The 57,671-nt window shown below is 68.7% G+C and carries 49 protein-coding genes and 3 pseudogenes (1 of these 52 running past the window's edge); 17 read left to right on the top strand and 35 right to left on the bottom strand.

The annotated features are described in order from the left end of the window. The 5 genes and pseudogenes from hpf to mtrA form a co-directional block, all read right to left on the bottom strand. A protein-coding gene (gene hpf, locus QE381_RS00260; RefSeq protein WP_307214437.1) for a ribosome hibernation-promoting factor, HPF/YfiA family crosses the window boundary here: on the bottom strand, positions 1 to 312 show its start. The gene continues 351 nt to the left of window position 1, outside the view; 312 of the gene's 663 nt are visible here — the first part of the coding sequence; its start codon is at positions 310 to 312; its stop codon lies beyond the left edge, outside the window. Positions 313 to 391: 79 nt separating this feature from the next. Next, positions 392 to 1,057, bottom strand: coding sequence for a ComF family protein (locus QE381_RS00255; protein WP_307214436.1), 666 nt, complete (start codon positions 1,055 to 1,057; stop codon positions 392 to 394). Between the two features lie 101 nt (positions 1,058 to 1,158). Further along, positions 1,159 to 2,304: an LpqB family beta-propeller domain-containing protein gene (locus tag QE381_RS00250; protein WP_307220343.1), complete on the bottom strand. Its 1,146-nt coding sequence runs from the start codon at positions 2,302 to 2,304 to the stop codon at positions 1,159 to 1,161. A 527-nt stretch (positions 2,305 to 2,831) separates the two neighbouring features. Beyond that, a pseudogene (gene mtrB / locus QE381_RS00240) lies at positions 2,832 to 4,500 on the bottom strand (MtrAB system histidine kinase MtrB). Positions 4,501 to 4,503: 3 nt separating this feature from the next. Beyond that, a complete protein-coding gene (gene mtrA, locus QE381_RS00235) occupies positions 4,504 to 5,184 on the bottom strand; it encodes an MtrAB system response regulator MtrA (RefSeq protein ID WP_307214434.1) in 681 nt (226 codons plus the stop codon). Positions 5,185 to 5,311: 127 nt separating this feature from the next. Here mtrA and QE381_RS00230 point away from each other — a divergent pair, with 127 nt between their 5' ends. The 6 genes from QE381_RS00230 (at position 5,312) to aqpZ (ending at position 11,430) form a co-directional block, all read left to right on the top strand. After that, a complete protein-coding gene (locus tag QE381_RS00230) occupies positions 5,312 to 6,499 on the top strand; it encodes a hypothetical protein (protein ID WP_307214432.1) in 1,188 nt (395 codons plus the stop codon). After that, entirely contained in the window at positions 6,496 to 7,131 is a 636-nt protein-coding gene (locus QE381_RS00225) for a DUF4129 domain-containing protein (RefSeq protein ID WP_307214430.1), read from the top strand. Before QE381_RS00230 ends, QE381_RS00225 begins: the two co-directional genes overlap by 4 nt. Beyond that, a complete protein-coding gene (locus QE381_RS00220; RefSeq protein WP_307214428.1) occupies positions 7,128 to 8,279 on the top strand; it encodes a DUF4350 domain-containing protein in 1,152 nt (383 codons plus the stop codon). Before QE381_RS00225 ends, QE381_RS00220 begins: the two co-directional genes overlap by 4 nt. Further along, on the top strand, positions 8,276 to 9,226 hold the full coding sequence (locus QE381_RS00215; RefSeq protein ID WP_307214426.1) for a MoxR family ATPase: 951 nt from the start codon (positions 8,276 to 8,278) through the stop codon (positions 9,224 to 9,226). The genes QE381_RS00220 and QE381_RS00215 overlap by 4 nt, the downstream gene beginning before the upstream one ends. A gap of 3 nt (positions 9,227 to 9,229) precedes the next feature. After that, on the top strand, positions 9,230 to 10,534 hold the full coding sequence (locus tag QE381_RS00210; protein WP_307214424.1) for a DUF58 domain-containing protein: 1,305 nt from the start codon (positions 9,230 to 9,232) through the stop codon (positions 10,532 to 10,534). Between the two features lie 86 nt (positions 10,535 to 10,620). Beyond that, complete coding sequence (gene aqpZ, locus QE381_RS00205; protein WP_307214422.1) at positions 10,621 to 11,430, top strand: aquaporin Z; 810 nt, start codon at positions 10,621 to 10,623, stop codon at positions 11,428 to 11,430. Between the two features lie 68 nt (positions 11,431 to 11,498). On the opposite strand, the gene katG is transcribed toward aqpZ, so the two are convergent. The 3 genes from katG to QE381_RS00190 form a co-directional block, all read right to left on the bottom strand. Further along, positions 11,499 to 13,841 (bottom strand): catalase/peroxidase HPI, encoded by a 2,343-nt coding sequence (katG, locus tag QE381_RS00200; protein WP_307214420.1) that lies wholly within the window; start codon positions 13,839 to 13,841, stop codon positions 11,499 to 11,501. 32 nt (positions 13,842 to 13,873) lie between these two features. Next, positions 13,874 to 14,332, bottom strand: a complete 459-nt coding sequence (locus tag QE381_RS00195) for a Fur family transcriptional regulator (RefSeq protein ID WP_307214417.1) — start codon at positions 14,330 to 14,332, stop codon at positions 13,874 to 13,876. 166 nt (positions 14,333 to 14,498) lie between these two features. Then, entirely contained in the window at positions 14,499 to 15,494 is a 996-nt protein-coding gene (locus QE381_RS00190; protein WP_307214415.1) for a stage II sporulation protein M, read from the bottom strand. A 16-nt stretch (positions 15,495 to 15,510) separates the two neighbouring features. Between QE381_RS00190 and QE381_RS00185 the strand changes: the two genes are divergently transcribed. Beyond that, complete coding sequence (locus tag QE381_RS00185) at positions 15,511 to 16,308, top strand: RDD family protein (protein WP_307214413.1); 798 nt, start codon at positions 15,511 to 15,513, stop codon at positions 16,306 to 16,308. 21 nt (positions 16,309 to 16,329) lie between these two features. On the opposite strand, the gene QE381_RS00180 is transcribed toward QE381_RS00185, so the two are convergent. After that, positions 16,330 to 16,536, bottom strand: a complete 207-nt coding sequence (locus tag QE381_RS00180) for a DUF3499 family protein (RefSeq protein ID WP_307214411.1) — start codon at positions 16,534 to 16,536, stop codon at positions 16,330 to 16,332. 97 nt (positions 16,537 to 16,633) lie between these two features. On the opposite strand from QE381_RS00180, the gene QE381_RS00175 reads away from it, so the two are divergent. Continuing rightward, complete coding sequence (locus QE381_RS00175) at positions 16,634 to 17,071, top strand: metallopeptidase family protein (protein WP_307214409.1); 438 nt, start codon at positions 16,634 to 16,636, stop codon at positions 17,069 to 17,071. Between the two features lie 73 nt (positions 17,072 to 17,144). On the opposite strand, the gene QE381_RS00170 is transcribed toward QE381_RS00175, so the two are convergent. The 4 genes from QE381_RS00170 to manA form a co-directional block, all read right to left on the bottom strand. Then, on the bottom strand, positions 17,145 to 18,548 hold the full coding sequence (locus tag QE381_RS00170) for a DUF5719 family protein (RefSeq protein WP_307214407.1): 1,404 nt from the start codon (positions 18,546 to 18,548) through the stop codon (positions 17,145 to 17,147). Beyond that, entirely contained in the window at positions 18,545 to 21,412 is a 2,868-nt protein-coding gene (locus tag QE381_RS00165; RefSeq protein ID WP_307214405.1) for a glycosyltransferase family 2 protein, read from the bottom strand. The genes QE381_RS00170 and QE381_RS00165 overlap by 4 nt, the downstream gene beginning before the upstream one ends. 70 nt (positions 21,413 to 21,482) lie before the next feature. Then, complete coding sequence (locus tag QE381_RS00160; RefSeq protein WP_307214403.1) at positions 21,483 to 21,809, bottom strand: WhiB family transcriptional regulator; 327 nt, start codon at positions 21,807 to 21,809, stop codon at positions 21,483 to 21,485. A gap of 186 nt (positions 21,810 to 21,995) precedes the next feature. Further along, complete coding sequence (gene manA / locus QE381_RS00155) at positions 21,996 to 23,144, bottom strand: mannose-6-phosphate isomerase, class I (protein ID WP_307214402.1); 1,149 nt, start codon at positions 23,142 to 23,144, stop codon at positions 21,996 to 21,998. 41 nt (positions 23,145 to 23,185) lie between these two features. Between manA and QE381_RS00150 the strand changes: the two genes are divergently transcribed. From QE381_RS00150 to QE381_RS00140, 3 genes are all read left to right on the top strand, one after another. Next, on the top strand, positions 23,186 to 24,439 hold the full coding sequence (locus tag QE381_RS00150; protein WP_307214400.1) for an O-antigen ligase family protein: 1,254 nt from the start codon (positions 23,186 to 23,188) through the stop codon (positions 24,437 to 24,439). Between the two features lie 46 nt (positions 24,440 to 24,485). After that, a complete protein-coding gene (locus QE381_RS00145; protein ID WP_307214399.1) occupies positions 24,486 to 25,469 on the top strand; it encodes a glycosyltransferase family 2 protein in 984 nt (327 codons plus the stop codon). Between the two features lie 145 nt (positions 25,470 to 25,614). Beyond that, on the top strand, positions 25,615 to 26,565 hold the full coding sequence (locus tag QE381_RS00140; protein ID WP_307214397.1) for a hypothetical protein: 951 nt from the start codon (positions 25,615 to 25,617) through the stop codon (positions 26,563 to 26,565). Between the two features lie 62 nt (positions 26,566 to 26,627). On the opposite strand, the gene QE381_RS00135 is transcribed toward QE381_RS00140, so the two are convergent. From QE381_RS00135 to add, 10 genes and pseudogenes are all read right to left on the bottom strand, one after another. Further along, positions 26,628 to 27,734: an acyl-CoA dehydrogenase family protein gene (locus QE381_RS00135; protein WP_307214395.1), complete on the bottom strand. Its 1,107-nt coding sequence runs from the start codon at positions 27,732 to 27,734 to the stop codon at positions 26,628 to 26,630. Between the two features lie 28 nt (positions 27,735 to 27,762). Continuing rightward, the gene (locus tag QE381_RS00130) at positions 27,763 to 28,167 is read right to left on the bottom strand and encodes a hypothetical protein (protein WP_307214393.1); all 405 of its coding nucleotides are present in this window, start codon (positions 28,165 to 28,167) and stop codon (positions 27,763 to 27,765) included. Positions 28,168 to 28,183: 16 nt separating this feature from the next. Beyond that, positions 28,184 to 28,681, bottom strand: a pseudogene (locus QE381_RS17790) (hypothetical protein); the annotation flags it as partial. Continuing rightward, entirely contained in the window at positions 28,678 to 29,781 is a 1,104-nt protein-coding gene (locus QE381_RS00125; RefSeq protein WP_307214391.1) for an ABC transporter permease, read from the bottom strand. The pseudogene QE381_RS17790 and the gene QE381_RS00125, both read right to left, overlap by 4 nt. After that, entirely contained in the window at positions 29,778 to 30,368 is a 591-nt protein-coding gene (locus tag QE381_RS00120; RefSeq protein ID WP_307214389.1) for an adenine deaminase C-terminal domain-containing protein, read from the bottom strand. Before QE381_RS00120 ends, QE381_RS00125 begins: the two co-directional genes overlap by 4 nt. After that, positions 30,310 to 31,590 carry an amidohydrolase family protein gene (locus tag QE381_RS00115; protein WP_307214387.1) on the bottom strand — a complete coding sequence of 427 codons (1,281 nt, stop codon included), beginning with the start codon at positions 31,588 to 31,590 and terminating at the stop codon, positions 30,310 to 30,312. The genes QE381_RS00120 and QE381_RS00115 overlap by 59 nt, the downstream gene beginning before the upstream one ends. Continuing rightward, entirely contained in the window at positions 31,587 to 33,119 is a 1,533-nt protein-coding gene (locus QE381_RS00110) for an ABC transporter ATP-binding protein (protein WP_307214385.1), read from the bottom strand. The genes QE381_RS00115 and QE381_RS00110 overlap by 4 nt, the downstream gene beginning before the upstream one ends. Next, entirely contained in the window at positions 33,119 to 34,141 is a 1,023-nt protein-coding gene (locus QE381_RS00105) for a BMP family protein (RefSeq protein WP_307214384.1), read from the bottom strand. The genes QE381_RS00110 and QE381_RS00105 overlap by 1 nt, the downstream gene beginning before the upstream one ends. Before the next feature lie 38 nt (positions 34,142 to 34,179). After that, a complete protein-coding gene (locus tag QE381_RS00100) occupies positions 34,180 to 34,899 on the bottom strand; it encodes a hypothetical protein (RefSeq protein WP_307214382.1) in 720 nt (239 codons plus the stop codon). Beyond that, positions 34,896 to 35,996, bottom strand: coding sequence for an adenosine deaminase (gene add / locus QE381_RS00095; protein ID WP_307214380.1), 1,101 nt, complete (start codon positions 35,994 to 35,996; stop codon positions 34,896 to 34,898). The genes QE381_RS00100 and add overlap by 4 nt, the downstream gene beginning before the upstream one ends. Before the next feature lie 176 nt (positions 35,997 to 36,172). Here add and QE381_RS00090 point away from each other — a divergent pair, with 176 nt between their 5' ends. Further along, on the top strand, positions 36,173 to 36,661 hold the full coding sequence (locus QE381_RS00090) for a nucleoside deaminase (protein WP_307214377.1): 489 nt from the start codon (positions 36,173 to 36,175) through the stop codon (positions 36,659 to 36,661). Between the two features lie 21 nt (positions 36,662 to 36,682). Here the strand turns inward: QE381_RS00090 and QE381_RS00085 are convergent, their stop codons facing one another. Beyond that, entirely contained in the window at positions 36,683 to 38,701 is a 2,019-nt protein-coding gene (locus tag QE381_RS00085; protein ID WP_307214375.1) for a DUF6541 family protein, read from the bottom strand. Continuing rightward, positions 38,701 to 39,838: pseudogene (glf, locus tag QE381_RS00080) on the bottom strand (UDP-galactopyranose mutase). Before glf ends, QE381_RS00085 begins: the two are co-directional and overlap by 1 nt. A gap of 119 nt (positions 39,839 to 39,957) precedes the next feature. Between glf and QE381_RS00075 the strand changes: the two are divergent. Continuing rightward, on the top strand, positions 39,958 to 41,118 hold the full coding sequence (locus QE381_RS00075; RefSeq protein WP_307214373.1) for an acyltransferase: 1,161 nt from the start codon (positions 39,958 to 39,960) through the stop codon (positions 41,116 to 41,118). A gap of 61 nt (positions 41,119 to 41,179) precedes the next feature. Further along, positions 41,180 to 43,411, top strand: a complete 2,232-nt coding sequence (locus QE381_RS00070; RefSeq protein WP_307214371.1) for a hypothetical protein — start codon at positions 41,180 to 41,182, stop codon at positions 43,409 to 43,411. 34 nt (positions 43,412 to 43,445) lie between these two features. Here the strand turns inward: QE381_RS00070 and QE381_RS00065 are convergent, their stop codons facing one another. The 3 genes from QE381_RS00065 to rfbH all read right to left on the bottom strand — a co-directional run bounded on the left by QE381_RS00065 (position 43,446) and on the right by rfbH (position 46,795). Further along, entirely contained in the window at positions 43,446 to 44,348 is a 903-nt protein-coding gene (locus QE381_RS00065; protein ID WP_307214369.1) for a PDR/VanB family oxidoreductase, read from the bottom strand. A 105-nt stretch (positions 44,349 to 44,453) separates the two neighbouring features. After that, a complete protein-coding gene (gene rfbG, locus QE381_RS00060) occupies positions 44,454 to 45,491 on the bottom strand; it encodes a CDP-glucose 4,6-dehydratase (RefSeq protein WP_307214367.1) in 1,038 nt (345 codons plus the stop codon). 2 nt (positions 45,492 to 45,493) lie between these two features. After that, the gene (gene rfbH / locus QE381_RS00055) at positions 45,494 to 46,795 is read right to left on the bottom strand and encodes a lipopolysaccharide biosynthesis protein RfbH (protein ID WP_307214365.1); all 1,302 of its coding nucleotides are present in this window, start codon (positions 46,793 to 46,795) and stop codon (positions 45,494 to 45,496) included. A 90-nt stretch (positions 46,796 to 46,885) separates the two neighbouring features. Between rfbH and QE381_RS00050 the strand changes: the two genes are divergently transcribed. Beyond that, positions 46,886 to 47,848 (top strand): NAD(P)-dependent oxidoreductase, encoded by a 963-nt coding sequence (locus QE381_RS00050; RefSeq protein ID WP_307214363.1) that lies wholly within the window; start codon positions 46,886 to 46,888, stop codon positions 47,846 to 47,848. 199 nt (positions 47,849 to 48,047) lie between these two features. On the opposite strand, the gene QE381_RS00045 is transcribed toward QE381_RS00050, so the two are convergent. Together QE381_RS00045 and QE381_RS00040 are read right to left on the bottom strand one after the other, a co-directional pair. Further along, positions 48,048 to 48,929 (bottom strand): transketolase family protein, encoded by an 882-nt coding sequence (locus tag QE381_RS00045; protein WP_307214362.1) that lies wholly within the window; start codon positions 48,927 to 48,929, stop codon positions 48,048 to 48,050. After that, positions 48,922 to 49,785, bottom strand: a complete 864-nt coding sequence (locus QE381_RS00040) for a transketolase (protein ID WP_307214360.1) — start codon at positions 49,783 to 49,785, stop codon at positions 48,922 to 48,924. Before QE381_RS00040 ends, QE381_RS00045 begins: the two co-directional genes overlap by 8 nt. A gap of 128 nt (positions 49,786 to 49,913) precedes the next feature. On the opposite strand from QE381_RS00040, the gene QE381_RS00035 reads away from it, so the two are divergent. Further along, positions 49,914 to 50,870, top strand: a complete 957-nt coding sequence (locus QE381_RS00035; RefSeq protein ID WP_307214358.1) for a glycosyltransferase family 2 protein — start codon at positions 49,914 to 49,916, stop codon at positions 50,868 to 50,870. Positions 50,871 to 50,881: 11 nt separating this feature from the next. On the opposite strand, the gene rfbF is transcribed toward QE381_RS00035, so the two are convergent. The 5 genes from rfbF to QE381_RS00010 all read right to left on the bottom strand — a co-directional run bounded on the left by rfbF (position 50,882) and on the right by QE381_RS00010 (position 57,029). Continuing rightward, entirely contained in the window at positions 50,882 to 51,658 is a 777-nt protein-coding gene (gene rfbF / locus QE381_RS00030; protein ID WP_307214356.1) for a glucose-1-phosphate cytidylyltransferase, read from the bottom strand. A gap of 78 nt (positions 51,659 to 51,736) precedes the next feature. Then, a complete protein-coding gene (locus tag QE381_RS00025; protein WP_307214354.1) occupies positions 51,737 to 52,231 on the bottom strand; it encodes a GtrA family protein in 495 nt (164 codons plus the stop codon). A 43-nt stretch (positions 52,232 to 52,274) separates the two neighbouring features. Then, on the bottom strand, positions 52,275 to 54,449 hold the full coding sequence (locus QE381_RS00020) for an LGFP repeat-containing protein (protein ID WP_307214352.1): 2,175 nt from the start codon (positions 54,447 to 54,449) through the stop codon (positions 52,275 to 52,277). A gap of 40 nt (positions 54,450 to 54,489) precedes the next feature. Continuing rightward, the gene (locus tag QE381_RS00015; RefSeq protein WP_307214350.1) at positions 54,490 to 55,398 is read right to left on the bottom strand and encodes a glycosyltransferase family 2 protein; all 909 of its coding nucleotides are present in this window, start codon (positions 55,396 to 55,398) and stop codon (positions 54,490 to 54,492) included. Continuing rightward, a complete protein-coding gene (locus tag QE381_RS00010; protein WP_307214348.1) occupies positions 55,392 to 57,029 on the bottom strand; it encodes a glycosyltransferase in 1,638 nt (545 codons plus the stop codon). Before QE381_RS00010 ends, QE381_RS00015 begins: the two co-directional genes overlap by 7 nt. Before the next feature lie 227 nt (positions 57,030 to 57,256). Between QE381_RS00010 and QE381_RS00005 the strand changes: the two genes are divergently transcribed. Further along, positions 57,257 to 57,671: ABC transporter permease (locus QE381_RS00005; protein ID WP_373426877.1), on the top strand; the 415-nt coding region annotated here is incomplete at its 3' end.

Raw genomic sequence — 57,671 nt, 5'->3', positions numbered from 1 at the left:
GTTGCGGGCGTCGATGCGCTTCTGCTTCGCGCGCCGGATCTGCTCGCACAGCTTGTCGACGGCGAGGTCGAGCGCGACGAACTTGTCGCCGTCGACCGCCTCCGCTCGCACGACCGGCAAGCCCTTGCCGGTGAGCGTGAGCTCGACCGTCGAATCGTCCTGATGTCCGTTGTGATAGGCGCGGTAAGTGACCTTGACATCGAGACGTTCCGCGCGTGGCGCGATGTTCTCGATGCGGGCGGACTTCTCCTCGACCACGGTGCGGAATCGGTCGGTGACCCCGACTCCCACGCCGACGATGCTGGTCTCCATCCTTGACCTCCTTGTTCCGGTCCACCGGTTCAAGGGCGGACCTTGTCGCCTTGGTGTCCCCACCGTAGCCCGACCCGCCTCACATGTCACGAAGGGAATCGCCATGGAATCGCTGAGGGGTGCTCGCGACCGTGATCGCGGCGACCACGACCGCCCCCGCGTCACGCAACGCCCGCGCCGCCTCGGCCAGCGTGGCGCCGGTGGTGACGACGTCGTCGACGACCACGACCCGTTCGCCGCGCGCGATCCCCCGCGCCACGAGGCTTCCCGCCACGTTCCGCGACCGCTCCTCGCGCCCCAGTGCGCGCTGGTCGGCGGTGCGCCGCGCGGCACGCAGCAGCCCGGCGACGGGCAGGCCGGCCCGCCGCATCAGCAGCTCCACGACCCGGACGCCGCGGCGGCGCATGGCTCGTCGCGACGCGGGGACGGGGACGTAGAGGACGGGTCCCGGGACGGCGGCGGCCGCCGCTGACAGCGCCCGGGCCAAGGGGCGGGCGAGGTCGGTGCGCCCGTCCTGTTTGAGCGCGCGCAGCGCTCGTGCCGTCGCCCCGTCGAACCGCAGCCCGCTGTGCACGTCCAGGTCGCCGACGCGCCGCATCCGGACCTCGGGCGCGATCGCCTGGACGCACGCGGCGCACAGCGCCGTGTCGCCTCGGCCGCAGCCGCCGCACGCGACCGGCAGCACGACGGCGAGCACCTCCGCGAGCACCTCGCCGAGAAACGCCGCCGCGTCACGGGAACCCATGCAGACAGCGTGCCCCGCGGCGGCGCGGACGCGGGCACCGGGGCCGCGAGATGTGGACGGATGCCGCTGGCCGCCCCGCTGGGGAGGAGCCGGCGGAGCGGTCAGCCCGAGGCGGGCGCGCCCTGCTGCACCGCGAGCACCGACACCCCGGTCGCCGACTGCACCCACGTCGAGGAGCGCCGCAGATACAGGATGCCGTCGGACGAGAGCACCCGCACCCCCGCGGTCGAGCTGGAGCCCGCCAGCGTGTGCGCGCCCGCCGGTGCCGCGATCGACTCAGCCGGTCCGCCGACGGGAACGTCGACGTAGGCCGGCTCGGCGGCCCCGGTGAGAACGCCGAGGGTCACCTCGTCGGCCCACGCGACATCGATGCCGCCGTCGGGGAGCGTCGCGAGGACCTCGGGCTCCCCCAGTGCCGTCGGAACACCGCGGGCATCGCGCACGACACCCGCCACCGCGACCACCGACCGGCCGCCGAAGGTCAGGATGGCGGCCATCCGCGCCCCATCGCGGGAGATCTGCATCGCGGCGATCCGCGCGGCGCCGGACCAGGCGCCGCGGATGGCGACCGCATCCCCGGACGCCGGTATCGCGCGCACCTCGGTGGGAGAGCCCTGTGGCACCGTCCAGATCGTCCCGCTCGGATCGATCGTGGGCTTGACCAGTCCGGCGCGCGTGTCGACGACCGCCGACGCGCCGTCGGCCTGCGCACGGGCGATCGTGCCGTCCGCGAGCTGCACGGCGGCCGCGGAGCGGTCCGGGGAGGTCTCGATCGCGGTCGGTGCGAGCTTCTGGACGACGTCCGAGAGCCCCGGGATGGCGGTGAGCTCGCCCGAGACGAGGAAGCCGAACCCCTGGGCGGTGAGCACGAGAGCGCGCCGGTCCACAGCGGGCGGGGTCAGCGGCAGGACGCTCGCGTCCAGCGCCGTTCCGTCCACGAGCATCTGCACGCTCGTCACGCCCGCCGACTGGAGGCTCGCCTGCAGCTGGGTCTGCATACGGTCCAGCGTCGCGTCGTCGAGGGTGAGGGCCTGCTCGCTCAGCTCGACCTCCGCGACGCCGGTCCCCGTCACCGGGACGGAGGGCGTGAGCTTGACGTTCTCGGGGAACGCGGTGGACACGGACGCCGCCAGCCACTCGGACGGCGCGCCGTTCACGAGCGCGTTCGCGACGCGACTGGGCGCGTTGAGGGTCGGGAACCACCGCAGGTCGGGCACGAGGTGCGTCCAGGTGGCGTCGAAGTACATCACCGGGTACGGGTGGAACACGTTCGCGAAGAGATCCTGGTCCATGAGGAGCCCGGCGGGCGCCTCCACGATGCGCCACTGCCCGTTCTCCTGCGTGAGGCGGTAGGTGAGGGATGTCGTCCCCTGCTCCTCCGCCGTGTAGCCGCCGCCGGCGCTCACGGTGGCCGCGGGGGCGACCGTGAGCGTGACGGTCCCGTCCTCGGCGACGGCGTACTGCCGGTCGGAGAAGACGTCGACGACGACGCCGGCCTGAGGCTGCCAGGCCGACCGGTAGCCGCTGGCGAGGAACGACTGCGCGATCGCCCAGTTGCCCTCGGGGCTGGAGGCGGCGGTGATGAAGCCCGTGACGATCTGCTGCGGCGACGCGCCGGGCTGCGGCCCGTCGGGGCGGAAGTCGAAGGCGGGCTGGCCGTCGGAGGCCGCGCTGTTGCCGGCGTTGACGGGGCCCGAGGCGGGCAGCCCGGTGCAGCCCGCGAGCACCACCACCAGCAGCAGCGCGAGCGTCGGGAGCCACCGCATCCGCGCGCTCATCGCGATCCCCGCCCCGGCTCGACGACGTCGATCGGCTGGGTCAGCCCCAGCGCGTCCGTGCCGCTGCTCCCGGGATCGACCGGGACCGGTGGCACCAGCCCGCTCTCGCCCTGCCCGGCGTGGCGAGGCAGGGTCAGCACGAAGTTGCTGCCCTTGCCGGGCTCGGACCACACGCTGAGCGTGCCGCCGTGCAGTCTCGCGTCGCCGAGCGCGATGGAGAGCCCGAGCCCGGTGCCCCCCAGCGTCCGCTTCCGCGAGGGGTCGGCGCGCCAGAAGCGGTCGAACACGCGCTCGGCATCGGCGGGCCGCATCCCCGGCCCGAAGTCGCGCACCCCCGAGGCCCACCGCATCCTGGTCGCTGTCGACCGTGACCACGATGGGGCGCCCCTCGCCGTGCTCGATCGCGTTGCCGAGGAGGTTGCGGACGACGCGGCGGACCCGTCGCGGGTCCATGTCGACGGGCGAGTAGCCGCCCGGGGCGACGACGCGCACTTCGCTCCCGTGCTGATCGGCGACCTCCTGCATCGAGGCCACGACGTCCTCGGCGAGGTGGGCGAGGCTCGTCGGCTCGACCTCGAGCTGCACCGATCCGGCGTCGTAGCGGCTGATCTCGAGGAGGTCGGCGAGCAGCGTCTCGAACCGCTGCACCTGGTCGTACAGCAGCTCGGCGGCGCGACCGGCGACCGGGTCGAGCGAACCGCGGTGGTCGTTGATGACGTCGGCGGCGAGGCGGATCGTCGTCAAGGGCGTGCGCAGCTCGTGCGAGACGTCGGAGACGAACCGCTGCTGGACCAGCGAGAGCTCGGCGAGCTCCTTGATCTGAGCCTGGATGCTGTCGGCCATGGCGTTGAACGAGCGCCCGAGCGTCGCGATCTCGTCGTCGCCGTGGATCGCGACGCGGACGTCGAGCCTGCCCTCGGCCAGCTGTGCGCTCGTGTGGGCCGCGGCGCCGATGGGCGCGGTGATCGAGCGCACCACGAACCATGAGATGAGCCCGATGATGACGATCAGCGCGATGCCCACGATCCACAGCGTGCCCTCGACGAAGCCGAGGGTCGCCGCGGCGGCCGAGAGGTCGTAGGCGATGTACAGCTCGTAGGCGCCGACGCCGGGGACGCTCACCTGCTGGCCGACGACGATCCCGGGCACGGTCGGACCGGCGGATGTCGGGAGCGCGACCGACTGCCACCACTGCAAGCCCGTGTCGCTCTGCACCTTCTGCCGCAGGGCGTCGGTGATCGCCTCGTCCCAGGGCCCGCCGAGCGTGAACGGCACGGGTGCGTTGGCCGACGGGTCGGTCTCGACGCGGAGCATCGCGATGCGGTCGGAGCTGGAGAGCCGGCTGAGGCTGGAGGCGACGCTCGTGAACACGTTGCGCACCTGCGCGTTGTCGGTCTGCACGGACGAGTCGAGCGTCTCCTGGGCCGCCGAGGTCGCCCGCGCGGCGTCGTCCAGCGCCTCGTCGCGACGTGACTGGAACAGGTCGTTCTGGATGGCGAGCGCCATCCAGACGCACGCCACGAGGATCGCGAGGCTCGAGCAGGCGACCGTCACCACGACCGTGCGGAAGCGCAGCGAGCGCTGCCAGAGGCTTGCGAGACGCTGCGGCCAGGTGCGCCAGGCGCGCAGCTCCGCCCGAAGGGCGGCACGCCGACGACCGGCCACGGCTCAGACCACGGCGCCGGCGCGGTACCCCACGCCCCGCACGGTCGTCACGATCTTGGGGTTGTCGGGGTCGAGCTCGACCTTGGCGCGCAGCCGCTGCACGTGCACGTTCACGAGCCGCGTGTCGGCCTTGTAGTGGTAGCCCCAGACCTGCTCCAGCAGCATCTCGCGTGAGAAGACCTGCTGCGGCTTGGAGGCGAGCGCCACGAGCAGCTCGAACTCGAGCGGCGTGAGGGCGATCGGCGTGTCGCCCCGGCGCACCTCGTGGGCGGGCACGTCGACCGTGATGTCGCCGATGCGCAGCGACTCTCCGACGGCGGCGGCCGCCGGGCGCAGCCGGGTGCGGATCCGGGCGACGAGCTCCTTCGGGTTGAAGGGCTTGACGATGTAGTCGTCCGCGCCGGACTCGAGACCGCGCACGACGTCGGAGGTGTCGGTGCGCGCGGTCAGCATGATGATCGGGATGCCGGACTCGGCGCGGATGCGCGTGCAGATCTCGATGCCGTCCATCCCGGGCAGCATGAGGTCGAGGAGGATGAGGTCCGGACGCTCGGTGCGGTAGGCGTCGAGCGCCGCGTCGCCGTCGGAGCAGAACACCGCGTCGAAGCCCTCTGCCGCGAGGACGATGCCGATCATCTCGGCGAGCGCGGTGTCGTCGTCGACCACGAGGATGCGAGAGGTCATGCCGCGTCTTCCTTTGCTTTGACGCGCGACCGCGCACGGGAACACGGCCGCACCCGGGCCAGCCTAATCCACGGGCGCCCGGAACCTGGCGCAGGCGGTGTGACACGATGGTCGGGAGGAGACTGATGTGACCGCATATCCGAGCTGGACCCCGGCCCCCCGGCCGGGCATCGTCCCCCTGCATCCGCTCCCCTTCGCGACCATCCTCGGACGCTCGTTCACGGCGTTGCGCCACAATCCCAAGGTGCTGCTCGGCTTCGCGGTCGGTGCGCAGGCGATCGCCTACCTCGTCCTCGTGCTCGCGACCGGCGGCGTCGGCTGGGCGGCCTTCTCGCGCCTGGACACGCTGGCCACGAACGATCCCGACTACGACACGGTTCTCGTCGGCTCGATCGCGATCACCGCGGCCACCGGGTTCGTGCTGGGGATCGCCGCGACCGCGCTGACGGTCGTCGTCCAGGGGGTCGTCGTCGCCGACGTCGCGCACGGCGTCGTCGCCGAGAGGCCGCGGCTGGCCGACCTCTGGCGTCGCGTCCGTCCCGCCTTCTGGCGGCTGCTCGCGTACACGCTGCTGGCGACCCTCGCGATCCTCGTCGTGCTGGGCGCGGTCGCGGGCGTCATCGCGCTCATCGCCGTGTCGGTCGCCGGCACCGCCGGGATCGTGGTGGCCGTGCTGCTCTCGCTCGCGGCCGTGCTGGCGGCGATCCCGCTGTCGCTGTGGCTGTCGACGAAGCTGTGTCTCGTCCCCGCCGTGCTCGTGCTCGAGCGGGAACGGCTGTTCCCCGCGATCGCGCGGTCCTGGCGGCTCATCCGGGGCCGGTTCTGGCCTGCGCTGGGCGTCGTCGTGATCGTCCAGCTCGCCTTCTCGGCGATCGCGCAGGTCGTCAGCGTGCCGCTCTCGCTGCTGAGCGGCGTGATGAGCGCGACGATCGCGCCCACGGGCGACCCGGACCCGACCTCCGTGATCGGACTCCTCCTGACGAGCGTGCTCACGCAGGTCGTGGTGCTGCTCATCCAGGCCGTGGGCCTCGTGGTCTCCGCCAGTGCGACGACCCTCATCTACGTCGACTGCCGGATGCGCCGCGAAGGGCTCGACCTCGATCTGGTCTCCTACGTCGATCAGCGGCAGGCCGGAGCCGGACCCGCGGACCCGTACTCCTGGCACATCGGGCGGGATGTCGCCGCGATCACGACGACCGTGGGCACCGTTCCTCCCGGCGCGCCGATCGCGCCGCCTCCCCCGGCGCCGCCCGCCTCGACGCCCGTCGACCCGGGCTCCCCGACCCGCTGGACCGCGCCCGGCGGCGACGCGTGAGCGATGGCGTCCCCCTCGTCCCGGATCCGGATGAGGCGCGCCGGTGGGTCGAGCAGGAGCTGTCCGACCCCGCGTACGCGCGGGCGCAGCCGACCCCGCTCGATCGTGCCGCCCGCGCGGTGGTGGACGCGATCGCGCAGCTGTTCCAGGGCGACGGCGGGCAGGCGTGGGGGCCGGTCCTCGCCGTCGTCGCGGTGCTCGTGCTGGTGGCGGTGGTCGTCGTCGCGCTGATCGTCTGGGGCAGACCGCGGCGGCTGGCACGATCCGCGCAGCAGCCGGCCGGTCTGTTCGGCGATGCGCGCGAGCTGACCGCGGAACAGTTGCGCGAGGAGTCGGAGCGCGCGGCGAGCGCGGGCGAGTGGGATGTCGCGATCGCCGCGCGGCTGCGGGCGCTCGCGCGCGCGCTCGACGAGCGGGGGCTGGTCGAGACGGCGCCCGGCGCGACCGTGCACGCGTTCGCGCGGAACGCGGCGGGCGTCTTCCCCGCGTACGCGGACCGCCTGGACGCCGCCGCGGCCGCCTTCGACGACGTCCGGTATCTGCGGCGTCCCGGCACCGCGGCCGCGTTCCGCGACCTGCGAGAGCTCGATGCGACGCTCGCGCGGTCCGCGGCGGTCGCGGAGGCCCGATGACGGTCGCCGTGCGCCCCGGGCGCACGCGCCGCGCGCTCGGGTGGCTCGTCGTCGTGGTGCTGCTCGTCGGCGCGGGCCTTGCGGCCGCCGCGCTCTCGAACCTCGGGCAGTGGTCCCCCCGCGGGGACCTGGACCCGGAGTCCGCCGGCCCCGACGGCACGCGCGCGCTCGCCCGCACGCTGGCCGGCCACGGTGTCGCCGTCAGGGTGGCGCGCTCGATCGCCGACGCCGACGCGTCGTCGGGCACCCTCGCGGTGGGCGACACGAGCGTGCTCTCCGACGACCAGGTGGCGCGGCTGGCGGAGAGCGGCCGCGACGTCGTCTTCCTCGCGCCGACCGCGCGCGACATCCGGGTGGTCTTCTCCGGCACCTCCGCCGGCTACGGCTCCGGCACGCCGCGGCAGCCGGACTGCGGCCTCCCCGCCGCCGAGCGGGCCGGTGCCGTGGCCGTCGGCGGCTTGTTCACGGCCGGGGATGCGACCTGGAGCTGCTATCCGGAGGGTGCGGGGTTCGGCCTGCTCGCCGTCGCGCACGACGGCGGCGCCGTCGTCGCCGTCGACGCCACCGCGCTGTTCACGAACGAGCGGATCACCCGCGACGGCAACGCCGCACTCGCCCTCGGGCTGCTCGGCGGCACGGGGCACGTCACCTGGTACGTCCCCTCGGCCGCCGACGCCGACGGCACGCCGGCCACGATCGGCACGCTGACCCCCCGCTGGGTCACGCCCGCCATCCTCCTGCTGATCGCCGCGGCGGCGGTCGCCGCCGTGTGGCGGGGACGGAGGTTCGGTCCCCTCGTCGCCGAGCGGCTGCCCGTCACGGTGCGAGGCGGTGAGACCACGCGCGGCCGCGCCCGGCTGTATGCGACCTCGCGCGACGCCGCGCATGCCGGCTCGCTGCTGCGCGATGGCGCTCGGCACCGGCTCTCGGGCGCGCTCGGCCTCCCGGCCGACGCGGCGCCGGAGGCCGTCGCGGATGCGGTGGCCGACCGCCTGCGCGCCTCCCCGCCGGGAACCGCCCCCGACCCCCGCCTCACGCTCGCGGGCCCGCTCCCGCGGACCGACGCCGACCTCGTGCGCCTCGCCGACGCCCTCGTGCGCCTCGAGGCCGCCACCATCCCCGACACGACACGGAAGAGGACGCGATGACCGAGAACGAGCTCCGCGAGACCATGCACCGCGTGCGCACCGAGATCGGGCACGCGGTCATCGGGCAGGACGGCGCCGTCACGGGCCTGCTGGTCGCCCTGCTCGCCCGCGGCCACGTGCTGCTGGAGGGCGTCCCCGGTGTCGCCAAGACGCTGCTGGTGCGTGCCTTCAGCCGCGCGCTCGGCCTCGACACCCGGCGCGTGCAGTTCACCCCCGACCTCATGCCGGGAGACGTCACCGGCTCGCTCGTGTACGACGCGCGGGCCGGTGCGTTCGAGTTCCGCGAGGGTCCGGTGTTCACCCAGATCCTGCTCGCCGACGAGATCAACCGGACGCCGCCCAAGACCCAGTCGGCCCTGCTGGAGGCGATGGCCGAACGACAGGTGTCGGCGGACGGCGTCACACGCGCGCTTCCCACGCCGTTCCTCGTGGCGGCCACCCAGAACCCGGTGGAGCACGAGGGCACGTACGATCTGCCCGAGGCACAGCTGGACCGGTTCCTGCTCAAGCTCACGGTCGCGGTGCCCGAACGCGAGCCCGAGATCCAGGTCCTGCGCCGGCACGCGGACGGCTTCGACCCGCTGGATCTGTCCGCGGTCGCCACGGTCGCCGACGCGGCGTCGATCCGGGCCGCGCAGGAGGCGGCGGCATCCGTCGACGTCGCGGACGACGTCCTCGCCTACATCGTCGATCTCGCCCGTGCGACGCGACAGGCGCCGTCCGTCGAGCTCGGCGCGAGCCCGCGGGCGGCGACCGCGCTCCTGGCGACGGCGAAGGCCTGGGCCTGGCTGAGCGGCTACCCCGCGATCACCCCCGACCATGTGCAGACGATGATCGTGCCCACGTGGCGTCATCGCCTGCAGGTGAGGCCGGAGGCCGCGATCGAGGGGGTCACCGCCGACGCGGTCCTCGGCGCCGTCGTGCAGCAGACCCGCGTCCCGCTCTGAGCCGTGTACGTCACCGGTCGGCTCGTCCTGCTCACCGCCCTCGGGGTGGTGCCCGTCCTGCTGCTGTCCGCGGCCGGGGTCTCCCCCTGGGCCGCGGCGGGCGGGTGGGCGCTGCTGTGCGCCGCGGCGGCGCTGGCGGATGTCGCAGGCGCGGCCGACCCTCGACGGCTCCGGATCGAGCGGCGACTGCCGGGCCGGGCGCGACGTGACGAGCCGGCCGAGACCGAGCTGCGGGTGCGCAACGACGGCGGCAGGACGCTCGTGGGTCTGCTCCGCGACGCCTGGCAGCCGACGGCGGGCGCTCCCGCCGACCGGCAGCCGCTCGCGGTGCCCGCGGGGGAAGCACGCACGGTCCGGGTGCCGCTTCGACCGCGTCGCCGCGGGGAGGTGCGCAGCGAGTTCGTGGTGATCCGCAGCATCGGCTGCCTCGGCCTCGCCGGCCGCCAGGCGGTCATCGCCGCGCCCGGCGCGATCCGCGTGCTCCCGCCCTTCACGGCCCGCCGCCACCTGCCCTCACGGCTCGCCCGCCTGCGCGAGCTCGACGGGTCCACGAGCGTGCAGGTGCGCGGCGCCGGCACCGAGTTCGACAGCCTGCGGGAGTACGTGCGCGGCGACGACGTCCGCTCGATCGACTGGCGGGCGACGGCGAGATCGGGCACGACGATGCTGCGCACGTGGCGGCCCGAGCGCGACCGGCACGTCGTCATCGTCGTCGACACGGGGCGCACCGCGGCGACCCGTGTCGGCGACGGCGTGCGTCTGGACGCCGGGATGGAGGCGGCGCTGCTGCTCGGGGCGCTGGCCGCCGCGGCCGGCGATCACGTGCACCTGCTCATGTTCGACCGGGCGGTGCGGGCCCGTGTCACCGGGGCCGACGGGTCGGCGCTGCTGCCCGCGATGGTGGAGGCGATGGCGCCGGTGAACGCCCGGCTCATCGACACCGACTGGGATGCCGCCCTCGCCCAGGCACGGCGCATCACGCGGCGTCCGGCCCTGCTCGTCCTGCTCACCGCCCAGGACTCCCCCGATGCCGCGCGCGGGTTCCTCTCGGCGCTCGCGGGCGTCGCCTCGCGGACCCGCGTGCTCGTCGCGACGGCGACCGACGCCGACCCGCGGCCGGTCGGCGTCCGGCCCTCCGCGGCCGACGCCTATCTCGCGGCATCCCTCGAGCGCGGTCGCCAGGACGCCGCGGCCGTGCGCCGCGCGATCGGGCGTGCCGGCGCCGTCGCGGTGACCGCGGACGCCGAGACCCTGCCGCCCCGGGTGGCCGACCACTACCTCTATCTCAAGGCGCGCGGCCGCCTCTAGGGGTCCCTCCGGGGGTCGACGCGGCCGCATCGCCTCTCAGCGTTTTCCCAGCCGAGCGCTATGGTGAGGGCGAGAGGAGGCTCATCATGAGCACACACGACCCCGATCCCGAGAAGCCGGCCCAGCCGACACCCCTCGATCACGCCCCCGCTCCGAGCGGGCCGGGCACCGGCGCGAAACTCGCCGCCGAGCTCCTCGGCACCTTCCTGCTGGTCTTCGGCGGCGTCGGCTCGGCGCTGCTGGCCGCGAACTTCGGCGTCAGCGACAACGGCACCTCGCTCGGCATCGGCTTCGTGGGCGTGTCCCTCGCGTTCGGCCTGACGGTCGTCGCGGGAGCCTACGCGTGGGGGCCGATCTCGGGCGGGCACTTCAACCCGGCGATCACGCTGGGGCTCGCCGCCGCAGGCCGCTTCGCGTGGAAGGATGCCGCCGGCTACATCGTCGCGCAGGTCGTCGGCGGCGTCGTGGCGACGACGGTGCTGTTCGTCATCGGGCTCGCGGGGCCCGATGGCTGGCTGGCGAAGGCGCAGAGCGGCGGCTTCGCGAGCAACGGCTTCGGCGAGCAGTCCCCCGGTGGCTTCGGCCTGGGGGCGGCGATCATCGTCGAGGTCGTCCTCACGGCGGTGTTCCTGTTCGTCATCCTCGGCGTCACGCACACGACCCGCGGGACCCCGGCGATGGCGGGGCTCGTGATCGGCCTGACCCTGACCCTCATCCACCTGATCTCCATCCCCGTCGACAACACCTCGGTGAACCCGGCCCGCTCGATCGCCGCCGCGATCTACGGCGGGGTCCCCGCGCTGTCGCAGCTGTGGGTCTTCATCGTGTTCCCCATCGTCGGCGGGCTCATCGCAGGGCTCGTGCACCGCGCCCTGTTCGACCGCAAGACGGCCTGACCGCGCACACGCGCAGAAGCCCCGCCCCTTCTTCCGAGGGGCGGGGCTTCTGACGTCGAGCCGGCGTGTCAGCGCAGGTCGAACCGATCGAGCTCCGTGACCTTGCCCCACGCGGCGGCGAAGTCGCGGACGAACTTCTCCGCTGCATCATCCGAGGCGTAGACCTCCGCGAGCGCGCGCAGCTCGGAGTTCGAGCCGAAGAGCAGGTCGACGCGCGTCCCGACGCCAACGGGCTCACCCGAGTCGTCCTTCGTGCCCGCGAACGCCTGCGAGCCCGGGTCGAGCGGCTTCCACGTCGTGCCGAGGTCGAGCAGGTTCACGAACACGTCGTTCGTGAGCACCCCGACGCGGTCGGTGAACACGCCGTAGTCGGAGCCGTCCCAGTTGGCCCCGAGCGCACGCAGGCCGCCGACCAGCACCGTCATCTCGGGCGCGGTGAGGGTCAGCAGGTTCGCCTTGTCGATGAGGTGGTGCTCCTGCGGCAGGAACGCGTTCGGGCCGTAGTAGTTACGGAACCCGTCCGCGGCCGGCTCCAGGAATCCGAACGAGTGGACGTCGGTCTGCTCCTGCGAGGCGTCGGTGCGGCCGGGGTGGAAGTCCACCACGACGTCGACGCCCGCATCCTTCGCCGCCTTCTCGACCGCGGCGTTGCCGCCGAGGACGATGAGGTCGGCCAGCGAGACCTTCGTGCCGTCCGTCTGCGCGGCGTCGAACTCGGCCTTGACCCGCTCGAGGACCGCGACGACCTTCGCGACGAGCTGCGGGTCGTTGACCTGCCAGTCCTTCTGCGGAGCCAGGCGGATGCGGGCACCGTTGATGCCGCCGCGCTTGTCGCTGCCACGGAACGACGAGGCCGCCGCCCAGGTGAACCGCACGAGCTCGGACACCGTGAGGCCGGACGCGAGGATCGCGTCCTTCAGGCGGGTCGCCGCCGCGTCGTCGATCAGCGGGTGGTCGACGGCGGGGACCGGGTCCTGCCAGATGAGCTCCTCGGTGGGGACCTCGGGACCGAGGTAGCGCGAGATGGGGCCCATGTCACGGTGCGTGAGCTTGAACCACGCACGCGCGAACGCGTCGCCGAAGGCGACCGGGTCGTCCTTGAAACGGCGCGAGATCGCGTCGTAGGCGGGGTCCGTGCGCAGCGCGAGATCGCTCGTGAGCATACGGGGCTCACGACGTCCGTCGGAGTGCGCGAGCGGCACCATGTCGGCGCCCGCGCCGTTGATCGGCCGCCACTGGTGACCGCCGCCGGGGCTGCGCATGAGCTCCCACTCATAGGCGTAGAGGATGTGGAAGAACTCGTTGTCCCAGCGGGTCGGGTGGTAGGTCCAGGTGACCTCCAGACCCGAGGTGATGGTGTCGTCGCCCTTGCCGGTGCCGAAGTTGTTCTTCCAGCCGAGGCCCTGCATCTCCAGGCCCGCGGCCTCCGGGTTCGCCTCGACGTTCGTGTCGGGCGCGGCGCCGTGCGTCTTGCCGAACGTGTGTCCGCCGGCGATCAGCGCGACGGTCTCCTCGTCGTCCATCCCCATCCGGCCGAAGGTCTCGCGGATGTCGCGCGCCGAGGCGAGCGGGTCGGGCTCGCCGTTCGGGCCCTCCGGGTTGACGTAGATGAGGCCCATCTGGACGGCCGCGAGCGGCTTCTGCAGCTCACGGTCGCCGGAGTAGCGCTCGTCGCCGAGCCACGTGGTCTCGGGGCCCCAGTACACGTCGTCGTCCGGCTCCCAGACGTCGGGGCGACCGCCGCCGTACCCGAAGGTCGAGAAGCCCATCGACTCCAGCGCGACGTTGCCCGCGAGGATCATGAGGTCGGCCCAGGAGATGTTCTGACCGTACTTCTTCTTCACCGGCCAGAGCAGGCGCCGGGCCTTGTCCAGGGACACGTTGTCGGGCCAGCTGTTCAGCGGCGCGAAGCGCTGCTGGCCGGCGCCGCCGCCGCCACGGCCGTCGGTCACGCGGTAGGTGCCGGCGCTGTGCCACGCCATGCGGATCATGAGCGGGCCGTAGTGACCGAAGTCGGCGGGCCACCAGTCCTGCGACTCGGTGAGGGTGCGCTCGATGTCCTTCTTGACGGCCGCGAGGTCGAGGGAGGAGAACGCGGCCTTGTAGTCGAACTCCTCGCCGAGCGGGTTCCGCACGGCGGGGTTCTTCGCGAGGATCTTGAGGTTCAGCTGGTTGGGCCACCACACGCGGTTGGCGCTGCCCACGGTCGGGTGGGGCTGTGTGGCGCTCTCGGCCGGCCGGCCGGCGGGCTCGCCGTGGATGACCGGGCAACCGCCCGCATCCTCGTTCGAGCGCGGGCGGTCCTCGCCGTCGGCGCGCTCGTCGGCGGGCGTGTCGATGTCCGTGACGGCCTGGTCGGTCGCGGTGGGCTCGTCGCCGATCTCGGGCACGAGGTCATCTCTCTCGCTCATGGTGTCCTTCCGTGGGTGGGTGGATGGGTGGGTCAGGAGGCCGAGGCGGCACAGTCGGAGCACAGGCCCCAGAAGGTGACCTCGGCGGTGTGGATGCGGTAGCCGTGCGTCTCGGAGGGCTGAAGGCAGGGCGCGGCGCCGACGACGCAGTCCACGTCCTCGACGCGACCGCATCCGCTGCAGACGAGGTGGTGGTGGTTGTCGTCCACGCGCATCTCGTAGAGCCCCGGGTGCCCCGCCGGCTCGATCCGCCGGACGAGCCCGGCATCGACGAAGTCGCCGAGGGCGTTGTACACGGACTGCATGCTGGACGCGTCGAGCGTCTCGCGCACGCGGTCGAGCACCTGCTCGGCGCGCGCGTGCGGCTGCGCCTCGAGCGCGTCGTAGACGGCACGGCGCGTGGCGGTGACGCGCAGGCCCGCCGTGCGGATCGCGACATCCGCCGACGGCGCGTGTGCGTGCGCGCCGTGGTCGTGCACCGCATCCGTCATATGCCCAGCGTACCGTTGTTTTGAACGAATCAAAAGTAACGAGATCGTGAACAGCCGCGCCGCCCGGGCCTGACGGCGGGGATCACGGGCGACACGCCGCGCGGAGAAGGACATACCCGGCGTGTCGCGCGGAATCCCCGCACGACGGCACGACCGAAGGATGCCGTCAGCCGGCGACGAGCCGCGGCGTCCCCGCCTCGTCCTCCTCGAGATCGCCCGTCTCCCCCTCGCGGAAGGCCCGGCGTCCGAGGATCAGCATGTAGCCCAGCAGAACCCCGAGCGCCGCTGCGCCGAGCGCGAGCTTGACGCCCCACGGCCACGGCTGCGGCGTGACGAACGCCTCGACGATCCCCGACAGCGCCAGTGCGAAGACGAGGCCCACGGCGACCGTGCCGAGCGACCGTCCCGCGGCCGCGAGCGCCTCGCCCCGCCCCCGGCGCCCGGGGGCGATCCATGCCCAGAACACGTGGAGCCCCGCGGCGGCGGCGACGAAGACGCAGGTGAGCTCGAGCAGGCCGTGGGGGAGGATGAACGCGAAGAACACGTCCAGCCGGTCGAACTCCGTCATGATCGCCGCCGCGGCCCCGAGGTTCACGGCGTTCTGGACCACGATGTACACGGGCCAGACACCCGTGATGCCGAACGCGACGCATTGCGCGGCGACCCAGGCGTTGTTCGTCCAGACGGTTCCGGCGAACACGGCGGCGGGGTTCTCGCTGTAGTACGACACGAACTGCTCATCCGCGTACGCCCGCAGATCCGCGCGGTCGCCGAGCGCCGCGACGGTGGCGGGATCGGCCGCGATCCACACGCCCACGAGCGCGGCGATGGAAACGAACGCGACCGCGACCGCAAGCGTCGTCCATCGGATGCGGTACAGCGCGGCGGGCAGCTGCCGCAGGAAGAACGCCGGCACGCCCCGCAGCGGATTGCGGGGCGCGCGCGTCAGCACGAGGCGCGCGCGCGACAGGGTGAGCGAGAGACGGTCCCCCACGGCGCTGCGTCCCACGGTCGTCTTGATGTCGGCGAGGTCCGCCGTGGCGGCGCGATAGCGCGACACGAGCTCGTCGACATCCGCCCCGCTGCGCCGGCGCGCGCGGACGAGCGCGTCGAGTCGCTCCCACTCCCGCCTGTGCGCGGCGACGAGCGCGTCCGGGTCCATGTGATTCACTCTAGGCATGGCCGTCGAGATCGCCGACATCGCCCAGGACGAGATCCTGACCGGCGAGGCGGTCGCGCTCGACGTGCAGCCGGTCGGCTTCCTGCTGCGGGCCCTCGGCGCGCTCATCGATCTGCTCGCCGGCGTCGCGCTCGTGGTCGTCTTCGTGCTCGTGGTGGTGTGGACGAGCGAGCAGGGCCTGGATCCGTCCCTGCTGCCCATCCTCACGATCGTGCTGCTCGTGATGGTCGCCGTCGTGCTCCCCACGGTCGTCGAGACCGTGTCGGGAGGGCGCAGCCTCGGCAAGCTCGCCGTCGGCGGCCGCATCGTGCGCGCCGACGGCGGCGCCGCCGGGTTCCGCCATGCGCTGCTGCGTGCGCTCGTCGGCGTGCTGGAGATCTGGATGACGGCGGGCGCCGTCGCCGCGATCGTCGGGCTGTTCACGCCGCGCGCGCAGCGCCTCGGGGATCTGGTGGCCGGAACCTATGCGGAGCGCACACGCGCACCGCGGCTGGTGGCGCGCGTGCCGGCGATGCCGCCCGTCCTCGCGGACTGGGCCAGGGTCGCGGATGTCGCCGCCCTGCCCCTGCCGCTTGCTCGGCGGCTCGCGTCGTTCGTGGCGCAGGCCCCGCAGCTGGATCCGGCGGCGCGCCACCGGATCGCGACGGACCTCGCCGCGGAGACCCGCACGCACGTGTCGCCCGTTCCCGCCGTGGATGCCGAGACGTTCCTGCGGGGCGTCGCGGCCGTGCGCTACGCGCGCGAGCTGCACGCGGTCCGGGCACGCGACGCGCGCGCCGCCGCTCTCCTGCGCTAGCTCACGCGGGGTCGCGGGCGACTAGACGCGCAGGGTCTCGTGGCGGACGACGAGCCAGCCCTTCGGCACGGACAGCCGGTCGGTGTGGATGGCGCAGAGGTCGTGCGCGTGCGGGTCCCCGGCGCGGCCCAGGGGACCGATGGCCGCCATCTGGTCGCCGTAGTCGTACGTCAGCGTCGCCACGGCCTCACGCGCACAGCCCACTTTGGAGCACAGTCTGTCACCCACCCCCCGACCCTAGCTCCGGCGACGGATGTCGCGGCCTCGCCGCGCCGCATCCGCTCACCCCGGCCGGGTGCGGGGGCGGTCGGCCTAGGATGGGGCCATGGTGCGCCGCAGGAGCAGATCGAGCGTGTCGCGGGCCCTGCCCTCCCGCCACGGCCGGCACGGCCGCGTCGGACGCAGCCCCGTGGTCCGCCCGCCGCTCCCCCCGCTCGAGACGCGCGTCGACCGCTTCGACCTCTCGGTCGGGAGCGCGGCCGAGTTCCTCCGCGGGGCATGGGCCGACCTGCGTGAGGTGCGTTTCGAGATCGCCGACATGCCGCCCGCGACGGACGACGAGGGCATCCCCCGCTGGAGCGTCTCGACGGAGGAGAAGCGCATCGTGCTCTACCGCCTGCCGATCGAGCGGCTGGGCCACCTGCACCGCAACGACGAGGCCCATCGGCGGATGATGGTCGAGAGCTGCGTCTTCCGCGCCGCCGCCGAATACCTCGATCGCGACCCGTGGGACCTCGGGCCCGAACGCTTCCGCTTCTTCTGAGCGCGCCGACCCGTCACTTTCCGCGCATAGAACGCGGGTTTTCGCGCGATATGTGACGGCTCGCCGAGCCCGGCTACGGGATCACCGTGAGCGCGGATGCGGCGGCCCCCGCCGACCACACCGGCACGGCGGCGAGCTGGCCGGTCCCGGAGTACGACAGCTGCGCGTGCACCGGCACGCCGCCGGACGAGAGCCGATAGACCGTGCCGGGCGCGAGTGGGAGCACCGCGGACGAGCCGGCGGTCAGCACCGAGGTCTGGGTCGAGCCGCCCGCGACCGGGGTGACGCTCACGCGCGTCTGGCCCGTCGCCGTCACGACCAGGGTCGGCGCAGGGCCGTCGGGGACGGCGACGAGCGTGTCGGCCGACACCTCGGGCGCCGACGAGTACCACGCGAAGTCGTCGCCCTGTCCGAAACCCGTGGTCTGCCAGACCGCCGCGAGCACCCCCGCCCCGGCGGAGACCGTGACGGTGTACGTGCCGGCCGGGAGCCCGGTCAGCTCGACCTCGAGCGGTACTCCCGCGGTCAGGGGCACCTGGCGCGTCGAGACCTGGGTCCCGTCGGGCGCGTCGACCGTCACGGTCGCGGCGGTGTCGGTCTGAGGCGAGAGGATGCGGGCGATCGTCGTCGCGAGCCCGCCCGTCGTCGTGACGGCCGAGGGCGGCACGACGACGCCGGGGACGACGACCCGGGTCGAGGTCTGCGCGGTCGCGGACATGACGTCGACGCCGCCCGGGAGGAGCGTGCGGATGATGCTGGACTGCAGCGCCGCGGCGACGGGCGCGCCGGTCGCGGTGACCCTCAGCACGGGCGCCTTCGCGCCGGGGACGATCCCGGACAGCGGCAGGATGCGCTGCATGCCCGGAGCGACGACGATGCCGCTGCCCCCGGTGGGGACCTCCGCGCCCGTCGCGGTGTAGACCGTGATGTCGACCGTCGCGGGGACCGTGCCGGGGTTGGACAGCACGACGAGGTCGGAGGTGCCGACCGTGGTCGCCCCGCCGATGAGCCAGGACTCGGTCAGCGCCGGCCGGCAGGCGGATGCCGCGAAGCCGCGGAGGTCGTCGGCCTCGACCGACGCCGATCCCGCCGCCGCGACATCCACCGGAACGCCGCCCCGCGGCGACGCCGAGAAGCTCGCACCCCCGGCGCCGCCCGACACGGCCGGCGACGGGGTGAGAGCGCTCTGCTGGGCGGCAGCGCCGTCCGTGGCCGAGACGACCGACTGCGCGGCCGCCTGGGTGAGCTGGGCCGCATCCGTGCGGTTGCGTCCGAGCGCGACGAGCGGGCCGGAGCAGGCCAGCACGGTGTCCGCGGCCGCGGGGGTGGCCGTGACGGCGACGGGGGCAGCCGCGTGTCCGGGCCACGGCGCGGCGACGGCGAACACCGTGACGAGCACCAGGCCCGCGGCGGCCGCGGCGCCCACGACGAGCCTCGTGCTGGTCACGGCCCAGGCACGCACCCTGCGCTCGGTCATCGCTCCTCCTCACGGGCGCGGGGGCCGACCATCCGCGAGGTGCGACGGGCCTGCCGACGCGAGGTCGCGGTGGGGACGGAGAGCAGCAGCGCAGCGGCGACGACCAGCAGCTGCACGATCGTGATGACGGCGCCCAGATGCGGGTCGGGGGCGGCGGCGCGGGGGGCGACATCCGCCGTGACCCGCCAGAGCGTGCCCTTCGGGGTCGCTCCCACGTCGTCGAGCTCGTTGCGCTGGTCGAGGGCCGTGGTGGCGGTGAGCCGCAGCGCCCGCGCGCGGTCGGTCTCGCCGTCGACGGCCGGGCTGACGACGACGAAGCGGATGCCGCGTTCGGCGAGCCGCCCGACCGCGTCCTCGGCGGTGGGGGTCACGAGATCGGCCACGAGCTGGGCCACCTCCTCGTCGGCGGGCGTCGCGCTCGTCCGCGTCGCGAGGACCGTGGACTGTCCGTTGAGCGTGTCGCTGGCACCCCAGACGACCCGAGCGGCGACCGATCCGTCGGCGAGCGGGGTGATGACGAGCGTCCCGGGGACCGCATCGCCGCGACCCTGCGCGGCCACATAGGCGGGAAGCGTGGACGCCGGCCCGTTCTGCAGCGGCGCGCGATCGCGGACGACGGATGTCGCGGCGGGCAGCACCGCGATCGCCAGGGTCGCCATGAGCACGGCCGCGCCGATCGGACGCAGTCTCCGGTCCCGGTACGGCAGGCCGGCGTCGAGGGCGATGATCGCCGCGGCGCAGAGTCCGAGCCAGGCGAGACTGAGCGCTCCGCCGGGCCAGAGCGACGCCGGGTCGCCCGTCGCGGTGTGCGAGACCTGAACGCCGACCGCGACGAAGGCGGTGCCCAGACCGAGCATCGTCACGACGAGCGCGACGGCGGCGACCATCCACCGCGGCGTGAGCAGAGACAGGAGCGCGGCCGCGACGAGCGGGGCGACGAGCAGGGCCGCCGTCCAGCCCGGGAGGCTGACCGCGCCGCCTTCGAGCAGACGTGCCCAGCCGCCGTAGCCGTCGTCGGGGAAGCCTGCTGCGAGGGCGAGACGGGTCGCCGCGCCTGCCGGGCTCCCGGAGCCGACGACCACACCCGGGTCGGCGACGAGCGCCCACGGCGAGCCCGCTCGCAGCTGCGTCCACACGAGCGGCGCGAACATCGCGATGGCGGGGACGCCGATCCAGACGATGTGCGCCACGCCCGCGCCGCGCCGCGCGACCAGCGTCAGCATGACCGTCAGCGCCCAGAGCACGATGAGCGCCGGAGCCGACGAGGGCACGCAGGCCAGCACCCCGGCCAGGAGCAGCGAGGCCGCGCCGGCGGCCGCCCACGATCGGTGGGCGACGGCACCCGCATAGAACAGCCAGGGCAGCAGGAGGTGCGCGATGACCACGGCGGGACGCCCGTCGCCGAGAGCGATCCAGAACGTCGGCGCGAGCGCCCAGAGGACCGCGCCGGTGTTGCGCAGCAACGACCTGCTCGTCACCCGGGTGGCCGCGAACCAGCCGCCGAGCACGGCGAGCGGCACGGCGGCGAGCCAGAGCAGCACGAGCGCGCGCGACGGGTCGAACGGCCAGACGCTGCCGATGAGCGCGAGCAGGGCGGCGAAGGGGTCGGCGGGGCCGGTCGTGTCCAGACCGATCGAGCGGAGGCCGTAGCCCGCCTCCGCCCACAGCTGCGAGACGGTGGCCGACAGCGGCGCGAGCGCACCGCCGCCCAGCACGGGCCAGGCCAGGAGTGCGGGGAACGCGGCCAACGACACCACGACCGCGGCGAGCACGATCCACGCGGCGCCGCCGGTGAAGAACCGCAGCTCCTCGCGCACCGGGCGGGATGCGGCATCCGCGTCGCCGTCGGCGTCGAGGCGTTGACGCAGCTGCGACCGCGAGATGCGGAGCGCGGCGAAGGAGGTCCAGCTGCTCGCTCGGGTGCGACGGATGCGGCGACGAGCGCGCGCGACGCTCGCCCAGCGCCAGAACACGACGATCGAGGCGCCCCACTCCGGCAGGACACGCGAGGGCTGCTTGGACACGAGCGCCGCCGCCGCACGCCAGACGGCGAGCACGAGGAGCGAGAGCCAGTGCAGCGGGACGGCGGGAGCCGGCGCATAGACGAGACGTCGGTGCAGCTGGGCGAGTCGCGTCGCGTACGCGACCTTGCGGCGGCGGCGCCTCGTCGTCGGCGCCGGGAGACCCGCCGTGCCGTCGCCGGCCACCGCGACGCGCGCCGCGGTGATAACGCTGACACGGTGCCCCGCGAGGTGGGCTCGTACGCCGAGATCGAGTCCCTCGTCCGCGCCGCCGAGGGCGGGGTCGAGGCCGTCGAGCTGCTGCCACACCGGCATCCGCACGAGCATGCCGCGCACGTCGGCGCCGAGCACGTCGGCGTCGGCGTCGGCGTCGTACTGACCCTGGTCGAGCTCGCCGTCGGCGAGGCCGACGGCACGGCCGAAGCGCGTCATGGACACGCCCAGGGAGACGATCTGGCTGCGTTCCTCCCAGCCGACGAGCTTGGGCGCCACGACCGCGAGCAGCGGGGCGAGCTCGAGCGCGGCGCTCAGCTCGGAGAGGGCCGTCGGCTCGGGAGCCGTGTCCTGCGCGAGCAGCCAGACGGCGTCGCCGGAGAGCCGCGGTGCCGCCATGCGCACCGCACTGGCGTAGGCGGTCGCGGCTGACGCCGTGATGACGCCCTCGGCCCCCGACGAACGCGCGAGCTCGGTGACGGCGGCATCCGGATCGCACAGCACGATCGTGAGCGCATCGACCGGCCGGGTCTGCGCGCGCAACGCCTCGAGCGTGCGTTCCAGATGGGCGGCGGTCGACGTGCGGTCGTCCGGACGGACGACGAGCAGGGCGTGGACACGGGCGGGCATAGCGGAGTCAGCCTAGGCGGAGCGGCAGCGACGACGGAGCGTACGCGCCGGAAACGCCGAAGACGGCGGGTTAACTCGCGCGCCGCTTGAGCTTGCGGCGCTCGCGCTCGCTGAGACCGCCCCAGATCCCGAAACGCTCATCGTTCTGGAGGGCGTAGTCGAGACATTCGCCACGGACATCGCACGACGTGCAGATGCGCTTCGCGTCGCGGGTCGAGCCGCCCTTCTCGGGGAAGAACGCCTCGGGGTCGGTCTGCGCGCACAGCGCGTCGGTCTGCCAGGCGAGCGGGTTGTCGTCTTCACCCGGTGCGGCGCGACGGACGCCGGGCACGCCGAGGAAGACCGGATCGACGAACCAATTCTCGGGAACGCCCGAACGGTAGCCTGCGCCCGTCATTCTGCTCTCCCATCCGTTCAGCGATCCGCGGAATCCGCGATGGGTAAATTACACAGGTGTGATTCGTCTGGGTCAAGTCGCGGATCGTAAAGCCTCAACCGCGCATTGAACCTTCACGACGCGCCGTCGGCGTGTCGTTCAGGGTTAACCCTGGCGCCTTTCGCAGCGATCCGAGTCAGCCGCCGGTCAGCGTCCGGGCAGTGCCACGAAGACCTCTCCGGCGCCGGAGACCACCAGCTCGGACTCGTCCTGCGTGGCGAAGGCCGCCGTGCCCGGCGTCAGCTCCACCGTCTCGCCCGAGCGGCCGTTCACCCGCACGGCTCCCCCGACCGCGAGCACGATCGCCGGACCGTGCAGCGCGAGCGTGCGCGGCGCGGCCTCATCGGCCCGCACCCGCCACAGCTCGAAGTCGGGGATGCCGGGCCGAAAGGCCTCGACACCGTCCGACACCGGCTCGGGCAGGATCCGCGGCGGGGCGGCCGGCGTCGTGTCGACCACGCGGAGCAGCTCGGGGACGTCGATGTGCTTCGGGGTGAGCCCGCCGCGCAGCACGTTGTCGCTCGCGGCCATGAGCTCGACCCCGAGACCGTCGAGGTAGGCGTGCAGGCTGCCCGCGGGGGCGAAGATCGCCTCGCCGCGCTGCAGGACCACGAGGTTCATGAGGAGCGCGACCACGACGCCCGGATCCCCGGGGTACGCGGCCGCGATCCGACGGGCGACCGCGAGCTCGGCCGCGAACTCGTCCGACTCGGCGGTCGCCAGCGACGCGATGACGTCGTCCACCTCGCTCCCGGCCTCGCCGGAGAGCAGCCACCCGAGGGTGTCGCGGAGCGCCTCCGCATCCGGTCCCCTCAATCGCTCGCGCACCGCCGTGACGCCCGCGGACTCGCCCAGCCCGGCGAGGAGCCGGCGGGTCGCCGCCACCTCCCGCAGGCCGGCGAGAGCCTCGAAGCGGCTGCTGACGGCGACGATCACCTCGGGCTTGTGGTTGTCGTCGCGGTAGTTGCGGCCGGCCGCATCGAGCGGGATGCCGGCGGCGGTCTCGGCGGCGAACCCGGCCTCGGCCTGGGCCTTCGAGGGGTGCACCTGGATCGACAGCGGCGAGGCGGCCGCGAGCAGCTTCAGCAGGTAGCCCAGTCGTGCGCCGCCGGCGTGGGCATCCAGCCACGCGTCGAGCGTGCCCGCCCCCGCCAGACGCGCGGGCGATCCGGGATGGTCCCCGAACCACACCTCCGCCTCCGGCCGACCGGTGGGCTCACGGCCCTGCAGCCGGGCGATGAGCGTCGCGGACCCCCACGCGTAGTCGCGCGGGTCGTTCTCGAGGAGTGCCAGCACACCCACAGCATAGGGGCGGGACGCACTAGCCTGAGGCCATCATGGCAGTGCACTCCCGGCATCCGGCATGGCCCGTCCCGTCGGCTCCGGAACGCGAACGGACGGGGCATCTGCTGCTGCGCGCGTGGTGCGCTTTCGTGCTCTTCCTCGCGGTGTCGGCGGTCGCGTGGATCCACGCCGTCGGGCCCGTGGCGGCGACCGTGGTGGCGGTGGGGGCCGCCGTCGTGTCCGGCATCGTCTGGGCGACGCGGCGTCCGCCGTTCGACGGGCGGCGACTGCCCTGGTTCGTGCTGGCCTACGTGCTGTGGGCCGCACTCTCCCTGCTGTGGACCCCCGCCGCCGTGTCGGGCTGGCTCCTGCTGGCCGTCACGACGCTGCAGGGACTGTTCGTGGCGGCGGTGCTGACCTGGCGCGAGCTCGTGGGGGCCCTGGCCACCGCCGTGCAATGGGCGCTGGGGCTGTCACTGGTCTTCGAGCTCATCGTTTCGCTGTTCGTCGGCGGCCCGCTGCTGCCGGGTTTCCGGCTGCCGACGGGTGCGCACGAGCCCGCCGACTACTGGTCTCAGGACGATCTGCTGCGCGGCGGGCCGATCCAGGGCGTGTTCGGCGATGCGAACCTGCTGGCGGCCGTCGCCCTGCTCGGCATCGTCTTGTTCGCGATCCTCATGGCCGCGAAGCCCGGTCGACGCGTCGCGCCCGGCCTGTGGATCGCCGTGGCCGTGTTCCTCCTGCTGCGCGCCGCATCCTCGACCGCCTACATCGCCGCGGGCGCCGTCGCGCTGGTCCTCGGCACCGTGCTGCTCATGCGCACCGTGCGGCGCGCGGGCGGTCGCACGAGGTACTACGTGCTCTTCGCCGCCGTCGGCGTCGCGGGTGCGCTCGCGATCTGGCTGGCCCGTGACGCCGTCTTCGACGGCTGGGTCGTGAGCCAGGGCGAGACGGTCGCACAGGCACGGAACGTGTGGGCCGAGGCGTTCGCCCGGCTCGGCGTCGTCGGGCTCGTGCTGATGGCGGGGATCGCCGTGTCGTTCGTCTGGCGCGCCTGGTTCTTCGCGATCGACCGCCCGCGCTTCGACCTGGACGCCGAGCGTCCGTACTCGTCGCTCACGCTGCTGCCGACCCTCACGGCGACGATCCTGCTCGTGACGGGACTGACCGACTCCGGCCCGCCCCTGCTCTGGGGGTGGATGCTGGTGGTCGCCCTCGGCACCAAGATCACCCAGGCTCCGCTCGTGGGCGTCGGCCCGGCCGAGCAGTCCGCCGCGATCGAGCGCGGCGACCGCGTTCGCCCTTGAGGGCGCGCAGGGACGCGTGCGGTGCGCAGGGTAGGATCGACGGGCTATGGCCGCCGCATCCGAACGTCTTGACGCGCCCACGACGACCCCCTTCGATCCCGCGAGTGCGACGATCGCGGTCGTCACCTACAACCGGTCGGCGCTTCTGTCGCGACTGCTCGAGTCGATCGAGCGGATGGACCCGAAGCCCGGGCACGTCGTGATCATCGACAACGCCTCGACCGACGACACGACCGAGCTCGTCGAGTCGTTCCGCGAGCGGCTGGGCACCGAGCTGGTCTACCGGCGGCTGGAGACGAACACCGGCGGGTCCGGAGGGTTCAGCGCGGGCATGCAGACCGCGTACGAGCTCGGCTCGACCTGGATCTGGGTCATGGACGACGACGTCGAGGTGATCCCCGACGGCCTGGCCAAGATGGGGAAGTGGGCGCCGCGGTTCAAGAGCATCCAGGGACGCCGCTACGACTTCGACGGCAGCGAGTTCTACTGGCAGTACCGCATCGCCGACCGCATGGGGATCCCGATCCCGTTCGCCCCGGCGGGCTTCGACGAGTCGGGCTTCAAGGAGATGAACTCGGGCTGCTTCGAGGGCATGTTCATCCACCGCGACATCGTGAGCCGCATCGGTTTCCCCGACCCGCGCTTCTTCATCTACTGGGACGACCAGATGTACGGCTGGCTCGCGTCGCGGCAGACGACATCCGTCATCGTCAACGAGTTCGTGCTGCGCCGCACGCGCGAGATCAAGCAGTGGGACATGGGCATCCGGCACATGAACGCGTCGAGCGACGCGTACCGCTACTACATCATGCGCAATCGCGCGCACATCAAGCAGTACTACCGGTCGCTGGGCGCCTACAACGCACCGCTCTTCGCACTGGGGACGACCCTCACGTTCGCCAAGGAGCTCATCCGCCTCGCCGTCGTCGAGCGCACGCTGCGCGGCACGTCGCACCTGTTCCGCGGGCTCCGCGACGGCCGCCGCATCGCGCGCGACCGCTCGTGGCGTCCGATGCCGCCGCTGGTCTGAGCGGCCTCTCCTCCCCAGCCCGCGCGCCGAGCCGTCACTTTTCGCGCTTCCGCCCGGGGTTTTCGCGCGTTTTGTGACGGCTCGGGCCGCGTGAGGGTGTGGACAGCGCGGCGCGCGGCGGGGCGGCGCGACGCAGGATCGGGGCATGCCACGGCGTATCCCCCTCCCGCACGAGGTGCACGCGCGGGCGTTCACGGTCGGTGAGGGGATGCGGCTGGGCCTCGGCCCCGGCAGACTGCGCGGCCGTGACCTGCAGCATCCGTTCCACGGCGTCCGCGCCGCCGGCGTCGACCTCGACGTCCTCTCCGCGCGCTGCGCGGCCCTCGGCCTGCTGCTCGCCGACCGCCACGCGATCAGCCACGCGACCGCGGCCGCCCTCTTCGGCGCGCCGCTTCCCTCTCCCTTCACTGCGCCGCAGCGACCGCTCGAGGTCACCTCGCTCGGCGGCGGGCGGATGCGGCGCGTCGGCGTCCGCGCGCACGAGGGCCCGCCCGATCTGCCGGTCGTGCGCTCACCGTGGGGCTTCCTCGTGGTCGCACCGGCGACGGCGTGGTGTCAGCTCGCGGCGGACGCGGTCTCGCGCCGCGGACTCCTCACGCACGCCGACCTCGTCGCGGTGGCCGATGCGTTCGTCTCCGGCCGCAGGGCGTACGGCGACCGGCGCACCGACATCCGCTGCACCGTGTCCGACCTCGCGGCGGCCGCGGAGCAGCACGGGTCGCGCCGCGGCGCGGTCGCGCTCGCCCGCGCGCTCCCCCATGTCCGCGAAGGCGTCGACTCGCCGCGCGAGACGCTGCTGCGGCTCACGATCGTCGGGGCGGGCCTGCCCGAGCCGGAGATCGGCCTGCGGGTCGTGACCGCGGACGGCACGTTCTTCCTCGATCTCGCGTACCGCGACGCACGGATCGACCTGGAGTACGAGGGCGACCACCACCGCAGCGACGCGCAGCAGTGGCGGCACGACATCCGCCGCGTGCGGGCGTTGCAGGAGGCCGGTTGGCTCGTGCTGCGGGTCACCGCCGGCGACCTCGCGTCGGGGCCCGCGCGGGCAGCGCTCGTGTCTCAGCTGCGGCGTCACCTCGCCTCACGACGCTGAGCCGTCACAAAACGCGCCAAACCGGGCTCGTATGGCGCGTTCTGTGACGGCTCGGCAGCGGATCAGCCGGCGTCGAGCACCCAGCCGCCGACCAGCTCCTGGCTGAACGGGACCGAGTAGGCCATCAGCGCACCCGCCTGGGCGTCGCGGAAGATCCGCTGGATCGGCGAGCGGAGCAGGTACCCGCTGCCGCCGCCCACCTTGAGCGCAAGCGCAGCGGCCTTCTTCGCGACCTCGTTGGCGAGCATCTTCGTCTCGGTCGCGGCCGGCATCGCCTCGGGCGAGCGGATGTCGGCGAGCCAGGCGGTCTGCTCGGCGAGCAGTCGTGCCGCGCGCAGCTCGGCCCAGGCGAGCGCGGTCTCCGCGCGCACCCAGGCCGCCGCCGCGAGGTCCGGCTTCGATGCCGTGTAGGCGAGGAGCGCGTCGATCGCCGCCTCCGCGATCCCGATCGAGATGAACCCGAACCCGACCGTGATGAGGTTCGCGTAGTCGGGCGCGGGCGGACCGCACAGACGCGTGCGCGGCAGGGGCGTCGCGTCGAACAGGATCGTGCGGCTCCGCGTCGCCCGCATCCCCATGGTCTCGTCGATCGGCGGGAACGAGACCGTGTCGTCCACGGTCACGCCGAAGAAGCCGGGCGCCCCGTCGACGCGGGCGTTGAGGAAGAGGTGGTCGGCCGCCTCCGAGCCCGACACGAAGAGCTTGCGGCCCGTGAGGGTCCAGCCCTCGAGGGCGGGCGTCGCGTCCTGCTGCGAGGCGAGGAAGTGGTTGCCGCCGGCGGGCTCCGACAGCGCGTTCGCGAAGCGGCGCCCGGCGCGCAGCTCGTCCGCGAAGAACGCGGCCTCGGCGGGCGGCGACATCGAGACGAGCGCGTGCGCTGCGCCGATGTGCATGAGCCACACGGTCGCGACGGCCGGGTGGGCGGCGGCGAGGGTCCGCACGGCCGCGCCGAGCGTGGCGTAGGAGAGCGCTTCGCCGCCGTGCGCGACGGGCAGGAAGGCCGCATCCAGACCGCTGTCGGAGAGGGCGCGCAGGTGCTCGATCGGGAGCCTCGCGTCGCGATCGTCGTCCGCGACCGTCGCGGCGAAGCCGCTCGCGAGCGCGGCCACGGTGTCGACCCAGTGGGCCTCGGAGTCGGGGACGGCGACAGGTGAGGGACGGGTGAGCATGAGCGGGATCCTTTCGGGCGAAGGGCGGTCAGGCGGCGCGGGCGCGAAGCCGCATGCTGCGGCGGAGCTGCGCACGCGAGGTGAGCACCAGCACGACGAGCGTGACGACGTACGGGAGGGCCTGGTAGAGCTCGCTCGGCAGCTGCAGGGGCGTCGACTGCGCGAGCAGCGCGAAGCTCTGGAGGAAGGCGAACAGCAGCGCCCCCAGCAGGATACCGACGGGACGCATCCGCCCCATGATCACGACGGCCAGCACGACGTAGCCGCGGCCCGCGGTGATGTCGGGCGTGAACGAGCCGATCGAGCCGACCGTGATGGCCGCGCCCGCGAGGCCGGCGAGCGCGCCGCCGATCAGCAGCACGTCGGCGCCGACGCGGGTCGTGCGAACCCCGCGCAGGGCGGCCGCCGCGGGGTCGCTGCCGACCGCCCGCACGCGGCAGGCCGAAGCGCGTGTAGCGGCTGAGGGCGTAGGCGCCGACGAGCAGCAGCAGCGCGAGGTAGAACAGCGGCCCCTGCGAGAAGAGCACGGGACCGACGACGGGGATGTCGGAGAGCACGCCGAGGTGGATCGGCGTCAGCGTGTCGACGCTCACGTTCGTGTGCCCGGCGGGAACCCAGAGCTGGAAGAGATAGGTCGAGAGCCCGAGCCCGAGCATCGTGATCGCCAGGCCCACGACGATCTCGTTGGCGTGCAGCCGATAGACGGCGAGGTTCATCACGAGTGCGAGCACGACGCCCACGGCCGCTCCGGCCACGAGACCCACGATCGGGCCGGCGACGCTCGCGCCGAACACGCCGGCCAGCGCGCCGAGGATCATCATGCCCTCGATGCCGAGGTTCAGCCGTCCCGCCCGTTCGACGAAGCCCTCGCCGATGCCGGCGAGCACGAGCGGGGTGGACAGCGCGAGGGCGCCCGCCAGGATCGACACCCACAGGTCGAGACTCATCGGGCCCCCTCCTCGAGTGCGGTCTCGGCGTCGTCCGCGGCGGTCGGCGCCTGCGCAGGCGGGACGACGGGATGCCGCGACACGGCGGCGATGCAGGCCACGCCGAGCACGAGCACGCCCTTGACGACCTCCGCGATCGAGGACGGCACGGTTCCGGTGGCGGACTGCATGCCCACCGCCCCCGCCGTGAGGGCGGAGAAGAAGAGGGCGGCCAGCACGATCCCGGGAGGCACGAGGGCGCCGAGGAGCGCGACCGCGACGCCGGAGAATCCGACGCCGCCGGAGACGCTGCCGAGCAGGCGTCCGCCGATGCCCGCGACCTGGATCCAGCCGACGACGCCGGCACCGAGGCCCGAGACGATGAGGGTCGTGTAGATCGCGCGCGGCCTGCTCGTGCCCAGCCGGGCGGCGAGCGCGGGACGGCTCGCGAAGACGATGAGCCGGGTGCTGGCGCTCGTGCGCTGCCACACCCAGAACGCGACGGCGATGAGCAGCGCCAGCACGATCCCCCAGTGGGCGCGTGTGCCGGGGATGAGGGGCGGGATCTCGGCGGTGGCGGGGAGCTTCGCGCTCTGCGGCGTCGCCGTCTTCTCGCCCGAGGCGAGCCAGGTGCGCAGAGACCAGCCGAGCAGCCCGATGGCGACGTAGTTCAGCAGCAGGCTGGAGAGGATGACGTCGACGTGCCAGCGCACGGCGAGGAACGCGGGGACGAGGGCGAAGAGCGCGCCCCCCGCGGCGCCGGCGAGGAAGCCGACGAGCCCGTACACGATCCCCGGCGCCGCGTCGCCGAGGACGGCGCGGATGCCGAGGATGGCCGCCGTGGCGAAGATCGCCCCCACGATGATCTGGCCCTCGGCGCCGACGCTGAACACGCCGGCGCGCAGGGCGGGGATGAGGGTGAGCGCAATGATCGCGACCGGGACGGCGCCCACCAGCAGCTCCCCCACGCGGTAGGGAGAGCTGCTGATGCCCTCGACGAGCCCGCGCAGGCCCGTCAGCGGGTCGGCGCCCGCGGCGACGATGAGCAGCGCCGCCACGAGCACCACGGCGACGACGACGCCGGTCACGACGAGGGCGCGGCGGGAGGCGAGCGCCTTCATCGGGCCGTCTCCGTGTGCCCGTGCCCGCAGGCGTCGACAGGTCCGGGCAGGAGGACGTCGACGAACTGCTGACCGGCCACGTCGATGAGGCCGCGCTCGGTGATGCCGAGATCGGGCACGACGTACAGCCCGACGAAGGACAGGATGATGTACGGGGAGGGGATGCGACACCCCAGCGCCGCGGTGGCCGCGTGCCCGTCGCGGAGGAGCTCGGCGGTGACCTCGAACGGCGCGTCGCTCATCATGCCGCCCACCGGCAGCGGCACACGCGCGAGGACCTCGTCGCCGTCGACCGTCACGAAGCCGCCGCCCATCGCCCGCAGCTCCTCGACCGCGCGGAGCATGGAGGCGTCATCGGCACCGACGACGGCGACGTTCATGTTGGGGCAGTTCATGGTGATCGCCATGGCGCCGCGGCGGAGGCCGAACCCGCGCACGAACCCGATCCCGGTGTGGTGCTCGGCGTGGTGACGGTCGAGGATCGCGATCTTCAGGACGTCGGTGTCGACATCCGTCTGCACGAGTCCGTCACGGACGGCCAGCTGCGCGTCGAAGGCGCGTTTGAAGTAGCCGTTGTACATCTCCATCGCCCGCACCCGGACCAGGTCCGCGTCCCCGGGCGCAGGCACGGCGAACACGTCGGGCGCCAGCGTGTCGGGCAGGTGCACGGTGTCCTTCGCCCAGTCGGGGATCGGATCGTGGTTCTCGAACAGCGCGACGCCGTCGCGGGCGACGACCTCGCCCGCGGAGATCACGAGCGAGGGCCGCACCTCGGCGAGGTCGGGGATGAGCTGGAGGTCGGCCAGACGGGAGGGCGCGAGGAGCCCGAGCACCTGGTCGAGGCGGTAGTAGTGCGCCGGGGTGACGGTAGCCATGCGGTAGGCGAGGAGGGGGGTCGACGCCGAAACGGATCGCCTGCCGCACGTGGTGGTCGATGTGGCCGGAGGTCGAGAGGTCGAGCGCGTGCTTGTCGTCGGCGCAGAAGCACATGTGTCGCAGGGCCGGGGCGATCGCGTCGAGGTCGGCGAACAGCGGGACCGTGTTGTCGGTGAGCGAGGAGCCCATGACCGTGATCATGGCGCCGAGCCGCGTGCGTTCGAGCACCTCCTCGACGGTCGCGGAGTTGTGGTCGTCGCCGACGCCGGCGGCGAGGTAGCCCCAGAGCGACTCCTCCGTCTGCGCGGCGGTGTGGCCCGTGATGCGGCGGCCGGCCACGAGCGCCTCGCGGAAGCGTCCGGTGGAGACCTCCCCGTAGTCGAACGGGTTGCCCTCGCCGAGCGTCGCGGTGACGTCGTCGCGCAGGCGGGCGCGCACGGTCTCCTCGGGGATGACCGCTCCCCCGCGTTCCAGCTCGAGCGAGGCGGGGGTGGTCGGCGAGACCTGCTGGAAGATGCGCAGCGGCGTGCGGGTCGAGAGCAGGAGGTCCATGCCGCGCGGGCCCCAGACGTTGGCCGCTCCGTTGGGGTCGGTGAGCACGGTCGTGGTGCCGCGGGCGACGCTCAGGCGCGCGAGCTCGCCGGGCGTGAGGTTCGTGTACTCGATGTGCAGATGGGCGTCGATGAAGGTGGGCACCACGTGCTGACCGGTGGCGTCGATCTCCGCCGCCGCATCCGCGACGTGACCCCAGGCGGTGAGGGTCGCGATGTGCCGTCCCGCGATGACGACGTCGCGTTCGAGCCACTCCTCCGTGCCGGGCGAGAGCACGAGGCCGCCGCGCACGATGAGGTCGGGCCGTGCCCGGCCGGACGCGACCGCGCGCAGGTGCGAGAGCTCCGCGTCGGTCGGGTAGAGATCGGTCTTCTCGGTCACTTCTCCTCCGTGAGGCCGGCCATCGCGCGCCCCAGGTTCTCCGTCGTGGCGTGGGATGCGGGCAGGTCGGCGACGAGGCGGCCGCCGAACATCACGAGGATGCGGTCGGACACCTGCAGCAGCTCTTCGAGGTCGTGGGAGGCCACGAGCACGGCCGCGCCCGCTTCCGCGGCGGCGACGACGCGTTCGCGCACGGCCTGGGCGGCCCGCAGGTCGAGGCCCTGGCTCGGCCCGTAGGCGAGGACGGCCCGGGGCGCGCCGCCGCCGGCGCCGGAGCGGCCGAGCTCGCGGGCGATCAGCAGCTTCTGCTGGTTGCCGCCGGAGAAGCCGGATGCGGCGAGCTGCGGCCGCGGCGGACGTACGTCGAACGCACGCATCTGGGCGGTCTGCCGCTCGCGGCGGGCCGCGCGCGTGGCGCGGCGGGACTCCGGATCGGCGGGGGCGCCGGCGACCGCGCGGTAGAGGTCGAGCGTCTCCCCGGCCGCCATGGTGGGCACGAGCGCATCGGCGCGCTCCTCGGGGATCCAGGCGACCCCGCCGCGGAGCGCGCCGGCGGCGGTCACGGGTGCGCCGTCGAGCTCGACCGTTCCCGCCGTGGGCGGGGTGAGACCGGCGAGGACGTCGAGCAGGAGGTTCTGGCCGCTGCCGGAGACGCCGGCGAGGCCGACGACCTCTCCGGCGCGGAGAGTGAGCGAGACATCGTGCAGTGCGCCGTCGGCGTCGCTCGCGGCGCTCACGCCGCGAGCGACGAGCACGTCGTCGCCGGGGGTGCGCGCGGCGCGGGGCGCGGGCTCGGGCAGCTCGCCCACCATGAGCCGGGCGATCTCGGCCGGGCTGAGCCCGGTGGCGGCGCCGTGGTGCACGACCCGGCCGTGGGAGAGGACGGTGACGTCGTCGGCGACCTCCCGCACCTCGTCGAGCCGGTGGGTGATGAGCACGATCGCCGTGCCCTGCGCGCAGAGCGCACGCAGATGGGCGAACAGGCCGCCCGTCTCGAGCGGGCCGAGGCTCGCCGTCGGCTCGTCGAGGATGAGGATCTGCGCGCCCTCGGCCAGGGCCACGATGATCTCACCCAGCTGCCGCTGGGCCTGGCTCAGGCGCGAGGTCGGCGCGTCGAGGTCGACCTCGACATCCGCGCGTCGCAGCGTCTCTCGCAGGAGGGCGCGGGCGGCGCCCCGCCGTGCGATGCGGCCCGAGCCGACGAGCAGCAGGTTCTCGACGAGACTGAGCTCGCCGACGAGGCTGAGCTGCTGCGGCACCATGTTGACGCCGCGTGCGCGGGCCTCGGCGCGGTCGCGGGGGGCGTAGGACGCCTCGTCGAGACGCATCTGCGCGGCGTCCGGCGTCTCGATGCCCGCGATGACCTTGGCGAGCGTGGACTTCCCCGCCCCGTTCTCGCCGACGATCGCGTGCACCCGCCCGGGCCGCACGTCGATGTCGGCATCGACGAGGGCGCGGACGGGTCCGTAGCTCTTCGAGACGGACCGGGCCACGAGGGCCCGGCCCGTCTCGATGGTGGTGTGGGTCATCAGGAGATGGTGACGCTTCCGTTCTTGAGGCCGGTGATGAGCTCGTCGACCTTGCTCTTGACGTCGGCGGGGACCTTCCCGCCGACCGTGTTGATGTCCTGATAGACGATGCCACCGTTCTCGAGCGTCGAGGTCACGCCCTTGTCGCCGAACTTCCCGGCCTTCACCTCTTCGACCCAGTTCTTCACGATCGGGTACATGTCGAGGTCGACGGTCGAGACGTTGTTGGCGAGGGCGCTCGCGCCGGCGGCCGAGGAGACGCCGACGCTCAGCGCGCCGCCCTTGGCTGCGGCGGAGCCGACACCGGCGGCGATGCCGTCGCCGGTGGTGTAGACGAGCTTCGCGCCCTGGCCGATGAGGCCGGTCGTGGCGGAGGCGGCGGCCTCGGCGTCGTCGAAGCTGCCGGCGTAGACGACCGGGAGGAGCTGGGCTCCGGGGTTGGCGGCGGTCACGCCCTTCTGGAAGAACTGGTCGGTCGCCTTGACGAAGTCGAGCTCCATGGACTCGACGCGTCCGATCGGGGACGCCTGGGTGAGGCCGGCGATGTACCCGGAGAGGTATCCGACCTCGGGGGTGGAGTAGGTCCATGTCTCGACGTTCGGGGTGTGCTTGTCGAGGATGTCGTCGCCGCCGGACGCGGTGAAGTGCACGTCGGGGTGGTCCGCGGCGACCGAGAAGATCGCGTCGCCGAGCTCGATCCCGTGACCGATGATGAGGTCGTAGCCCTGGCTGGCGAAGTCGGCGACGACGGGCTCGCTCTTGGCGGGGTCCGACATCTGCTCGCGCAGCTCGTAGGTGATGAGCCCCTCGTCCTGGAGTTTCTTCAGGGCATCGGCGAGGGCCTGGTTGAAGGCGCCGTCGTTGGCGTTGCCCGGGGTGAGGGCGCCGACCTTGATCACGTCGGATGCCGTGGCGGAGCCCGTGCCGCCGCCGGTGGCGGTGCCGGAGCAGCCGGAGAGCGCGAGGGCGGCCGCGCCGAGGAGCGCTGCTGCCGAGAGCAGGGGGGTGAGTCGGTTTCGCATGCGTGGTGCCTTTCGGGTGCGTTGTCGGGAAGGGATTGTCAGGGAACGGACGGTGGAGCGGGAAGGAGGCCGAGGTCGGGAGCGGTCGTGACCCGGAAGCCGGCGGCGAGCGTCGGGCCGACGAAGGCACGGCTGTCCGGCGACCAGTGGCCGAGGACGGCGCCGGTCGCCGGATCGACGCAGGGGTCGAGCTCGACCACAGCGGGCGCGGCGTCCGGGTGGAGGGCCGCATCCTCGATGCAGACGACGGGCGCGCCGTGGAGGACGCGTGCGGTGCCGGTGGCCGGCAGCCGTCCGCTCTGGGCGAGGGCCGTGACGGCGGCGGTCGCCAGGAACCCGCGCAGGGCGGGATCGGCGTCGCACTCCGCGGGGCTCTTGGTGCAGCCGGTCCGCCACGTGACGGCGCCGCTCGAGACGGAGACGACGCTCACCTGGGTGCCCATGGCCGCATCCCCCTGTCCGATCGCCTCGATCCGCACGGCGAAGCGCTCACCGGAGCGCGTGGCGGTGATGCGCTCGGTGTAGAGCGGCTCGGCCTTCGTGCCGGTGACCGTGTAGGCGTCCGGCCACGCGGCGACGAGCGGTGCGAGAGGCACGGTCGCAGCCGCGGCGGGCGCGGCGGAGACCGGTGCGGCCGGCGACGGGTCGACGGACGGCCGGGCCAGGGCGGATGCGGCGGTGGCGCCCACGACGACGAGCACGCCGACGGCCGCGGCGATGATCGCCGCGCGCCCTCGTGCGTGCCGTCGCCGGGTCATCGTCCGATCGTCTCCTCGAGCTCGGCGCGCAGGTCGCGCTTGAGGTCGTCGTCTGCGAAGGAGGCGTCGATCGAGCGGCGCGCGAAGCCGGCCATGTCGTGCAGGTCGAAGCCGAACTGCTCGGCGGCGACCGCCCAGTCGCGCTCGAGGGCCGTGCCGAGCGGGGCCGGGTCATCCGTGTTGAGGGTGACGGCCACGCCCGCGTCCAGCAGGAGCGGCAGCGGGTGCGAGCGCCAGTCCGGGTAGATGCCCAGCGAGACGTTCGAGCGGGGGCAGACGCCCAGCGAGATGCCTTCGTCGACGAGGCGGCGGATGAGGGCCGGGTCCTCGATGGCCCGCACGCCGTGGTCGATCCGCTCGGCGCCGAGCATCTCGATCGCGTCCCACACGCCTTCCGGCCCGCTCGACTCCCCCGCGTGGACCGTGCGGTGGAGCCCGGCCGCCGCGGCCGTGCGGAAGGCGTCGTGGAACTTCTCGCCGGTACGGCCGACGGTCTTCTCGTCGCCGTCGATCGACAGTGCGACGACGCGACGAGGGCGCGCGGAGGCCAGCGCCGCGACAGCGTCCTCCGCCTCGGCGGCGCTCTGGCCGCGGAGCAGGGAGTAGGCGATGCCGACCCGGCAGAGGCCGTCCTGCTCGGCCTCGTCGAAGCCGCCGGCGAACGCGTCGAGGAGCTCGAGCTCTCGGCCTCGCCAGAGGCTCCAGTGGGTGGGGTTGACGATGACATCGCTGTAGCGCACACCCGAGCCGGTCTGGCGGGCGGCGAAGGCGTAGGCGACGTCGGCGGCCTGCTGGCGGGTGCGCACGAGTGAGCACTGCCAGTCGAGGAACCGCAGGAAGCCGCTGAGCCCGGCCGCTCCGGCGCCGTGGGCCACGCCGCCGGTCGTGACCTCCGGACGGGCGAAGCCGTCGTGCGTCGAGACGTCGAAGATCGTGAGGGCGGGGCCCGGCAGGGCGACGCCGTTCTGCTTCGCGAGCCGCAGGAGGTCGAGGAGCGAGAACGCCCCTTCGAGGTGCACGTGCACCTCGGCCTTGGGCAGGGCGCGGACGGCGTCCTCGTCGACGCGCGCGAGGGCGGCGGCGGTGGGGTGCGGCATGGGGACCTTTCCGGTGGTGCGGGTGACGGCATGACGCTACCGCCGCACGGGCACTTGTGAACAAGTGCAGCGCAACTTGTTCGCGAGTCGTAACGATGACGTAATGATTCGTCGTATTTCCGTCGCAGATACGACCTACGCTGGAGTGAACTTGTCCACAACAGCGAGGAGCTGCCGTGCCTGAGGAACTCTCCGAGATCGACCGCGACCGGCTGCGCGACTGCATCCGGATCGCCGAGGAGACCCGTGCCGCCGGCGCTCATCCCTTCGGCGCGCTCGTGACGGACGCCGACGGCCGCGTCGTCTCGGCGCTCGGGAACAACTCCCTGCCGCCGGACGGCGACCCGACCCAGCACGCGGAGCTGCGTGTGGTCGCGGCGGCGTTCCGGAGCCTCGGACCGGAGGGGATGCCGGGCTCCACGCTCTACACGAGCGCGGAGCCGTGCGTGATGTGCTCCGGCGCCGCCTACTGGGGCGGCATCGACCGGGTCGTCTACGCCCTGTCGGAGGAACGGCTGCTGGAGCTGACGGGCGCCCACCCGGAGAACCCGACGTTCTCGTTCGCGTGCCGCGAGGTGTTCGCCCGCGGCCAGCGCGACATCGCGGTCACGGGCCCCGTCATGGAGGACGAGGCGGCCGCGCCGCACATCGGATTCTGGGTGTAGCGCCGGCCAGGGAGTGACTCGTCAGCCCGGCAGCGGCCCGCACTGGTCGATGCGGTAGAGGGTCGAGTCGCCGTCGGTCGCGACCTCTGTGAAGAGCCCGTCCTTGACCGCGGTGTGCACGCCGATGAAGTGGTTGCCGGAGGGGTCCCCTCCCCCGAACTCGTGGGGATGGTACAGCACGTACCGCACGCGGAGCGCGTCGAGGGCGCGGCAGACGGCCGGATCCGTGCCGATGTCCTGCAAGTGCCAGGCGATGAGCGCACGGTCGGGGTCCCACTGTCCGTTGACGTGGGGGAACACCGGTTGCCGTCCTGCGTACTCGCGCGAGAGCGCCGAGCCGTCCCAGGGATCGCCGAGCAGTCGCTGATCCGCCGGCACGGTCTGCGCCACGACGTCGCGCATGAAGTCGATCTGCGCGCGCGAGACGACCTCGGACGTCGCTCCACGATCGGGCATGCGGAACACGAACGCGACGGATGAGGTCACTCCGCCTGCGGCGAGACCGATCGCCGCCGTGCCTGCGATGAGGACGGTGAGCGCCGCGGAGACCGCGGTCAAGACACGTCGTCCGCGCACCATCCACCCGACGCAGGTGACGATGCCGAGCGTCGCGAGCGGCACCGCGACGATAGGGAGCGCCGAGCTCAGCCGGTAGCGGTCCTTGTACCAGAGCGCGGTCGCGAGCTTGGAGAAGACGTCGTCGGAGCCGGCGGCGAGCGCGAACAGCACGGCGAAGACCGCATAGGCCACGAGGAGCCAGCGCATCCCGCGTGTGCGAGCGGCGATCACGACGCCGACGAGCACAGCGGCCGCGAGCAGGATCGCAGGGAAGGTCACCACGCCGTCGAGACCGAGGGGCCAGGACTGCGAGACCACCTGCCAGAGCCCCGCGGCCACGGACTGCGTGGCTTTCGCCTGGGGGCCTCCCAGTCGATCGTCGAGCGGTCGCTCGAACAGCCCGAGTCGGAAGACGAGGTAGGCGAAGGCACCAGCGGCCGCGAGGATCAGGAGCACGATGCCGACCACGAGCGCGCGCCCCGCGACGACACGCGAGCGCCCCCCGGCAGTCCGCGCCCACCGGTAGGCGCGCACGGTCTCGGCGATCGCGAACGGGAGGAGGACGACCGCCCAGGTGACGAGCACACGAGGCTGCCCGAAGCCGACCGCGGCCAACACGACGATCGTCGCGGCGACGCCCGCGAGCATCGAGTACCCGGAGCCTTCCCGGCGCCGCCGGGGCAGCCAGATCGCGAGCGGCGCCGCGAGCGCCGCAGGCACGAGCGCGGTCGCGAAGAAGGTCGGATACAGCGTGCCCCAGGTGAGCAGCCCGTAGGGCATCGCCCCGAAGGCGACGCCCAGCGGCAGCGCCACGAGGGCGACGAGGTGGCGATCGAAACCCCGCACGAGGACCTGGGAGAGCCAGGCAACTCCCGGCAGCCACAGCGCCGCGCACGCCGCGATCCACGTCGCGTTGACGGCGACCGGGACCGAGACGCCGGACAGCTGCGCGGTCAGCGCGACTGTCGAGTGCCAGCCCGACGGGTAGAACGACCATGAGCGCGTCGTCTCGATGAGCGTCCGCAGGGTGAGCGAGGACGCATCCCCCGTCTGCAGGATGTGCGAGATCGCGGAGAGGTGGAAGACGTTGTCGTAGGTCTGGCTGATCCGCTCAGGGCTCGGCACGGCCGCGAAGGCGACGACGGCGATCGTGACGGATGCGGCGACCCAGGCGAGCACGAGCCACCCCGCGTGAAGACCCGCTCTCTGCACCGGCATGCGTCCGAGGCGACGACGCAGCAGCCAGACAGCCGCTCCCCCGATGACAGCCAGCAGGAGGGGCTGCCAGATCGAGAACGGGAGCCGAAGCAGGCCGAAGAGGACGCCGGCGACGCCGATGAGCGTGACGCTGGTGGCGCCTGCAAGGGCGGTCCGAGGGATGACACCGAGTCGGAGGGATGCCGTGACGATCAATCCCGGGATCCACAGCACCAGGAGCGCGACGAGAATCGCCGGGAGTGCCCCCGCCCAAGCGGCGAGCATCAGGCCAGGCTGTTGTTCCACATGGAGAGGGCGGAGCCGATCGCCATGTGCATGTCGAGGTACTGGTACGTGCCCAGCCGGCCGCCGAAGTGGACGTCCTTCTCGCCCTGGGCGAGCTCGCGATAGGCGAGCACGCCCGCCCGGTCAGTGGGGGTGTTGACCGGATAGTAGGGCTCGTCACCACGCTCTGCGAACCGCGAGTACTCCCGCATGATCACGGTCTTCTCCCGCGGGTACCGGTCCGAACGCTCGGGGTGGAAGTGCTTGAACTCGTGGATGCGGGTGTAGGGGACGTCGGCGTCGGCGTAGTTCATGACGCTCGTCCCCTGGAAGTCGGAGACATCCAGAACTTCTTCCTCGAAGTCCAGCGTCCGCCAGCCCAGCTCGCCCTCCGCGTAGTCGAAGTAGCGGTCCACCGGACCGGTGTAGACGATCGGCAGCTGACCGACCGTCGCTTTCTTGTTCAGCGCGCTGCGTCTCATCGAAGAAGTCCGTGGACAGCTTCACCTCGATGTTCGGGTGATCCGCCATGCGCTCCAGCCATGCCGTGTACCCGTCGACGGGCAGGCCTTCCCACGTGTCGTTGAAGTACCGGTTGTCGTAGGTGTACCGCACGGGGAGGCGGCTGATGATCTCCGCCGGCAGCTCCGTCGGATCCGTCTGCCACTGCTTCGCGGTGTAGTCGCGGATGAATGCCTCGTACAGCGGCCGCCCGATCAGCCCGATCGCCCGCTCCTCCAGGTTCTGCGCCCGCTTCGGATCGAACTCCCCCGCAAGCTCCGTGATCAACGCCCGCGCCTCATCCGGCGTGTACGCCGCCTGGAAGAACTGATTGATCGTGCCCAGGTTGATCGGCAGCGGGAACACGACGCCCTTGTGGTTCGTGTACACCCGGTGGACGTAGCTCGTGAAGGCCGTGAACCGGTTCACGTACTCCCACACCGTCGCGTTCGACGTGTGGAACAGGTGCGCCCCGTACCGGTGCACCTCTATCCCGGTCACCGGCTCGGCCTCGCTGTACGCATTCCCACCGATGTGATGACGACGATCGATGACCGTCACCTTCCGACCGGACTCGGCCGCACGCTCCGCGATCGTGAGACCGAAAAAACCGGAGCCGACTACCAACAGATCCATCGTGAACACCTCTCCCGCGACGGCCGTTCGGACCGATCGCCGCCACAAGCGTAGTCGGCGACTCGACACATGGTTGGCGCTTCCAGCGCCCGAACAGTGACGTCCCGTACACTCTTCTAGTGTCCGAAACTCTTCGTGACGAATCGCCCGCAAAACTCGACGCGCTGACCGGTATCCGAATCATCGCGGCGCTGTGGGTTGTGCTCTTTCACATACGCGGAAACCTTGCTACCGAGTTCGAAGCATACCGATACGTCGCTCCGGTGGTGGACTATGGCGAACTGGGCGTCGAGCTCTTCTTCGTGCTCAGCGGCTTCGTCCTCGCACTAGCGTACGGACGTCGACTCTCGCGAGCCTGGCAGTGGTCGTCCACCCTCAATTTCTGGTGGGCGAGGTTTATCCGGCTATGGCCCGCTTACGCGACGGTATTAGTCGTTGTGTCTGCATGGCACGCTGCTCTTTCGATCAGCCACATCTCTGATCCTGTCGCACCGCGAGATTTCTCGCTGGGTTCGTTCGTGCGGCAACTACTGATGATCGTCCAGTGGAACGAGCCGGACTCGGACCGGCTCACATGGAACGGCCCAGCGTGGACGGTTTCCGCGGAGGTACTGGCTTACCTCGTGTTTCCACTTTTTACGCTCGTCGTCCTGCGTTGGGTCGATCACATCCCAACATACGCGCTGCCCGTACTGGCCACCGCGACAACAGTCCCCCTCATCCTCTCCACGATCGTTCGTGGATCGCTCTACGAGCCATGGACGTGGGTGCTCAGGATCGGCTGCTGCTTCGTGGCCGGGTACGTCATGTTCTTCTTCTACGAGCGTCTTCGAAACCAGCAGGCCGCGCAGCGCGCAGCGAGATGGGCTTTTCCGCTGGTGACCCTGCTATTCCTCGCTATCCTTGTAGCCGCCCACAGAGCCGGGGTTCACGTGTGGGGATTTACGGCAATCGCTTTACTGCCCACCATCATCGTTACGCTGGCATTGGACCGGGGCCCTTCGTCCCGCATCTTCTCAGCCCGACCTTTTGTGATCGGCGGTACAGTTTCCTACAGCGTGTATCTGGTACACATGCCAATTATCGAGCCATTCTGGCTGCTTCAGGGAACGGTAGCGTGGCTGGCACCTGGAACGACCGGCGCGAAGATTGGCTTCCTGCTCCTGCCCGTTCTCGTCGTGCTGACGGGATACGCTCTATGGCGATTCGTAGAGGAGCCCGCAAGGAAGGCCCTACGAAGCAGACCGTCTTTTCACCGGAGCGCTCTGCCCCACCCATAGACTCAGGGAGAAAGACTGCCGTGTCTACCCACCTCAGCACCACATCCGGAGTTCTGCAGCCATGACTACTTCCGCGACGGCGGCTTCCATGCACACAGGTTCGCGCGTAGAGCGCGGCAAAAAGCTTGCCGCGCTCATGCCAGGCTGGCCGTTGGCGGCAGTTCTGGGGGGAATTATTTCACTGATCCCCCTGTTGTTCAATCACCGATTTTACTACGTCGACGACACTCAAACCTACTCGGTGGGCCTGTGGAACGACATCGGCGCGAAATTGCTGGACGGAACCTTGGGCTGGCTCAATCCCGGCGCATGGTTGGCTGGTAACCACGCACTCGATGCACAGCACGGTCTGTGGAGTCCCATCCTTCTTGCCATCTCAGCGGCGGCTGCCCACTCGGCCAATCTCGGGGTCTTGGCAACGGCTGTCAAGATCGGATGGCTCATGGCTGCGACCGTGGGAGCGTACCTCTTGACTCTTACCTTCGTAACAAGGCGCAGGTGGGCGTTGGTTGGAGGAGTAGCTGCGCCCTTGAACGGCGTGACGAGCTACATGGATGCGCCGTCATGGACCGTTCTTCTCATCACTCTTGCACTGCTCGCATTCCTCGGCTGGTCCCTCCGGCGAATTGACAGATTCACCGCCATACCTGCGTGTGTATTTGGCATGCTGGTCGTTGGCCTAGGCTTCGCGCAGAGCGTCATAATGGCGGCAGTTTTGTTTGCCGCAGTCTGCATTACCGAGGTTCTCAGTCGGCGATGGAGAAATGTCACCCAGATTCTTATCGCTGGTGCCGCAACGGCGTTGTTCGCCCTAGCCGTCTTCCTCCCCGGGATGCTGAGCAGTTCGGTGACCTTCCGCGATTCTTCGGGTGTCGGGAACGACGAACTCATGGGAGGAAGTCTCGGGACCTTCGCGCTCGGGCAGTTCCCGACTGCATTTCCAGAGATGACTTGGTCCTGGGGAGCAGTTGCTCCGGTTCCATTCGCGTACGTGTCCTGGATGCTCGCTCTCGCCGCCCTCTTACCCTGGCGACGGGTTTGGGGATCTCGTGCTCAGCTGACCTCGCTCGCCATCGTGGCCGTAATCACCGCGCTTCTGTTGCTTGGTCCGACGCTCATAGGGCCAACGCGCATGCCCTTTCGGTACTACCCGTTGCTGTCACTCACGGTTGCGGTACTGCTCGCTGTCGGCTTCTCAGTTGCTGATGAATCCGGATGGCGCCTCACGCGCAGCCGACTATGGATCATCGTCGCAATTCTTGCCTGGGGCGGATTCGCCACGTTCAGCAACGCACCATCACGAACAGACGCGCTTGTCCTGGGCTTGGGTTCTGCGTCCATCGCATGCGCATGCGCCGTCATCACTATACGTCTCCGTCGTCAGTTCCTTACGAGTGCTCTCGTATTCGGCTGCGCCCTGGTCGCGTTCGCTCAGCACGCGGTCTTTCCGAGCGCACCGGTGTACGACTTCTCGCTCCCTAGCGCGCGAGCGGACTTTCAGAACGTCCAGAGCGCCGCGATCGCTCCCTCTGTCGTTGTCGGGACGCTGCGCAACGGGAACGACGAAACACCTGGCTATACGAGAGAGCTGCTCCTAGGAAACTCATGGCTGCTGTCAAACGCCGGAGTACAGAACCTCTACAGCTCGCTAGGACGCAGAGGTTACAGCGATACCTTCTGCATCGACTTTCTCGGCCAAACGTGCCCCACATTCCTGACTAGCCTCTTCTCCGCGCAGCCCACCACCGGTCAGTTATTGGTGGATCAGCTCGGGATCAACTCCGTGATCGTCACCGCCGACGTCGCATCGCAACGGAATCAGTTGCTGCCCACGCTCGGAGACCAGCAGACTCCCACGGGCTGGCATGTCGAGACACGTGGCGTGTACACCGAAACTTGGGTTCGTGATTCTCGGGCGACGTGTGATGAAGGCGGAATTACCTGGCAATCGGGCGGCGTGAGTTCCACACTTGTCAGTTCAACTTCCGACAGCGTTACCATTCACGTCGACGCAGTTTCCGAGGGCAGCGGTCGGGTGGCATTCTGCCGCATGCAATGGCCTGGCTTCCAGGCATCTAATGGGGCGAAAGTTCTCTCCATTGACGGCTACCTACTTGGCGTCGAGGTAGGCTCTGCCGATGTCGGACGCGACGTCACACTCAGTTATCATCTCCCCGGAGAACATGTGATAACGGGGGCGCTGGTCGTAACGGCCGTCCTGCCGCTGGCATCCGTGTTGCTTGCATTCGTATGGCGACGACGACGCGACTTCAGTCGGGTGGCTCGAAACTAACGGAAGGGTCCCGGCGCGCCGCCAAAGGTCACGATCATAAGTCCAGCTCTAGTCGCTTACAACCCGGCCGAGCGCGAGACACGCAGATCATCATCGTCCGGGAAGATCGCCTAGCCTCCGTGCTGAGGATGGAGTCTCGGTGTTCCACGGCGCCGGAGAGGACGCGAGTCTCACACGAACCGCACGTTCCTTCCAAGCAGTCTCCCGGAACAATGACCCCTTCGAAGTCCGCAGCCATCAAGATACTTTCATCAATCGGGACAACAAACTCCACATCTGATGCGACCGCGTGAACAACGAACTCCGTGTTCTCTGAAGTTTCAACATCACGAGGGTGGAAGTGCTCGATATGAACAAACGGCAATCGTTCCATCGACTCCATCGCGTTCTCCACAGCGGACATCAACCGTTCCGGACCGCAACAGTAGACGTGCTGGTTCGGCTCTCCTTCCGCAACGGCAGAATACACGTCTAGCCTGCGCCCCTCTGAAGACGCGTAAACTTCCACCTTTCCCGGGAACTCCTGTTCGAGAGCCTCCAGATAAGCCATAGACTCACGCTCGTGACCAAGGTAGACGAGTCGCCATCTCGAACCAGAAACCTCAGCTGCAAGACACATCGCAATCAAAGGTGTAATACCAATTCCACCGGCAATGAAAAGATATGATTCGGCCTCCACGAAAGAAAAATGGTTGCGGGGGCCCGAAGTCATGACGCTGTCACCGATGTGGAGATCACTCTCGATCAAGAGAGATCCCCCGCGCCCTTCTTGCTCCACAAGCACCGCAACCGTCCAGGTATCTTTCCTGCCCGAGGGAGACGGAACAAGAGAGTACTGGCGCACCATATCGTCGCCTAGTCGAACATCTATGTGTGCTCCAGGCTCCCATGACGGAAGAACATCACCAGGCAGCGGCTCCATCTCGAGTTCTATCACTCTCGATGTCAATGTCCTGCGGCCCACAACCCGCACAGTCCTGACTACCTCTGAACGATCGGGCAAACTAATCACTCCCTCCTCAGTGCGCTTAGCACCTCGCGTTCAAAAAGCGTGCTGCCACGGAGCTTTCGCTGCCAAGAAGCGGCCGATCTGACCATTAGTAACATCCCGCGGATCTGAGCCCTGCGCGACGGCTTTCTCCCATTCCAGCGCCCATTCAAGACTTCTGGGAAACGACAACCTGTTGACCCAACCGAGTTCCGTCCGCGCTTTTGTCGAATCCAGCGTGAGAAGCGCGGCTTCGTGTGGATGCTCACCGCTGTCATCAATCCATGCGGCGCCATTGCCCCACCAGGAGACCGCAGCGTCAGCGATCTCGCGGACGGACTGAAAACTCTCAGGGTCCGGACCGAAATTCCATGCCCCCGAGCCCTTCCCGTCGAGCAACGCAGCAGCGACTGTGAGGTAGCCACTCAAACAATCGAGTACATGCTGCCAGGGACGAACCGCACCGGGAAACCGAATACTCACTGGAGAGTGGGAAATGAATCCACGAACAAGATCCACCAGCAGACGATCCTTACTCACATCGCCGCCGCCGATAACGTTCCCGCCGCGGACAACAGCAGTAGGAACCCCAGGGAAGCTCCTCACCCATGAATGAGTGAGGATATCAGCCATAGCCTTCGAGGCACTATATGGATCTTCTCCGCCCAATGCATCGTCTTCAACATAGCCACCGATCTTTCCGATGTTTCGGTAGACTTTATCTGTCGTGACAACCACAACTGCGCGTGCACTGGGAGACCCTTTTACAGCCTCAAGCAAGTTGAGCGTTCCTAGAGCGTTCGTCTCGAAAGTTTCCCGCGGACTTTTATAAGACTGACGGACCAGTGGTTGCGCAGCCAGGTGCAAGACGACTTCGGCGTCGACACCCTCCACTAAGTCCGCGAGCGCTGAAGCATCGCGTATGTCAATGCGAACATCCGATGCCAGGTGCTGCGCGACATTCGCTGTTTCGAAGATGCCTCCCGGCAGCGGGTCCAGTGCGACACCGTGTACCTCGTGGCCACGGTTCGCGAGAAGGAGCGAAAGCCATGCTCCTTTGAAGCCTGTGTGTCCCGTGATTAGAAACCGCATCGTCAGACCGTCTTGCTCATGAAATCGATAATCGAATCTGCGACGAAGTCCAGCATCGGCTCGGTCAGACCGGGGAACGTACCCACCCAGAACGATCTGTTCATCACGATGTCCGTATTCGTCAGATCGCCGACGACCCGGAAATCCACCTCTCGGTATGCAGGCTGCTTGGTGAGATTGCCTGCGAAGATGAGGCGCGTTCCGATCTTGCGGCCCTCGAGAAACCGCATCAGATCTTCGCGATCAGCCGGGTGAGCGGGGTCGAGAGTGATGGGGTATCCAAACCACGAAGGGTCGGAGTTCGGCGTTGCTCTGGGCAGAATCAACCCATCCACCCCCTGAAGGCGCTCGGAGAGGTAACGGAAGTTCGTCTTACGCGCTTCGACGAATGCGTCTACCTTGTCTAGCTGTGACACACCGAGCGCCGCCTGCATGTCTGTCGCTTTCAAGTTGTACCCGATGTGACTATACGTGTACTTGTGGTCATAGCCGTGGGGAAGCTCACCGAGCTGCCAACCAAAGCGCTTGCCGCACGTATTGTCCTGCCCAGTCTCGCAATAGCAGTCCCTCCCCCAGTCACGGAAAGACTCGACCTGCTTGCGGACCAGGGGCGACTTCACGAAAACTGCGCCGCCTTCACCCGTTGTGATGTGATGCGCCGGGTAAAAGCTCACTGTAGCGGTGTCGCCGAAGCTTCCTGTGCGCTGACCACGATATGTGGACCCGAGCGCATCACAGGAGTCCTCTACGAGCCATAGACGATGCTCCTTGCAAAGGTCCTGAACGACGTCTAGGTCAAACGGATTTCCAAGCGTGTGGGCCATCATGATCGCGCGAGTCTTAGGTCCGACGGCCTCGCGGAGCCGATCAGCGATGGCATCGTAGGTTCCTAGTTCAACATCAACAACCACCGGTCGAAGACCGTTCTGAATGATGGGGTTGACGGTTGTCGGAAATCCCGCAGCGACCGTCAGAACTTCGTCGCCAGGCTGCAGAGCACGACGCCCGAGCTTCGGGCTTGTCAGGCCGCTCAACGCAACGAGATTCGCACTGGAGCCACTGTTCACGAACAGCGCGCTCCTCGCACCGACGAAGTCGGCAAGCTTCTCCTCGAACTCTCGATGGAATCGACCTGCGGTAAGCCAACCGTCCAGACAGGCATCTACGAGCGCTGCGTAGTCGTTCGAATCGAGCACCTTACCCGAAACGGGCACAGGAGTCTCTCCCGGAACGAAGGGACGGGGGGCGAGCTTCTCCTCGGCAAACTCTTTGACTGCATCGAGAATGTGCTCGCGCGTTGCCACTGTTGGACTCCGATCGTTTGAGGGCGGACTTCCCATTGTACGGGCTCCGCCGTCGCTCGCCCACCGTGCCCGTATGCGAGGATGAGCGGTATGAACTCCTCCGTGAACGACGCGGCGCGAGCACTCTTCAGTGCACAGATCGCACCCGATTCCCGTGTTCTGGTGACGGGCGCGAGCGGATGGTTCGGACGTACCGCAGTCGATCTGCTTGAAGGAACGTCTGCACGCCTACTCTGCATCGCTTCGTCCGCACGCATCATGAGCGTCAACGGGCGGGAGTTCCCCCTCGGCATATGGAATCTCGAAGAGATTAGGGCTTTTGCGCCCAGCATCGTGATTGACTGCGCTTTCCTCACAAAAGACCGTCTCGCCGCGAACAGTTCTCGCACTACTGACGAGTACGTCCGAGTAAATCGACTATTGACAAGCCAGATGCTTTTAGCCGCCGAACTGCCCAGTGTGCAGTCAGTGCTGACGATATCCAGCGGCGCAGCCGTGTACCCGCAAGACGCACTGCAGACTCCGTTCGAAGAGAATACATATGGAGCCTTGAAGCGGGAGGCGGAGCAGAGCTTGATGGAGACCGCTCTCCGCCGCGGTATTCACGCAGTGGCGGCCCGAGCCTGGGCGGTGTCCGGTGGCCACGTCCAGCAGCCGCGGACGTTTGCGCTCTCGGACATGGTGCTGCAGGCTCGCGACGGAAACGTGATTGAGATCAAAGCAACGTCTGAGGTCTGGCGCCGCTACACGGCAGTAGAAGATCTCCTCGCCGTAGCAATGGCAACTGTTCACCGCCGTTCGGGAATCGTCGAGAGCGGCGGCCCGCTGGTAGAGATGAGCGACCTCGCCGTGGCCGTGCGTGATGCCGTTCGGCCCAGCGCGGAGATACGACGCCCGCCGGTTGACCCCCGCGAAGCTAACCGATATCACAACGATGGGATTCAGTGGCGGATCGCCTGCTCGGAGTTCGACTACGTGCCAATCGACCTCAGCTCGCAGATCATCGAAACGGCTCAGGGCCTGCGAGCCGCGAGCCACGGTTCGAGACTTTGAGCATAAGACGGCACGGCCCGGCGGAGTTGGCTGGGCAAACTACAAAGACGAAGCCGCAGACCCTTGGCTCAAAATTTTCGATAGGCACGCCCGCCTACCACTGTATCCGACCAGCACGGTCCCCCCAGAAACCCTCCAGAACGCTCCGTGGTCGGTCAGGACAAGATCTACCGCGGGAGGCCGATGAGAAAAACCCAACCTACGACTCAAGCCCTCCGATGACGCGCAGATAATCTTCCTTGCCAACCGCTTCCGCAACACGGGGATCCAATGCCCGTATCGACACGGTTGGTCGATGTTTTGAAGACGCGAAAGTCTCTAAGACCCACGATCCGAACCCGCCGTCGAGTAGGTGGTCTTCAACTGTGACAATCTCCGCGTACTTCTGGAGGTCTTCGCGAACGCCGTCACGATACCCAGCTCCCCAAATCGGCACGGAATGAAGCGCCCAGCCGTTGTACTCCGGTCGCTTGAGCCAACCGTTCGCGAGGTTGAGAACCGCTCCAGTGGTCAGCAACGTACGCTGCGCGTCGCGCGGACCAGCAACGTGTAAGAGCCGTCCTGGCTCGACATCGACGTCTCGTTCGTGCACAGCAGGCGTCGACGGACTGCCGATGCGGAGATAAGCTGGCGTCGCATGCGACTTGAGGAATCGGATCACCGCTGACATCTCACGCGGATCCCCTGGCGAGAGAATGGTCATTTCAGGCATAGCACGCATAAGCGCGTAGTCCTGAATGGCGTGATGCGAATATCCGAGCGACCCGTAAACCAGCCCACCGCCCACCGCGACAACGGTGACCGGAAGTCGGTGATGCGCAACGTCATTGCGAATCTGCTCGGCCGCGCGGAACGTGGGGAAGTTCGCGATTGAGTACACAAACGGTCTAGAGCCTTCCGATGCCATGCCCGCTGCCATGGTCATCATCGACTGCTCTGCGATGCCCGCGTTGATGAACTGATCTGGCAGCTTTTTGGAGAAATCATCCACCACACCGAAGCCAAGATCTCCGACGATAAGCGTGACACGAGGATCTTCTAGTGCCCAGTCCTCTAGCAACTCTACAAATTGGTTACGCATCGGCAGACTCCTTCAACTCACTGAGCGCTAGGCGCAACTGTTCCGGTGAAGGATTGCGATAGTGCCAAGCAACACTGTTCTCCATGAACGACACGCCGCGGCCCTTCACTGTGCGCGCGATAACTACTCGGGGCCCGTGGTTGAAACTCTGCGACGACGCATCTACGGCGAGCACGGAGCGGAGAAACTCAAAGTCGTGCCCATCTCCTTCAAACACCTCAGCGCCAAAAGCCCTCAACTTATCGCCGAGCGGTTCGAGAGCGAGTGTCTCTTCAACCGTGGTGAGGCTCTGAAGGTTGTTAGCATCGATCACCAACGTCAGGTTCGAAAGCTTGTTGTGCGACGCAAAGAGAAGCGCCTCCCAGTTACTTCCTTCATCCATCTCGCCGTCGCCCACGACAACGAATGTATGCCATCTTTTCGCCGACAACTTCGCTGCGTTGGCCTTGCCCACGCCAAATGGCAATCCATGTCCAAGAGAACCGGTCGAGAACTCGACGCCCGGAACGCGATGACTGATATGAGCAAGCAGCCGGGATCCGGGCTGCGCATAAGTCTCCAGCTCCTCCGCGGGGAAGAAACCACGCGTCGCCAACGCCGCGTAGATAATCGAGCACGCGTGTCCCTTGCTCAGAATGAAGCGGTCACGCTCAGCCCACAGGGGGTCTCCGGAGTCGATCCTCAACACCTCTGCATACAGGACAGCGACGATGTCAGCGATCGAAAGCGCCGAACCCACGTGCGATGAACCTGATCGCGTAACCATCTCGAGCGTGCGTCTGCGGATAACTCGAGCGAACTCCGCCGCGGGCAAAGAGTTACTCGGTGTCGTCATCGTCGTGTCGCTGCCTGTCACCAGACCGAGCCTAGCCCACTTCACACACGCTCCCGGCGCCCGCTGACGGCAAGCCGCCTCGCGGCAGCACCAACACCGACACGATGTGTGTACGCTCGTGAACGACCGCATCACCTCAGGAGAAACCCGTGTCCACGGCTGTGCCACCCCGTCCCCGCATCTCAATCGTCACTCCGTGCTACAACGAAGAGTCAAATGTCGAACGCTGCGCCGCTGAGGTCAGAAGAGTGATGACGGAGCAGTTACCAGATTACGACTATGAGCACTTCTTCTGCGATAACGCAAGTACCGACGAAACGGTGAACGTTCTGAAACGAATCGCGGCCGCTGACCCGAGCGTGAAAGTCATCGTCAACTCTCGTAATGTCGGACCTTTCCGAAACATGGCCAACGGTCTTCGCAGCGTTACTGGGGACCTCGTCGTACCGATGATCCCGGCTGATCTCCAAGACCCGCCGGACGTCGTTCCGCAGATGGTCGCGAAGCTCACTGACCGCGTGGATGTCGTGTATGGGGTCCGGACCAAGCGGAAGGATCCTTTGTGGCTCGCCGCAGGGCGAGCGCTCTACTACTGGGCAGCTCGCGCAGGCGGCGGCTCGAACCCGCCCTCGCACGCGGGTGAGTTCCTCCTCGCACGCCGCCACATCATTCAATCCGTTAATGAAGTGGCCGGCTCTTATCCTTACATCCGTGGTCTGGTGGCTCAGACCAATCCACGGTGGGACAAGGTCGAATACGAGTGGGGTATCCGTGAGCATGGGCGCTCGCGAAACTCGCTTCCCGACCTGATCGATCAAGGACTCAACGGTTTGATATCTACCGCGCGAGCGCCGATTCGATGGTCACTCCTGCTCGGTATCGTCCTTGCCATAGCGGGCGTAATCGCCGCTGTGGTCAACGTCGGACTTTTCCTGTTCGGCAACCAAGAGGTTACTCAGGGCATACCGACACTCATCGTCGGGATGTTCTTCTTCGGTGGATTGCAGTTGTTCTTCCTAGGCCTGATCGGAGAATACGTAGTGAGCATCCATCAGACGATCAGACCCGCCCCGCCCATGGTGGAAGTAGAGCGCATCAACTGCTGACTCGAAGCGGGCTAATCCCAGATCTTCCATGGGGGCGTTCCCGTAGCCCACAGCTCGTTCAGCATCTGCGACTCTCTATAGGTGTCCATCGGCTGCCAGAACCCGTCGTGTCGAAATGCCGAGAGTTGTCCCTGATCAGCGAGACGATGGAGCGGCTCCTGCTCGAGAACCGTATCGTCATTTGAAAGGTAGTCGAAGATCGCCGGTTCAAAAATAAAATACCCGATGTTAATCCAGTCATCGCTCTGCGGCTTTTCGCGGAAACTAGCTACGTCACCGTCACGGTTGATATCCACGACACCGAAGCGGCTGTAAGGCCGAGTCGTCGTCATAGTCGCGAGCTTGCCGTGATTGGAGTGGAAATCTTGTAGCGCACGAACGTCCACGGGAGCGATTCCATCGCCGTAGGTACACAGGAACGGTTCTCTACCCACGTACTTCTGAACGCGCTTGATCCGACCGCCCGTCATCGTAGCAGCTCCTGTGTACGCGACCGTCACCTTCCAGTCGAGTTCCTCGTGGTGATCGTGATAGACAATCGATGATTCGGTTCCGAGCGTCACCGTGAAATCCTTGTTAAGCGAACCGTAATTAGCGAAATAGTTCGCGATGTACTCGCTCTTATACCCGGTGCAGACGACGAAATCGCGAATACCCTGAGCGCTCAGAATCTTCATGATGTGCCAGAGGACTGGCTTCCCTCCGACTTCGACCATAGGTTTCGGCCTGAATTCAGTCTCCTCCCTCATTCGCGTGCCAAGACCACCAGCGAGGAGAACAGCTTTCATCGATACATACCAATCGGAGCGGGATGCCCGCTGTTGTGCAGGCCAAACCACCCTATCAGCATCACCGGATGCGGCGACCTAGGGTGCAGCGTCCTGAGCGTCGTCGAGTACGCGACCGCGGCGGTCAGGGCGCGGCCGGCGGAACGAGAAGTGCCGGTGCCCAAAGTAGCTGACCAAAGTCATCAAAATCAGGATAATCGCTTGAGCGAGAATACGGTTCATCCCCCACAAGACGATCACGGGCAGGACAAATGCGTTCACTAACAGAGGGATGAGGTATACGCTCTCGAATCGAACGAAGTCGATCAACACATGTCCGGAGACTTGGAAAACCAGCGCACGGTAAAGAGCAAAGGCAACCACAGCGGCCACAAGATGAGATAGCAGCAGAGTCACCAATGAAGCGAACACGGAATTCATACCCGCCAGAGCGCTTCCCAAGCTAATATCAACCAGGACAAAGACCGCAAACCCAAAGGCTGTATTAAATCCTCCGACGAGGAGAAATCGCAGACGCTGGTCACGGAGGAGAGAAGTTACCACTGCACGCCCCCGGGCTGAACGACTACCCATGATTCAGGACTGACCGATCCGAAGATCGCGATGAAAAGGAGCGTCAGCCACGCGAAATAGCTCCTGTACTCGAGTTCCAGACGAGTGTCCCACGATCGAACGCAAGCGTACACTTCCCTGCACCACAGGCCTCTTCACTGACGGGCCAGCCGAGTTCACTACTGGGACCACCAAGAGAACGATAGGTCGCAGCAAGCGCACTCGTGGCCTTATGGAACACGATTTTTCCGGAAGGACTCGAGTACACGATTCCTGCAGAGAACGACTGGGACTGTCCCACACCGCCCGCGTTAATGGCCTCCGCATCCCGCTGCGGCGCACCGATCGCGCTCTCCAGACCGCCGCCGGTTGACCAGTATGCAGCAATCGGTCCGCCAATAGACGAGATAGCGCCGGATCTACCATCCCATGACAAGTAACCGTTGTCGAATGACACGAAACAGCCGTAACCTCCACAGATCTCGCCGCTCGTCGGCCATCCCAGCCGACTCGTCGTCGCCCCCATTCCGCGATACACGTCCTGTATCGCGCTCGGAATCTTCAGGACCACAGGATCTTCGCCCGCGTGCACGTAGTAGCGGCCATTGCGGAATAGCTGCTCCCATCCGCCGTTGACCTGCGTCAAGGTTGACTGAGGCGCGCCGATCGCATTGTTAACCCCACCACCTCCGTACCAAGAACTTTCGACCGCGCCGGACACCTGTTCGATCGCCCCACCAGCCGAATCCCAAACCAGCGTGCCCTTCTCGAACCGGACAGCGCAGCCAACAGAGCCACACGTCTCCTGCTGGACCGGCCAGCCAAGAGCAGAGGCAGTTCCGCCAGCCGCACGATAGGTGCTGTGCAGCGACGAAGCATTCGTGAGCCAGTGAGCATCACCGCCGGCTTTGAGGTAGACCGTTCCCCCGAGGAAGGACTGCGTCCAGCCACCTCCTGAGTTCCCGACGTACGACTCCGGAGATTCGGGCGCTCGAAGTGGGTTGTTGACGCCGCCTCCATCGAGCCAGTAGGCCCCGATCGCACCGACCACCGACTGAACCTTCAGGGATTCATTACTCCAAACGAGGTTTCCTCCCTGGAACCCGATTCGACAACCATATGCACCACATTCCTCGTCGCTCGTCGGCCATCCCATCGCTCCGCCCACGCCCCCGTTCGCAGAATAGGTTGCGTGGATAAGGCTGCTGGACTTCAAGACAACGGTCGAGCCTGCCAGCTTCACATAAATAGTTGCGTTCTGGAACCGCTGAAACCACCCACCGCCGTTCGCGTCGGACCAGACCATTTCCGCAACAGGCCCGCCGATCCAACCGCTCCACCCTCCCTGCGCCGCCCAGGTGGACGCGATGGCTCCCTGCACGGAGATCGTGGGGCTACCGAACCAATCGCTGAAATAATTGAAAAAATTGCGGTTTCCGTAACTTGAACAACCGTCACCGTAACCGTAACCCGAGCGAAGCGCAGCAGCATTGGGCTGATATGGCGTGTAATAATAAAGATTCGCCGTCGCCTGATTACGTACATAGACCGGCGCCGAGCCACAGCCAGTATTGGGATTATATAGGATATTCCACGTGTTTCCCGGCGCATACCAGGTAAAATATGAACTCGTTCCGGGAGGATTTGCATAACGCTTAAACATGTAGGCGCCGCCATACACTTGTGTTGAAAATCCGAGACCAGCAGACGTGCACCCCGTGGTATCCGGACAGTTGTATCCCAACGCGAAGTCGAACGAGTAGGCAGACGGTGCGGAGTCGGTGACAAGACCTTGCTCCTTCTGCATCGTCACGAGCAAAACCTGAGGGTTGATGCCACAAGCCTGGGCAACGCGATATATGAGGGATGCCGCCGAGTCCCAAGAAGATCCTTCAAACGCTCCACACATAGCGTTTGCGGAGCGCGACTGTGATGGTCCGTGCCAGTCCTTCAGGCAGGTTGAACCGCCACTACATCGAGAAACCTTTGACTCCAGGAAAGCCTGAATCCCAGTCTCCGTCATCGCAGACGCATTAAAGAATGTGGAATCACTGATGATGTAGCCAGGGTCGAACTGCGTAAGATCAGCGGCAGGTCGTATAGCTACCGAAGCGGCACTGCTCGTCGACCGCGCATCCCCGCCAATCGAGCCCTGCGCGGGAGCAGCGATACCGAGGACGAGGATCATGACCGCGAGAGCAGTCGTCACGAGGTCACGTAGATGCGCTCGTAGCTTCATGCGTTCAGTCTCGCAGACTCGCGCCAGCGCAAGCGAATCGCTATGAGAACGAAACTCGATCGCCGGGGAACTCGATCGGCGGATTGAATGTGACGCCCTTGAGCGCCTGCTTCAGCAGTGCGAGGCGCAACCGCCACGGCACTCGTCCGCGACGAAGGCTCACCATGAGCCGCGCAACGAACTCGACGTAGTAGAGAAACCCCCGGTGATGAAGCAAGTACGAGGACTCGTTCCTGACTCCGTACGCGAACTTCCATACGTTCGCGCGCGACACCATCGCGAAGTTGACGCCCTTGTTGTCTCCCATGTCGTGGATCACCGTGCTGTCAAGCACCTGCACGCCCGGGCAGCGCTTTGTCAAACGCAGCGTGTACTCGCGATCGTCGAACCAGATGAAGTAGTCGCGATAGGGAAGGCCATACTCCGCGATAGCCCATCGCGGCACGAGAACGGAGACGAAGGAACAGGCAGTAACCATGACCGAGTTCTGTCCCTTGACGAGGAGCCTCCCCCAGTCCCATGTGGGCAGAGGATTGTTCATCTCGCAGATGTTCCCGTCAGTGAACTCCACGACCGAACACGCAAAGGGAACGTCTGGACCCAGCTCACCGACCGCGGCGTCGAAGCCGCCGAGGAGGCGTTCGAGAGCCTCCGGCTCGGGGTAGCAGTCGTCGTCCATGATCCAGACGAAGTCGGCGCCCTGACGGTAGCCACGCAGCATGCCCTCGGCGAAGCCTCCCGCACCGCCCGTGTTCGTCGGCAGCGTCACGATCTCGGTGTTGACGCCCGCTTCCCACGTGGCAAGGAAATCTGTCGTGCCGTCCGTCGACGCGTTGTCGATAACGATGAGCACACTGGGCTGGCGGGTCTGAGCTTCGATCGAGGCAAGCACCCGCTTGAGCTTCTCAAGTCGGTTGAAGGTGACAACAACTGCGGCGACATTCACCATTTGGACACTTCCTCACGGAACCAGTTCGTTGCTGAGCGGGCCTGACGAAGCGCATCTTCTCGTGCGGCTTCCGTTTCCCAGATCCGAACGCGCCACTCGTCGTCCTGCTCGATCTTCTGGAGCAGCGCAGATGCCTGACGGACGCCGCGGTAAGGATCTGAAGTAAAAAGAGCCTCTTCGGGCACGAGATCGCGTTGAGCCCCGACGTCCGAGGAAACGACCGGCACTCCGTGCGCGATCGCCTCCAACGTCGTGAGCGTCAAACCTTCGTTGTGGCTGGTCACCATGAGGACATCGGCGTCGTCGAGCGTATCCGCTACGGGGGTTTCCGACCGGCGACGTTCGAGCACGTCACTCAGCCCACGTGACTCGATCATCTCGTCGACCCATGTGTCGAGCTCCCCGTCACCGTGCATGATGAACCTGGCTGCAATCCCTTGGCGCTTGGCGCGCTCCGCGATCGCAACGAAGATCTCGGGAGACTTCTGCCGACTCATCCGGCCGATGAACGCGACGGCCAATGGCTGCTCCGGTTTGCGCGGCAGGCACGGCTGACGTTCGGGCCCGACGGTGAGCTCCAGGAGAGGCGCCATCACGAGATGCTCAGCATCCACGTGCTGTGTATCCACGAACCAACGTTCGAGCGACGGCGAGATCACATGGTGTTGGTCGATATACCGGTCTGCGACCACGCCGCTTCGCGGATAGCCTCCGCCTCGATACTCGACGATATGAGTGGAGTCAACCACCGGCAGCGAGGGCCTGGAGACCTTGAGCCATGGAAGCCGGTCATAGAGCCACTGATTGTGGTGAACCGATACCCCTCGGATGTCGAACACCCGAAGCAGTCCCCGAAGCATCTGTTCGAATCCAGGGGTCTGCGAATAGTGCGTGGGCTCGGAGAAGGGAATCAAGAGCGCGCCGTCGAGTTCCGGGCGAAGAACAAAAGGATGGTGCGAGTCGACGTTGGTGAGCACGATCGGGAGCATGCCAGCCTCACGGACCAGGCGTACACACTCGAGCGCCCACCGCTCGGCACCGCCCATCTCGAGCCAGTGCAACCCGAGAAGCACAGCTCGCGGGGCGCCGGCGGCCGGAAGCGGTGCGGGAACGATGCGATCGAACTCGTGCGCGCCTTTCGGCGCGAACTCAGCCGCATAGTCCCGTCGCGGCGCGGGCGAACTCACCGTGCGCCGAAAGCGGAGGAGCTCGAGATCTCGCGCGAGGTCGTAGGCAAGCGGATAGCGCGTCCGGAAAGCACGCAACGCCTTTCGCACCGGGTCGCGGGGAACCCAGCGTCGTGGGGGAAGCTCCAAGATCGAGTCGGGCGAGATCATGATGTGACGATTGCGTTCCTCGATGAGCCCGCTGGCACGCCCACTCACGGAGACGTCCTCGGCGGGGACGAGGCTTTTCACCCTGAGCGTGCCGATCCTGTCTCTGAAGATCCTGCTCGCACCATCGAATGTGCGGTCGTCGGTCGTCCGCGGCGTGAGCTCGCTGTGATGACGATAGAGATGTACGTCCAACTCGCGCCCCGGTGCCGTGAGTGCATGAAAGGACAGCGCTCCCTCGAGCAGCCGGGTCTCACGGGCAGAGAATGTCTCGAGCGGGCTGGCCGAACTCGTCACTTCGAAGAGGGGCGGCGCAGAAACCAGACTTGAGTGGTCACGGTCAGAGCGGCTTGTAGTCATAGTTCTCACGGTTCGGTACGGGCGACAGCCGAGCCTAACATCGGGGCGGCCCGGACCCTGAGCCACGACTGTGCAGAACGGCTCCCGCATGGCGGTACGGTATCCAGTGCGTCCGCTTAGGATGAAGGGTCCTCGTCGGGCACTCCCAGGAACGAAAAACGCTCATGACTCATCTGCCCACCGCCCCGCTCGTCGAGCCCGGACGGGCCCATGGTCTCTGGGACGTCTTTGGGCGCCGGTATCTGCTCTCGCTTCTCGTTCGTAAAGAGGTGCAGATCCGCTACCGCGGCTCGGTACTGGGCTGGCTCTGGTCCTACGTGAAGCCCCTCGTCCAGTTCGTCGTGTTCTTCCTGGCAATCGGCGTTTTCCTGGGCATGAACGGACGGGTCGAATACTTCCCGGTGTACCTGTTGGCCGGAACGACGATCGTCGGGTTCTTCAGCGAGGCCTTCACCAACGGCACACGATCGCTGGTGGACAACGCTGCATTGATCAAGAAGATCTATCTGCCACGCGAGATGTTCCCGATCGCGAGCATGCTCGTTGCCGCAGTGAACACGCTGCCCCAAATCCTCGTGA

Origin of the sequence: Microbacterium sp. SORGH_AS_0888, assembly GCF_030818905.1 — a bacterium.
GTDB lineage: Bacteria > Actinomycetota > Actinomycetes > Actinomycetales > Microbacteriaceae > Microbacterium.
The sequence above is the reverse complement of the archived record's forward strand: the minus strand, read 5'-3'. Positions and strand labels throughout refer to the sequence as shown.

Bases quoted from the DNA above. Each gene is read 5' to 3' on its own strand.
- QE381_RS00255 (WP_307214436.1), bottom strand. From the start codon at position 1,057: ATGGGTTCCCGTGACGCGGCGGCGTTTCTCGGCGAGGTGCTCGCGGAG.
- QE381_RS00250 (WP_307220343.1), bottom strand. From the start codon at position 2,304: ATGTACTTCGACGCCACCTGGACGCACCTCGTGCCCGACCTGCGGTGG.
- mtrA (WP_307214434.1), bottom strand. From the start codon at position 5,184: ATGACCTCTCGCATCCTCGTGGTCGACGACGACACCGCGCTCGCCGAG.
- QE381_RS00220 (WP_307214428.1), top strand. From the start codon at position 7,128: ATGACGGTCGCCGTGCGCCCCGGGCGCACGCGCCGCGCGCTCGGGTGG.
- QE381_RS00215 (WP_307214426.1), top strand. From the start codon at position 8,276: ATGACCGAGAACGAGCTCCGCGAGACCATGCACCGCGTGCGCACCGAG.
- aqpZ (WP_307214422.1), top strand. From the start codon at position 10,621: ATGAGCACACACGACCCCGATCCCGAGAAGCCGGCCCAGCCGACACCC.
- katG (WP_307214420.1), bottom strand. From the start codon at position 13,841: ATGAGCGAGAGAGATGACCTCGTGCCCGAGATCGGCGACGAGCCCACC.
- QE381_RS00195 (WP_307214417.1), bottom strand. From the start codon at position 14,332: ATGACGGATGCGGTGCACGACCACGGCGCGCACGCACACGCGCCGTCG.
- QE381_RS00190 (WP_307214415.1), bottom strand. From the start codon at position 15,494: ATGGACCCGGACGCGCTCGTCGCCGCGCACAGGCGGGAGTGGGAGCGA.
- QE381_RS00185 (WP_307214413.1), top strand. From the start codon at position 15,511: ATGGCCGTCGAGATCGCCGACATCGCCCAGGACGAGATCCTGACCGGC.
- QE381_RS00175 (WP_307214409.1), top strand. From the start codon at position 16,634: ATGGTGCGCCGCAGGAGCAGATCGAGCGTGTCGCGGGCCCTGCCCTCC.
- QE381_RS00170 (WP_307214407.1), bottom strand. From the start codon at position 18,548: ATGACCGAGCGCAGGGTGCGTGCCTGGGCCGTGACCAGCACGAGGCTC.
- QE381_RS00165 (WP_307214405.1), bottom strand. From the start codon at position 21,412: ATGCCCGCCCGTGTCCACGCCCTGCTCGTCGTCCGTCCGGACGACCGC.
- QE381_RS00160 (WP_307214403.1), bottom strand. From the start codon at position 21,809: ATGACGGGCGCAGGCTACCGTTCGGGCGTTCCCGAGAATTGGTTCGTC.
- QE381_RS00150 (WP_307214400.1), top strand. From the start codon at position 23,186: ATGGCAGTGCACTCCCGGCATCCGGCATGGCCCGTCCCGTCGGCTCCG.
- QE381_RS00145 (WP_307214399.1), top strand. From the start codon at position 24,486: ATGGCCGCCGCATCCGAACGTCTTGACGCGCCCACGACGACCCCCTTC.
- QE381_RS00140 (WP_307214397.1), top strand. From the start codon at position 25,615: ATGCCACGGCGTATCCCCCTCCCGCACGAGGTGCACGCGCGGGCGTTC.
- QE381_RS00135 (WP_307214395.1), bottom strand. From the start codon at position 27,734: ATGCTCACCCGTCCCTCACCTGTCGCCGTCCCCGACTCCGAGGCCCAC.
- QE381_RS00125 (WP_307214391.1), bottom strand. From the start codon at position 29,781: ATGAAGGCGCTCGCCTCCCGCCGCGCCCTCGTCGTGACCGGCGTCGTC.
- QE381_RS00120 (WP_307214389.1), bottom strand. From the start codon at position 30,368: ATGGAGATGTACAACGGCTACTTCAAACGCGCCTTCGACGCGCAGCTG.
- QE381_RS00110 (WP_307214385.1), bottom strand. From the start codon at position 33,119: ATGACCCACACCACCATCGAGACGGGCCGGGCCCTCGTGGCCCGGTCC.
- QE381_RS00105 (WP_307214384.1), bottom strand. From the start codon at position 34,141: ATGCGAAACCGACTCACCCCCCTGCTCTCGGCAGCAGCGCTCCTCGGC.
- QE381_RS00100 (WP_307214382.1), bottom strand. From the start codon at position 34,899: ATGACCCGGCGACGGCACGCACGAGGGCGCGCGGCGATCATCGCCGCG.
- add (WP_307214380.1), bottom strand. From the start codon at position 35,996: ATGCCGCACCCCACCGCCGCCGCCCTCGCGCGCGTCGACGAGGACGCC.
- QE381_RS00085 (WP_307214375.1), bottom strand. From the start codon at position 38,701: ATGCTCGCCGCTTGGGCGGGGGCACTCCCGGCGATTCTCGTCGCGCTC.
- QE381_RS00070 (WP_307214371.1), top strand. From the start codon at position 41,180: ATGACTACTTCCGCGACGGCGGCTTCCATGCACACAGGTTCGCGCGTA.
- rfbG (WP_307214367.1), bottom strand. From the start codon at position 45,491: ATGCGGTTTCTAATCACGGGACACACAGGCTTCAAAGGAGCATGGCTT.
- QE381_RS00050 (WP_307214363.1), top strand. From the start codon at position 46,886: ATGAACTCCTCCGTGAACGACGCGGCGCGAGCACTCTTCAGTGCACAG.
- QE381_RS00045 (WP_307214362.1), bottom strand. From the start codon at position 48,929: ATGCGTAACCAATTTGTAGAGTTGCTAGAGGACTGGGCACTAGAAGAT.
- rfbF (WP_307214356.1), bottom strand. From the start codon at position 51,658: ATGAAAGCTGTTCTCCTCGCTGGTGGTCTTGGCACGCGAATGAGGGAG.
- QE381_RS00025 (WP_307214354.1), bottom strand. From the start codon at position 52,231: ATGGGTAGTCGTTCAGCCCGGGGGCGTGCAGTGGTAACTTCTCTCCTC.
- QE381_RS00020 (WP_307214352.1), bottom strand. From the start codon at position 54,449: ATGAAGCTACGAGCGCATCTACGTGACCTCGTGACGACTGCTCTCGCG.
- QE381_RS00015 (WP_307214350.1), bottom strand. From the start codon at position 55,398: ATGGTGAATGTCGCCGCAGTTGTTGTCACCTTCAACCGACTTGAGAAG.